This is a genomic window from Paenibacillus sp. FSL R10-2796, assembly GCF_037965315.1.
In the GTDB taxonomy this organism is placed as follows: domain Bacteria; phylum Bacillota; class Bacilli; order Paenibacillales; family Paenibacillaceae; genus Paenibacillus_AQ; species Paenibacillus_AQ odorifer.
The window spans coordinates 6914718-6972388 of record NZ_CP150178.1 but is presented as its reverse complement, the minus strand read 5'-3'; the positions used below and the strand labels follow the sequence as shown (position 1 = coordinate 6972388).

The window sequence follows — 57671 nt, the reverse complement described above, 5'->3', positions numbered from 1 at the left end:
ATCGGTAAATCGGTATCCCGTTACTCCAACTGGGGTGATCTGGATCTCAACTATAAGGTTGTTGCCCGTATTAATGAGAACAACTGCATCAACTGTAATAAATGCCATATTGCCTGCGAAGATGCTTCACATCAGTGTATTGATATGTTAACTAATGCAGATGGGAAAGCTATTCTACAGGTCCGCGAGGAAGATTGTGTAGGTTGTAATCTTTGTTCTATTGTCTGTCCAGCAGACGGCGCGATCGATATGGTTCCAGTGGATACCGGGGCAGCTCCACTGACCTGGAATCAGCGGCAGAAAGTGATCGGCAGTTTGAATGGCACCTATTCGGAAGTGGAGGTGGTTTAAGGATGAAAAAGATTATTAAAAATGGCATCATCGTTACCGCAGCAGATACTTATACAGGCGATGTGGCGATTGAAAACGGGGTTATTACGGAGATTGGCCTTCATTTGGATGTCCCTGGTGCGGAAATTATAGATGCCTCGGGGTGTTATGTTTTTCCTGGAGGCATTGATCCTCATACCCATCTGGATATGCCTTTTGGCGGCACGGTTACAGCTGATGATTTTGAGACGGGAACTATTGCGGCTGCATATGGCGGAACGACCACAGTCATTGATTTTTGCTTAACCACCAAAGGACAACCGCTACAGCAAGCCGTAGATACATGGCATCATAAGTCGCAGGATAAAGCGGTGATTGATTACAGCTTCCACCTTATGGTCTCAGAATTAAACGATAAAGTACTGGGTGAGCTTCCGGAGATAATTGAGAATGAAGGCATTACCTCGCTCAAAGTATTTATGGCTTATAAGAATACTTTTCAGGCGGATGATGGCACACTTTTTAAGACCCTTCAAGCTGCGAAAAAAGAAGGTGCACTCGTTATGGTGCATGCGGAGAATGGAGATGTCATTGAATATCTTGTTGAGCAGGCCTTGGCCGCAGGCAACACTGATCCGATCTTTCATGCGCTGACCCGCCCGCCGGAGCTGGAGGGTGAAGCTACGGGACGCGCAGCTTATCTAACCGAACTGACAGATTCTCAGCTGTATGTTGTACACGTGACCTGTGCGGAAGCCGCTTGGAAGATTACTGAAGCGCGTAAAAAGGGACTGCGCGTTTACGGCGAGACTTGTCCACAGTATTTAGTGCTGGATCAGACGGCGCTGGAAAAGCCTAATTTCGAAGGTGCTAAATACGTGTGGTCTCCGCCCCTGCGTGAGCAGTGGAATCAGGATGTTTTGTGGGATGCGTTATGGAGCGGCAGCTTGCAGACGATTGGCTCTGACCAGTGCTCGTTTGATTTCAAAGGACAAAAGGATCTGGGGCTGGGCGATTTCTCCAAAATCCCGAACGGTGGGCCGACCATTGAGGACCGGTTTACAATTCTATATTCGGAAGGTGTGCAGAAAGGCCGGATCTCATTGAACAAATTCGTAGACATTATTGCTACCTCTAGCGCCAAGCTGTTTGGCTTGTATCCGCAAAAAGGCACGGTCTCAGTAGGTAGTGACGCTGACCTGGTCATTTTTGATCCTTCTGTAGAAAGAACCCTTTCTGCGGACACGCACCATATGAACGTAGATTATAGTGCGTTTGAGGGCTTTGAAGTGAAGGGAGAGCCTGTTTCTGTTCTCAGTCGAGGCGAATTTGTTATTCGTGACAAACAATTTGTCGGCAAAGCAGGTTCGGGAAAATATTTGAAACGCAAACGTTTTGCAGCGGAGGCTCCTCTTCCTTCTAAGGCAGAAATCAGCGGAGGTGTTGTCTAGTGTCTGCTTTTGCGGAATATGCCAAAGAACAGCAGGAGATTGATGGGCTGCTTTTTAAAGGATATACGATTGCCGGCATCCAAGAGGATTTGGACGGTGCCCGAATAAAGTTTGTCAGAGGGGAGCCGGCTAAAAGCTCGGTAGAGCTGTTACTGCTGACAGCGGATGCCCGTAAGTACGTGACAACCCTTGTGGTTGCGGGGCTGAGGGCGGAAGGTGAGCAGGCGGGTTGTTACAGTGGAGAGGTTTGAGGGAAATGGAATTGAAAGCTGAGTAGTGAGCCTGCGCAGGATAGGGGGGCCTACTGCTCGGCTTTTTATTGTGCTCCTGAAAGGGGGCGAGGAAATAAATTCCCTGAAAATAGCCGATTATCATCGCGGCATACACTTTTTTGGGAAAACCTCCCTAAAAAGTGGCTGATTAGGGTCCCCAAATAGACGATTTAGGGAAAACCTCCCTAAAAATTACTGAAATACGCCGATTTTGCTCAAATTCGCTGAATATTAGGGAAGTTTTCCCTGATTTGCAGTTATAGGCACCTGAAAGACCAAAGATCAGGGAGGATTTCCCTAATCTATTTCTGTCGCTGCTGCTCACGCTCTATATACTCATACCGTAATATGGACAGGATATGCAGAGATTCAAAATGTCCCTCAACCTTCATACAATCACGTAGAGTCCCTTCCAGTGTAAAGCCACAGCTTTCATAGACATGGCGAGCCCTGTGGTTGTGATCTCTAACATCTAACCATAGCCGATGCGTCTCGGTGTGCTGGAAGATCCAGTCGCTCACGAGACGAAGCGACAGTTTGCCATACCCAAAGCCCTTGGAATGGATGACGATTCGTTTAATACAAACGGTAAGATGAATATCTTGAAGTCCTGTTACGATGATATAGCCGACTCTTTTCCCGGACCTCTCCCAAATTGTAAGATGTAGGATATCTGGATCATGGATAGCCGTAATGTGCTCCTCTTTACTCCACTGTCCGATATAGGCACGATTAAGCTCACTTTGTTCAATGGCTAGAACGAACGCTAAATCCTGCTCAGTGGTAGTTTGCAGATCCAACGTTTCTGAATGAATGATCATAACCTTATGCCCCCGTCTAATATGTATTTTTGTCTATAGTAACGAAGAATTTTCTCCCTGTCATTTAATTAGTCCCGGTTGCTCACTCTATATTGGCGGCACTGTAGGAATGAACGTAACTTCGTGTATAATTGAGACCAAGTGTTAAGAATTCCAATCGGATGAGGAGATCAGCTGGTTATGTATTTTCTTGATATTATGTCTTGGCTGACAGAGGATAATCTGCGGAATCTGCTTGAACAATATCGTTCGTTTGGGCCCTTTCCGGGCATTGCGTTAACGTTTATGAAATCATTTATACCACCACTGCCAACTATTGCGATCGTAGGGTTAAATGGGGCCGTATATGGTTTATGGTTAGGTTTTTTGTATTCTTGGATCGGTCTGGTTGCAGGCTGTGTGACTACCTTTTGGATTATCCGCAAAGTAGCCTCCCATCGTTATTTACGAAAATGGGCAGCGCGGCCCAAAGTAGCCAAAAGCATGACGTGGGTGCGGCAAAGCGGATTTAGCTATGTTTTTCTGCTTAGTATATTTCCGGTAGGACCTTTTGTTGTGATTAATATGGCAGCGGGGCTTGCCGGGATGAGGTTCCGTTCGTATCTTCTTGCGCTCACGGTAGGCAAAGCGATTATGGTATTCGCAGTTTCATACATTGGCAACGATCTGGAACGTTTCATTCGCCAGCCGTGGGAGATTATCTATGTTCTGTTGTTTATCGGGCTGTCGTTATGGGGAGTCAAAGCCATCGAAGCGCGTTTTGCTAGAACAGCACAGGATGGGAACAAGATAGCTTAGCATAGAGTCAGAATTAACTTGAATCCCTAAATTTAAATAGAATAAAGGAGGAAATGATGATGAAATATCGTAAGCTTGGCAGTACAGGAATGAATGTCTCGGTGATTGGCCTAGGGACTTGGCAGTTTGGCGGAGAGTGGGGCAAGGATTTCACTCAGGTTGAAGTCGATGCCATGCTGGATAAGGCTGGAGAGCTGGGTATTAATCTGATTGATACGGCAGAATGTTACGGAGATCACTTGTCGGAGAAGTTCATCGGGGATTATCTGGCGCGCCGCAAACGCGAGGACTGGGTTGTAGCTACGAAATTTGGCCATCATTTTCAGGGGCATTTGCAGCGGGAACAGCTATGGCGTGCTGAGGATGTGCTTAAGCAGCTGGACGACTCCCTCCGCGCACTCCAGACAGAGTATATCGACCTCTATCAATTCCATTCCGGAACCGATGAGCAATTCGATAATGATAAGCTGTGGAGTATGCTCGACAGACAGAAGCAAGCCGGCAAAATCCGTCATTTGGGCGTGTCGATCAGTGCATCGGGCTCAGGGGTGCACCAGACCTCTGCGGCAGCAGATGTGCAAGCAGAGGCCATACAAGTAGTATATAATCGGCTGGATCGTCAACCTGAAGAAGAGATTCTTCCGCTGTGCATCGAGCATCAATTAGGTGTGTTGGCTCGTGTTCCGTTAGCCAGTGGTTATTTGAGCGGCAAGTATAAGCCAGATGCGGTTTTTGCTCAGGGTGATGTGCGAGCTAACCATAAAGAGGATGTAAGACAAAAGCAGCTGCGCGCAGTAGCAGAAATTGCTGCTAATGAAGTGCCGTCAGGTCTGGATATGGCGCAGTGGGCTTTGGCTTGGTGTCTCCAGCATTCCGCAGTAACCAGTGTAATTCCGGGCTGCAAAAATGTAGAACAGGTCATCTCCAATGCCAGTGCTGCCGATTTGGACATGGTGAAGGGCAACGTGTGATAAGTTAGATTGTTACATGGTGAAGAGTTCTTGGAGCTTCATCTCGGGTGAATGCTGCGCGTAGATATGATTCCAGCTGTTCGTGGAAGTATCGTAAAGGTAGTCCTGCTTCCATTGCTGGACATGGGTCGCAATACTCCTTACAGCGGATACAATTCTCTCTACTTCCTGATTAGTCATAATGGGATGTAGGGAGATGCGAATCCACCCTGGTCTGAAGGATTGGTCGCCGCTCATGATCGCTCCGGCAATCTGAGCGGATTGCGTCCACCCTAATCCAAGCAGGTAATGTCCGTATGGACCTGCACAAGAGCAGCCGCCTCGAGCTTGTATGCCGAAACGGTCATTCAACAGCTGAACAGCGAGGTTGTAATGGATATCACGAAGTGTAAAAGAGACGATTCCATGACGTTCTGTATGATCTCCGGCCAGCAGCGCGCATTCCGGGATGCTGCGGAGCCCTGCCATTAATTCCTGACACAGCTCGTGTTCTCTAATCACCATATATTGACCGTTTCCATTCATCTGCTCCTTCAGCTTCACGCAAAGTGCCGTGCGAAAAGCCTGTAAAAACCCCGGTGTTCCCCCGTCTTCCCGCATCTCAATCGCATTAGTGTAGCGGCGTCCTCCCCAAGGGTTGACCCAGGCTACTGTACCTCCACCCGGTTCGTCAGGAATACGTCCATTGCTCAGTGCTTCATCAAAGATTAGAACGCCATTTGTGCCCGGCCCACCCAGAAATTTATGCGGAGAAAAAAAGATCGCATCAAGCTTCTCCAGTGGGGAAGGTGGGTGCATATTGATAGGCTCGTAGGGAGCACTGGCGGCAAAATCCACAAAGCATACGCCCCCATGACGATGCATAGTAGCCGCTAGCTTTGCGTAAGGCGTCTGAATTCCAGTCACATTAGAACAAGCTGTAAATGAACCAATCTTGAAACGGCGATTGGGGTACAGTCGCAGCTGGTCTTCAAGCTGTTGAGGGTCAATATTTCCGTCCTTTCCGGCGGGAATGGTAACGACGTCACCAAGTCCCTCCTGCCAAGGAAGAATATTGGAATGATGCTCCATATGGCTGGTGAAGATAACGGGGCGGTCTTCCAGTGCACGGTTATTATGTTCCTGTAGCCATTCCGGGAGCCTTAATCCCATGATACGCTGCAGCTTGTTCACGGCTCCTGTTGTTCCATTGCCGCAGAAGAGCAGTACATCCTGAGGGCCAGCATTAACATGGTTCTTAATGATTTGGCGAGCTTCATTATAAGCCTGCGTCATGATTAGTCCGGTGGTGTTGGAATCTGTATGTGGATTGCTGACGTAGGGACCGAAGGCTTCCTGCAACTTGCGTTCGATCGGTTCATATAAGCGCCCGCTTGCGGTCCAATCGGCATACAGAAGCGGCTGTCTGCCATAAGGGGTGTTGATTTGATGCCGAATGCCGATGGTGTGACCACGAAAAGTATCAAAATGGTCTTGTAATGAAGCGGGCGTCTCTGCAGAAGAGGCGTGGATGATGTTTAGCACGGATATTCCCTCCAGCCCGTACGCCGTCAGTGCTAAGTTAATGGGGTGTATTTTCGGCGTGCCAGTAGTTTCTATGGCAACAGTATATGCCTGCATGGGGGATTGGGTTAAAGCCTAGTCAGACTTTAAATAAATAACTGTACATCACTTTCTAAAGCATCTTTTAAATATGCCGCAGCATCGATGATTTCGACCTCTGGCAGCAGTTCCTCGGGCTTAAAGCCCATGATCTCCACAGAGAGCTTGCAGGCATAGAATTTGATGTTTTTTTTACGAGCCCCTTTTAGAAAATGAATCAGCTTCGGTGCGCCTTGTTCCTCCATCATTTCCTCGAGCATCATTCGTCCTAGCCCGCTAAAGTTCAGATGAGAGAGCGGCAGCTGCCCAGGGCCCTTCGGTGTAATAACATCCATCAGCTTCTCGTAGATACTCTTGTCCTCAAGAGTCATCTTCTCCGGATCACGCACCAAAAATAGACCCCAGAATGAAAAAAACATAGTAACCTCGACATCGATATCTCTTGCGGCATTTGCTAGGATCAGTCCAGCCATCGCTTTGTCGTATTCCCCACTGAACATTAGCAGATTGATTTTTTTGCTCACCCTGATAATCCTCCCGTTACTTTTATTAGAATGTCATTAGTATGGTTGTGATGGGGAGAACTATGCGAAGAAGCTTTCTGAAATTATAAAAAAAAGCCCCCTTTCGGGAGCTTGAGATTTACTAATGTGCTTCAGGATCTTTAGATTCTGGACCTGCATTGCGACTGATGTCGTAATAACGGGCGGACAGCCAAATAGCTCCGGTAAATAACACAATGAGTCCAAGGACGATAGAAAAGCGCCAATCGCCTGCTTTGAAATTCAACTGAAGCACCGTTAGTACTAGTGAAACTTGGGTCCAAACCAGTGTTCTTTTGCGAAAAGCCGCAATATCACCAACCATCTTCGGGATATTCCGAATGATCAGGTAGGCAATAACTGCGAGAATAAGGGCGAAAATAGCAGTTACCGCTAATTCAGAAGAGGACAGGACATGCATAGTCTCAGCATCCTTTCGGCTTGCAAAAGTATTAGTTTCAGATCAGAACAATTTCTATTTTTTGAAGATGCCCAGCGGAGCTCCAATCGGTAAGAAGCTGCGGCCGAAATGAGCGTTTAGCACGGATGCTCCACATCCGTAAAGGGACACGATACCAATACCAAGCTCAGCACAAGCAGCTAGCTTATGGAAGAATTCTGGAGCGATCCCAAAGGAATCAAAGGTTAGTCCGATAAAGAGAAAATCTATCAATACAAAAATGATAAGCAGAACTCTATTTGCCTCAACGGCACCAATCGTCATAAAGAGTGTGAAGATCAAGTAACCCAGAAATACAAATCCGAGCTGCTTAGGATCTACAGCCTCCGCAAGCGTTGGACCAAATACGCCAAGCTTGATTAGCCAGCTGCTAGCCATGCCGAACCAAAAGAAAGCGTAGGCGCCAAAGGCAGTCATACCAAAGGTATTGTTGTGCTTAGCATCCTGAATGGCGGCGAATAGCTGCGCGAATGCTCCCAGGAAGATAGCCCAAGGAATAACGTAGCTAAGTCCTGTTGTAAATTCAAGCTTCTGTGAAGAAGCGACCAATGTGACAATAGCCAGTCCGAATAGCCCGATGGCGCTAGGGTCGGCAGTGACGATTTTGACAGATTGGGTGTTAGGGGATTGCGCTGACATGACAGTAAAAGCCTCCATTATTATATATAGTTTTACGCTCTTAAAAACAGCCCGTAAGGGGTGCTGTTCATAGGCTTGCCTATCATATCATATCGGTATGTGCTTGCCTATAAAACAACACTCATTTTTTGTCGTAAAATAGGGGTCCTGCGTGAAATAAGGAATTGTTTACATTTTTATCTTCCATTATCAAGATACTTAACCAAACAAACGGAAGTATTATGTCAAGAATAGACATTATATGCAGTGATAATCTTCACAATCTATTGAAAATTGATGTATAATAGTCAGTGATAATTATTATCAAATCATATGAAAAAGGCGGTAAGCTTGAAGTGAACAAATGGACATTATTTACCAAGGCGACCCGGTTTTGGAGTTTTTCTGTTATGCTCATCCCGATTGTTTTGGGGACCGTTGGGGCATATGTATGGGAAGGGACATTCCATCCGGTTTTATTTATTCTTACCTTAATAGGGGCGATTTCGGCGCATTTGTTCTCCAATATGGTGAATGATCTGTGGGACTTCCGCAACGGAACCGATACAGAAGCAAAGAATTCCGCTGGTGAAATCAGCACAAACTCCGGGCTACTGACAGGTGGGATCCTCTCGGAGTCTTTTTATGCAAGGATGACCTGGAGTATGCTGGCGATTGCCCTTATCTGTGGTGGGATTCTTAGTATATATAGCGGTTGGAATATCCTTTGGTTTGTACTTGTTGGTGCTTTAATCGCTTATTTCTATGTGGCTCCGCCACTGCGTTATGGCTATCGCGGCAAAGGCTATAGTGAGATGGCCATTTTTATTGCTTTTGGGATTATGCCTGTATTAGGCTCCTATTTCGTACAAACCGGTCAGTTTAGCATGAAGCCTGTAATTCTCTCGCTGCCTGTCGGATTTTTAACTACATTATTGTTGTTTAATCACCATTTCCTACATTGGAAAGCGGATGAGCAGGCGGGTAAGCTTACGCTTGTTGTAGTATGGGGAGAACAAAAGGCACTTGTATTCTCACGTGTACTTCTTTTTACTGGCTACGCTTCGGTGATAGTCTGTGTGCTGTTGGGTGTACTTCCTGTTTACGCACTGCTGGCGCTGGTTACAGCTTTCTGGCCGCTGCGCATTTACAGTAGTCTCAAGCAACATAATGCTTCGCCGGCTTATATCCCGCTGATGGGTGCTTCACAAAAAGCCTCCGTACGCTGCGGAGTAGTAATGGCAATAACTTTATTAATTCAAGGCTTGATCTGATACTAATAGATGGACTACAGAAGGAGTGAGCTTTCATGGAAAAGAAGGACAAGGAATTGACGGCAGAAGAACAACAAGTTAAAGGCAATCGCATGGTTCTTGGGGATTTCCACTCTATTTTAGAAGAAGGAAAGGTCTGGAAGACGGGTGGATTTACACTGCCTGACGGATCTTTTTGGGCTTACCGTGAGCCGGAGGCTGTAGTTATCGTTCGTAATGATACCTTGTATGTACGTGCGAAGTTATCTCGTGAGAACCATCAAGTGCAAATTCTGGACAATGCCAAGCACATGTATTATTCAGCCAAGCCAGTGGAGATTCCGGAAGCTGGAGAGATTAGCATTGAGCTGCAAATTCGTTGCCGTACACAAGGAACTGCACCTGGAGATCTGTATGATGGATATGTATCGCTGAACCTGCTGGATTTCACGACAGGCGCTGCGCTCGATTTCTTCGCGGGAAATGACAAATATGCTAGTGTATATGGTATTTTGCCGTTCCCGGGTGTACAAGTGCCAGAAAGCACTGGAACGAAATATTTCTGCATCTTTAAAGAAGATACGGATTTCAAACCACGGGAATTCAATACGTACCGTATTACCTATCACCGCGGCAATGATGAGGCTGTATTCTATTTGAACGGCAAGGAAGTGCGCCGCGAGAAAAATATACCGCTTAAATTCAATAACTTCACTGTAGCGCTCGGAATTATGACAGAGAAGGATCTGAGTCCTGAAGGCAGTGTGTCTGTACATGGACAAACAGTTATTGCAGAATGGTCCCCAGTGACGGTTACAACAACTGAACAGTAATGCCTTGCAGGCTCATTTGACAGATAAGGGTGTATGTTGTGAATATTAAAAGCTTTCTAAGATTTGTGGAGCTGCCGACGAAGGTAGCCAGTATTATTCCATTTCTAATGGGAACGTTGTATGCCCTGTACCGGTTTGAGGATTTTTACGTATTGCGTTTTGGATTGATGTTCGTGTCTTTGCTTAGCTTCGATATGGCGACGACGGCGATTAACAACTATTACGATTTCAAAAAAGCCTCCAAAACCCACGGCTACGGCTACGAAACGCATAATCCAATTGTTCATTTTAAGCTAAAAGAGCGCACCGTCGTGGCGACGATTGTTATTTTGCTGGCGCTGGCAGCAGGGGGCGGGATTGCGCTTGTCACTCAGACGGGTTTGCTGGTCTTTTTGCTGGGTGGACTGTCGTTCTTGATCGGTATACTTTATTCGTTCGGGCCGATTCCCATCTCGCGTATGCCGTTAGGTGAGCTGTTCTCGGGTTTGTTTATGGGCTTTGTTATTATTTTTATCTCTGCCTATATCCATACGGATGAGCATGTGGTTTCACTGCTGCTTCAGAACGGCTGGGTCAGCTTGAATATCAATATCGTGGAAGTGCTGTACCTTTTCTGGTTTTCCGTGCCCGCTATTTTGGGGATCGCAGGGATTATGCTCGCTAATAATATTTGTGATATTGATGAGGATGTGGAGAATCGCAGGTACACGCTTCCGGTGTACATTGGCCGCCGCAATGCGCTTGTGCTTTTTAAATATCTCTACTATGTCTCTTATCTGGATCTTGTAGTGCTGCTGATCTTAGGGATTAACCCTATTCTGGTTCTGTTGATTCTACTTACGCTGATCCCGCTTCGCCGAAATATTGCCTCGTTCACAGAGAAACAGGAGAAGGCGAGTACCTTTATTCTTGCCGTCAAAAACTTCGTATTGATGAACCTTGCGCGTATAGTTGTGCTGGGTGCGGCTGTGCTGTTAAATGCACTAATATAAACATTCATATTTTATAAAAAAGCAGTGTCTATCGGGGTTGGAGCTCCTTTTGGCACTGTTTTTTTGCAATTTGCAGGCTTCTTTCTGTTAGAGAAACGTTTCATTCTATGATAAGGTGGCTTTAAGTATAGTAAGTAATCTATAAGGAAGAAGGTTAGCAACGATGGTGCAAAAACTTCGCTGGGGAATCATGGGCTGTGCGCAGATTGCGACAGGTTCAGTGATGCCGGCTATAATGGATTCGGAGACGGGAATGATTACAGCGGTAGCCAGTCGCGGTTTAGAAAAAAGCAGCGCTGTAGCCGCAGAGTTCGGAATAGATAAAGCTTACGGCAGCTATGAGGAATTACTGGCGGATAAGGATATTGATGCGGTGTATATTCCACTGCCAAATCACCTCCATCGGGAATGGGTAATCCGTGCGGCGGAAGCTGGCAAACATATCTTATGTGAGAAACCGATCGCGCTGAACAGTGAAGAAGCGTCTGAGATGGTAAAAGCTTGTAATGATGCTGGAGTCCATTTGGCAGAAGCTTATATGTATCGGCATCATCCTCGGATTGCGGAATTGCAAGAGATTATCGCTAGCGGTGAAATTGGCGAATTACGCTCCATTCGAGGCACTTTTACTTATAATGACGCTACAGACACCTCTAATATTCGCTTTAAATCCGCTTGGGGCGGCGGCTCGCTTTATGATATCGGCTGTTATCCGCTAAGTGCAGCACGACTGCTGTTCGGAGCTGAGCCAGAAGCCGTAACAGTTCATGCTATGTTTTCTCCGGAGCATGACAATGTAGATATGATGGCTTCAGGGCTGGTAGAGTTTCCGAAGGGGCTAAGCCTGATTTTTGATTGCGGGATGTGGGCATATAACCGCCAGCTGTTAGAGATTCTGGGGACCGATGGAATGATTGAAGTGCCTATGCCTTTTAATGCTAGAGATGAGGACGCTGAATTTTTTGTGCATACGGGAGAAGGGGTAAGACGGGTTGATGCCACCGGGGCGAATCCCTATACACGGGAGGTCGATGATTTTGCCGCCGCAGTATTTACAGGAAAAAAATTATTTGCACCTGAGGATGCAGTGCTGGGCATGCAATTGATCGAGACTTGTCTAGCTTCTGCTAAAAAGCGGGAAAGAATTAGTATGCTATAAGAAGATGAATCCAATAGGAATCTATGCAAAAAAAACCTCCGGGCGCTCTGCTTTACGCAGATTCCGGAGGTTTTTACAGTTTCAGCTTTTACACGGTGCTCAAGAGAATATCATCGTCATCATTGCTATTAAACGCTTCGCGGTCAAATTCACCTTCGGAATTAGCTACTAACAGAGCTGTTACAGCTGTTCCAGTTGCGTTTACAGCGGTACGGCCCATATCGATGAGCGCTTCAACACCTGCAACGATAGCGATTCCTTCAAGCGGCAGGCCGAGAGCAGTTAAGACTACTGTGGTGGAGATTACGGCTGGTCCAGGTACGCCAGCTACACCAATGGAAGAAATAATACTTACTAATACCAGTGTAATATAGTCGGTCCAGTTCAGATCAATACCGAATACTTGGGCGGTAAATACAGCCACAATAGCTGGCCAAATCCCACCGCACGCATTAAAGTTCACAGATGCCCCTAACGGTGCGATAAAGCTCGCGATCCGCGGGGAGACATGAAGCCGCTTCGTAATCACTTCTAGATTGACCGGTAGGGTTGCGTAGCTGCTTCTGGTTGTGAAGGCAACGGTAATGGTTGGATACACTTTGCGGAAGAAACGAATTGGATTCACCTTTGCTACTAATAGAACCAATCCGCCAAAGATAAGTACAAAATGTATAATCATTGCTACGTACGAGGTTATAATTACACTGCCTAGCTCCTGCAACGTCTCCCAGCCATAACGTGCGGTGATTCCGGCAATCAGTGCGAATACGCCATAAGGCGTCAGGCGAATAATGAATTTCACAACCTGATGCAGTATCAGTGTCAGGGATTCAATAAGATCACGTACAGGCTTGACGGCTTCCGGTTTCTTGGAGCCAATCTTGATTATAGCCACTGCTAGGAAGATCGCGAAAATGAGTAGAGGCACAACCTTACCCGTAGCTGCTTCATTAACAGGGTTAGATGGAACAAGATCGAGGATAACCTGGGAGAAGGTCGGGATTTCACGGGCTGCAAAATCTGCGGGTACATCTTGTTGTATACCTTGGCCGGGATTGAACAGCAGCGCAACGGATAGGCCGATAATAGAAGCGATGCCCGTTGTTCCGAGGAACCAGGCGAAGGTTTTGATCCCGATTTTGCGTAGATACTCCAGATTGGTCAAGGAAGAAATGCTGTTTAATACGAGTACGAATACTAAAGGAATGACGAGCATGCGGATCAAGCTGATATAAATGCTGCCGAATGTGCTAATAGCTTTGGTCTCTAAATCGAAGTACTGAAAGAATATACCGGCAATAAGTCCGATGCCAAGTCCGATGAGTACCCGGGTACCAAATCCAATTCGTTTACGTGCCAGTAGAAACAAAATTGCAAACACAAATATGGAGGCGAAAAATCCATACCAGTTCGTTTCGATGGCGGATAATAAGTTGTTATCTATGTTCACTGCCAATACCCCCTTAAACCTAGTTTTTTAATATGATTAATCCTATTGAGATCAATCTATATAGAATTTATAGTAAAGTCAATGTAATTATATGTTAAAAATAATCAATTCCGATAAAAACCATGTGAAAAATAAAAATTGATTGACAAGGCACTATGGCATGAATAATATGGAACTTAATCACAAGCCAATTGGAATCGACTGGACAGCCGGAGATTCAACGAAAGACGCGTAAATTGCGTCCCGTTGAGTCTCTTTTTTTTTACTTTAGAGAAGGGAGAGTTACGGATTTAAGGTACAAGAATGTAGTGAAGGGGTTTCTTATTTTATTTGAAAAGGATGGTACACATATGAAAAAGCTTTCGATCTCTTTGGTTGCCGCCGCTATCGTCTTCTCCGCATTGACGTATGCCGCGGTATCCGCTAACAAAAAAACAGCAGAGGCAGCACCCATTCAAGAGAGTAGTAATACAGCAGTAACCGCAGCAGCTTTACCAGCAGCTACTTCTGCGGCAGCAGTTGTTGTTCAGGCAGAAGCTACTGCAGCTCCTGTAACAGAAGCTGTCCAGCCGGAAGCTTCGGCTCCAGCAGCTGAGACAGTCACGGCAGAAGCTACTGCGGCTCCAGCCGCAGCTGTTGATTCTGCGGCGAAGGTTGTGGCTTCAGCAGCTCCAGAAGCGGTTGCAGCTCAGCCTAAAGCAGCTGCATCCCCGGCTGCGGACACCGCTAAGACGGCAACAGCTGCAACAACGGTATCTGCATCTGTTAAACCGCAAACCAGCGCAGCAACGCCTGCGCCAACTGCTGCGCCTACGACTGCTCCAAAAGCAAACGTAACCGCTAAAGCCGTTCAGCCGACCACCGCTCCTGTTGTATCTGAACAGCCTAAGGAAACCGCAGCTCCCGTAGCAAAAGCAACGGAGACACCTTCCAAAAAGGCTATAACCTTCTCTACCACAGAGGTAGTTAAGGCGACCCCGGCTCCGGTAGTTGAGTCTTCTCAACCGAAAACATCGTCTTCTGCACCTGCATCCACGGTCAGCGCACCAGCAGCTGCTCCAGCGGAAACGGTTCAGGCACCCGCACCGGCACCGGCACCAGCCGCTGAGGAAGAGGTTTGTCCTTGATGAGCAGCAGGCTCATTCAGGATTCCTTTCAGCCCATTCTTCCCATAAACCTATTTAAGGCGAGGTGCACATAATGATACGACCATTAACCTTCAAAAAAATTGTAACGCTGCTGCTGGCAGCCTCCCTGCTAATCCTGCCTACTCAGGCAGGAAGAGCTTATGCTAATCCGGATACCGCAGAGGCGATAACCTCTTCACAAGGCGGCGTTAACCAGTTTGACTATTTCAGTCATGTCTATGACCGTCTAAATGATGCTAACCATGTATTTAAAACAGCGACGTATGAAGATATCGTTCATCTTTTTGAGAGTGAAGGCACATACGCTGTTCTGGTTGGAGGTGCTTGGAGCGAGAATACACAGGCTGATATCGGCTTTATCAACGAGGCAGCTAAGGAATATGGCATCTCTACGATTTATAACTTTGATACTAAGCTGGACGGGGACACCCTTCAGATTGCAGACAGCAATAATAAATTTGCCTATAAATATGTTGATCTGGTCAACAAGTATTTGAAGAATTTAAATCTGTCTTCCAAAGATGATCCAGAACGCAATGTCAGCTATACCAATACAAACGGGGAAGTTGTGACTGCTAACAAGCTCGAGTCTCCATTCTTATTGGTATACAACAAGGATCACAAGGATGCACAGGGAAATAGTGCTCCTGTCGTATCCTATCTGGATAAGAGCTATTCGTGGAATGAGTTCCTGACGAACGGAACACTTGATGCGGCGAAGGTTAATGCGTATAAAACATCAGTAAGTGAGGTGCTGGGTGCCGCTACCCGATATGATACTATCGACGAGTCGGCTTATATCAAGGCGGCATTTAATAAGAACTATGAAGGGGAAAATGAGGGCAAACCTACGATCTTCAACGAAGCGGATGGCACGCTTGTTTATGAACATGTGACCTATCATCAGCTGAAGCAAATTTTAGCGAGTGAGGGAAACTATGCGATTTTGTTAGGCGGCTCGTGGTGCCCTAACACGCAAGCGGTGATTAAATATATCAACGAATATGCCAAAAAACATAATATCCATAAGATCTACTTCTTCGACACTAAGCTGGATGCTGGTGTGACCGTTGCTGAGCCTAATAACAACAGCGGCACTAAGGGCAGTGCGAATCCGCATAATAATAACGAGCTTCAGATTAGAACCACCAATCATCCGTATGCGCAGCTTTATGTTGATCTGGTTCGTACTTATCTGACCAATATCAAGACCGAAAACAATACAGCTGCTAAACCAACTGTAATTAGTTATGTAGACGGACTTGGAAACACTGTGAGCGGAGACAGACTTCAGGTTCCATATCTGTTCACTTATAACAAGGACAACAAGGATGCAGGAGGCAAAAACACACCGATTCTAGGGCATGTTGAACTTATGTACAGCTGGACGAATATCCAACCGGATTACGTGCAGGCTAATTACCCAATCGGAGCCAGATACAATAACACTACAACAGCGCTGGATAAAATATTCTCCAGACTCGAAGCTGTGCCGGCAGGACTTACGGGTGTAGCACCAACTGCGGCCGACAATAAGGATGGGCAAATTGTAGGCACCAGTTCAGCATTGGAATTTAAGCTTGTTGGAGACGAGGCTTACACCCCAGTTTCGGGATCAGCCATCACAGGGCTTGCACCTGGTGTTTATAAGGTAAGATATGCCGCAACATCGGGCTATCAAGGGCCAACCTCCGCAGCTGGACCTACAATCATTCCTTATAATGCTGGCGAAGACGTAAGTGTGGAAGTTCCTGCTTACACCCATCAACAAGCAGCTCCGATAGGACTGGTAGGCGTAGCCCCTACTTCTGAAGCTAATGATGATGGGCAAATTACGGGTTCAGCGGAAGGACAGGAGTATAAAGGCGTTGGAGAAGCTGATTATAAGCCTGTAACAGGTGCGGTTATCACTGGCCTTACTCCGGGCTTCTATAATGTGCGATATGCGGCAAAAGAGGGATACAGCGTTGGTAAAGACGCTACAGTTGAAGTCCCGGCATATGGTGAGCAAGCGGCACCTACAGGATTAGTAGGTGTAGCACCAACCAGTGCAGCTAATGACGACGGTAAAATTATAGGAACTACGAAAGCGCTGGAATATAAGCTGTCTACCGTTACCGATTATGTCTACGCATCAGATGTAGAGATCGTTGGACTTGTGCCGGGTATCTATCAGGTAAGATACGCAGCTAAAGAGGGATTTAACGCGGGTAGAGCAGCAGATGTAATCGTTCCAGCATTCACTGCGGAACAAGCAGCTCCAACTGGGTTGCAGGGAGTTGCTCCTACCTCAGCAGCGAACAACGATGGAAGAATTACGGGAACCACGACAGCCTTAGAATATAAGCTGTCGAGTGTAACTAATTATGTGTATGCACCAGATAAAGAAATCACAGGATTAATACCGGGCACGTATCAAGTGAGATACGCAGCCAAAGAAGGTTATAAGGCAAGTCCAGCGACTGACATTGTGGTTCCGGCCTATGTGCCTATTTCAGATCCTGGAACAGGTGGAACAGGTGGATCGGGTGGCAATTCTACACCGAGCACGACTACACCAACACCATCAGCAAGCCCGCAACTGGTTGCTACGGTAACAGCAGGGAATACCGTGAACCTGTCAGCAACAGCGGCAACTAAAACGGATAAAACCACAGGAGTTACTACTGCAACGATCACAAAAGAAACGGCTGCTGAATTTGTGAGTCTCGCTAAGAAGGCAGAAGCTGATGGGAAGAAGGCTGTTCTTGAAATTAAAGTTGCAGCTACTTCGGATACTCAAACAGCTGATCTTACACTTCCAAGAAGCATAATTAATGAGTTAGCCGCCGGAACGAAGGCGGAGATTACCATTGAATATGAGAATGTGGGTACGATTACGTTTGATGCCAAATCATTGGCGAGCATTAGTGCAGCTTCAGATGCCGGAGACATCATTGTTAGAATCGCGAAGGTGTCATTAACGGCAGAAGGCAAGGCTGTTCTCGGAGACAGACCGGTTTATGACTTGTCGGTTATAGCGGGTGAAAGCACGATTTCCACCTTCGGTGGGGGCAGTGTTCGTGTCAGCGTACCGTACGTGCTGCAAGCGGGAGAACGGTCAGATGCGGTTATTGTGTATCACATTAACAGCACTGGAAGCTTGGACAATGTACGTGGAAATTACAATGCCGCCAAGGGAACTGTAGATTTCGTAACCACACATTTCTCCCAATATATTATTGGATATAATCAGGTGAGCTTTGCAGATGTTCCAGAGGCATCATGGTATAGCCATGCAGTAGGTTTCTTAGCAGCACGCAGTATCACATCTGGTACGGATGCTGAACATTACAGTCCGAATGCTGCAATCACTAGAGGGCAGTTCATCGTCTTGTTGCTCAAGGCTTATGACATCACACCGGATGCCATTGCTGCTGATAATTTTGCAGATGCAGGCAATACGTATTATACGAATTATCTTGCTACAGCTAAACGTCTTGGGGTAGCAACGGGTTCGGGAGATAATCAATTCCAGCCAGATATTCAGATCACTAGGCAGGAGCTATTTACACTCTTGTACCGCTCGCTTGTAGCGCTAGGTGAACTGCCATCTGAGAAGACAGCGGCCACGCTTGCCGGCTTTAGTGATGCTGGACAGATCGCTGGTTATGCACAAGAAGCCCTTCAAGCGCTGGTAGAGAGAGGCGTAGTGACCGGAGCGAACGGTAAACTCAATCCGAAAGAAGTCACTACAAGAGCAGAAGCAGCACAGGTTATTTACAATTTGCTATCCAAATAATCAGCCACTAAGACATAGCGGACGTCACATAAGTAGCGTCAACTATGAATGCGGCGACTTGGTTTGACTAAGGCAGCAGAGCAGCGATTCCTCCTTTATTGGAGTATCGCTGCTCTGCTTTTTTGTTTGTTAGCTGGCTGGTTGCCCTTGCCCTGTCCGCTTGCCCTCATGCCCTCATGCCCGCTTGATTCAGCAGTTCATTCATTATCGGCGCGGCTTTCGGACCCAGATGACGTTATTTTCCACTTTCCAGCCTTTGGGGCATAGTTTCGGACTCCAGCGACGCTATCGCTTTGAAAAAGGTGCGTTTATGGTGTTTTTCATGCTGATAGCGACTATGGGGTCCTTTAGCACTCTAAATGTGGGAAAAAGCCGCGTATAAGGTCAGTTGTGTCCGCTAGCGTGCTCGCTCTCTTACTTATAAATGCTACCCGACCAAACGTACGCTGATCTTAGGCCGGTTTGCTCAAATAAAGGGGGTGCCAACAGCCATTTCGTGGCATCGGTGGCGCTGCCTTTCGCTATAAATCTCTAGTGGGTGGCCTAATGGCCACTCTTTTTTTAACTAGACATAAGATTAGCAGACTAAATCATGGAAGAGGATTCTACTAAATGATACAATTATTGTAATTACATAAAGTAGTAATATTTCACATTATTGATTAGTTACTAGAAAGGGGACTGAGATATGGGTTTAGCTGACGATCCGGTCATAGCGATTTCAGGTTTATGGATGAACTATACAGACCGAATGGTGCTAAAGGGAATTGATCTTAAGGTATATAGAGGACAAATTATTGGTTATATCGGCCCTAACGGGGCAGGCAAGAGTACAACGGTGAAGATTATGCTCGGTCTGGTAGAAGGATATAACGGTAAAGTGGAGATTTTCGGTAAGGATATTGCCGATGGAGATGTTTCTTACAAGAAACGTATAGGTTATGTGCCGGAGGTAGCCGAATTATATGATAGCCTCACTGCAAGAGAGTATCTAACCTTTGTTGGCGAGCTGTATGGGCTAGGTCGTGCGGAGGCGGACTACAAGGCCAAAAAATTAACTACACTGTTAGGTTTGGAGAAGTCTTACGATATGCGGATTTCTTCGTTCTCAAAAGGGATGAAGCAAAAGGTGCTGCTTATCTCCAGCATGCTGCATGACCCTGATATTTTATTCCTGGATGAACCGCTGAGTGGTTTGGATGCTAATAGCGTGATGATAGTGAAGGAGATTTTTGCATCGCTGGCGGCACGGGGGAAGACCATTTTTTACTCCTCACATATCATGGATGTGGTTGAGAAAATCAGCAGCCGGATCATTTTGATTGATGGCGGGGATATTGTGGCGGACGGAAGTTTTGCAGAGCTGAAGGAGAAAGGCCGTGAAGGGACGCTTGAAGATATTTTCAATCAATTAACCGGATTTGATAAATACCGTGATATCGCTGGTGAATTTGTTGCGGTCATGCAGGAGCAAGAGGTATCCTCTTATGACTGATTTCTTCGTGCTGAGGCTGTTGGATAAGCTGCGGGGTGCCTTTATAAGATTTGGAGTCGATTACGACACCATGCGGAGTATTTTACAGATCAAACTGACCATGGACGGAAGAAGAACGCCTACAGCGCTTGCAGGTATGCAGAAAAAGGAGAACGCTAAAGAAGGTTCACCCTTGCGATTACAGTGGATTTATTTACTATTTGGTTTAATATTAATTCCGCTAACGCTATCCAACGATCACTATATGCTGCAAATGAGCTTAACCTTTGGGATCATTATGTTTTTTGTCTCCACAACCCTGATCTCTGACTTTTCTTCAGTAATGCTTGATTTACGTGATAAAAATATTCTTTTTTCCAAACCCGTCAACCGTACTACCTTAAATATGGCCAAAACCATCCACGTTCTCCTCTACTTAGGGACAGTTACATTGTCGATCACTGGTCCATCTTTGGTATTTAGCCTATTTAAGCAGGGGATCGCTTTTTTTCTGATGTATGCGGTGACAATTGTCTTGTTAGACTGTTTTATCCTCGTAATAACTGCACTGCTCTACCTGATGATCATGCGGTTTTTTGATGGGGAGAAGCTCAAGGATATTATAAATTATACGCAAATCCTTTTGACGATCGGAATAATGGTGGGCTATCAATTCATCTCCCGGTTGTTCAACCTCACTGAGCTTGGCGCTGCTTATCATCCTGCTTGGTGGCAGTACTTTATTTTTCCGGTTTGGTTCGCGGCTCCGTTTGAACTGTTGCTTGGTGGAGCTAGAGAACCCTATTACTTCATTCTTTCAATGCTGGCTTTGATAATCCCACTTGTACTGATCGCAGCCTATATTAAGCTGATGCCGCAGTTTGAACGGAATTTGCAAAAGCTGGCGGAGCAAGGCTCCGGTGGAAAAGACAAGGGCCAGATCGCAGAGTGGCTCTCCCGCAGAGTATGCAAGGAACCGGCAGAGGGGATTTTCTTTCGGTTTACTTGGTCCATGATGAAGAATGAGCGCGATTTTAAGCTGAAGGTCTATCCTGCACTTGGCTTTTCTATCGCATTCCCGTTTATTTTTATATTTGGTATATTGCAGAATAGTTATGATGGTTCCCTTAAAGGTTCAAAAGTGTACTTGTTAATCTATTTCTGCACGATGTTAATGCAGACTGTAATACAGATGCTACGCTACTCTACAAGTTATAAAGGAGCTTGGATTTATAGGCTGATTCCTTTACCCGATAGCACGCCTATTTACCGTGGGATGCTTAAGGCGGCACTGCTACGGCTAGTCTTGCCTTTATTTGCTGTAGATGCGGTATTGTTCATTCTGTTGTTCGGTGTGCACATTGTACCTGATTTAGTAGTGGTATTATTCGCCATGCTGATTTTCTCAGTCATCTGCTTTCGTGTTTATCCCCGGAGCTTACCTTTTTCAGAGCGTTATGAGGCAGCCAAACAAAAGGATTACACTGGAGTCGCCTTCATGCTTATGTTTTTGCTGATGGGGATGGCGGGTATTCATTATGTCTTCACTTTATTTACCGGAGGAATTTACATCTATCTGTTAGTTCTGGTAGTTTTGAATCAATGGTTATGGCGAAAGACCTTCCCCAAAACCCCATCAACCACAGGTCACATATCCAACTTTTCGGGGTGAGCGAATGCGTCAAATATGGACATTTTTTGCCGACATAAAAAAAGGGTATAAATTCCAGTATTTTCTTAGACAATCGGCTGAATACAAGGTAGAATACATCTAAAGTTGCTTTTCAGGGATAACCTATAATCTTTACGCACTCTTCCATTTATCTGATATTCGTGTACTGATTTTTTACTTGAGAAATACGCTGCAGCGATTACGGTATTCAAAACCGGTGAAGAGGTTAACTAATGGATAAAATGGGAATCCACTATAACGTTTGGATTGTTTTACTATCATTTGCGCTAGCGGCGACTGCAGCTTATTCCGCGCTGAATCTGATCTCGCAAGTCCCTCGTTCGTTTGGGAAAGTTCGTCGCTTATGGTTAATATCGGGGGCATGTGTACTCGGCAGTGGCATATGGTCGATACATTATGTAGGGATTATGGCGAGCCGTTTTCCTTTTAGCGTGAATTATTATCCAGGCAGGGCTGTATTATCGTTATTGGTTGGTGTGTTGTGCTGCTATTCGGCATTCCGGATTACGTTTGTGCCACGTTTAAGAAAAAGTTGTTTAATAGTTAGTGGTGTTCTTCTAGGCAGCGGAATTTCGGCTATGCATTATATCGGAATGTCCTCCATGAAGATCGCAGCGGAGATTCATTATGAGATATGGACTCAGACATGTGCTGTAATCCTCGTTATGCTCTCGTCTTTTATCGGATTATTTCTATTTCACAAGTTTAAAGACTATGTGGGTTTTAACCGCTGGAAGTTATACTCTGCTCTCTTTATCGGATTTTCGGTGACTGGATTGCATTATACGAGTGTAAGGGCGACTCATTTTGAATATAACGGTCTACTAGGCAATACAACTTTTTTTATGGAGACTGATGTTATTCTTTTAATGGGAGTATCCTTGGTAACGCTATTTATGCTTGCGATTTCTGGTGGTGCTGTATTTCTGGACCGGCATGTGCTGGAACGGATGGCTTATTATGATCCGCTAACCGATCTTCCGAACAGACATGGCCTGGTACGTTATTTTAAAGATGAATTTTTCGGGAGTAGATCTGGCGCCGTATTTTTTGTGGATCTGGATCGGTTTAAGTCGATTAATGATACGCTTGGACATGATATAGGGGACTTGTTACTGCGAGAGGTCGCTATAAGATTAAGACGCTCTGTAGGAAGTAAGGGCAAGGTCTTTCGTTTGGGCGGAGATGAATTCCTGATCGCTCTTCCAGATTGTACTGTGGAGGATGCGCAAGAGGAAGCAGAGCACATTTTATATGAGCTTAAGAAATATTACAGTATTCAAGGTAATGAGCTATATGTTACTGCAAGCGTGGGGATCAGTATGACCCCTATGCATGGAACTGACCGCTCAGCGTTAATGAAGGCGGCCGATACAGCTCTTTATACCTCTAAGGATTCGGGTAAGAATAAATTCAGTGTGTTCGATCAGGAGATGAACCGCCATCAGCTGCGACGGATGTCGCTGGAGAAGGATCTTCGTAAAGCGCTGGCACGCTCCGAGTTTATGGTTGTGTACCAGCCAAAATGGGATTCGTATATGAACGTTACCGTGGGTCTTGAAGCACTGCTGCGTTGGCGGCACCCTGAACATGGGATAATCTCCCCGGCTGAATTCATTCCCATTGCAGAGGAAACGGGACTGATTGTCCCGATTACCTATTGGATGCTGCATGATGTATGCAGCCAGAACATGCTTTGGCATAAGGAAGAGATAGCAAATGTCGCAGTCTCTATTAATATGTCAGCACGGATGTTTGAGGGCGGGGGCTTATACGATGTTGTAGAAGAAGCACTCACACGTTCAGGTCTAGAGCCGCATTTCCTTGAACTGGAGATTACAGAGTCCATTGCGATGAATAACATGGAAGAGACGGTTGCGCAGCTCTCCAGACTTCGGGCACTTGGGGTAAGGGTATCACTGGATGACTTTGGGACAGGCTTTTCATCCCTTGGTAATTTAGACGAGATTCCAGTTAACACACTCAAGATTGATCAAGTGTTTATTCGTAAGAGCAAGATGCATTCCAAGAAAGCCATTATCAGTAATATCATTGCGATTGCCACCAATCTTAATATGGAGGTCGTGGCGGAAGGTGTGGAGACACCAGAGCAGATTGAGCTGCTGCAATCCTTAGGCTGCAGAGTGATGCAGGGTTATTATTATGGGCGGCCAATGCCGGTGCATGAGCTGGGCCAGTGGTTTATAGCGAATACAGCAGTATCGTAGCAGATGATCTCAATACATAGAATAAGGGGCTAGCGTCTAAGCAGAATATCTCTGCTTGGATGCTAGCCCCTTTGCTATTAAGAAACCTTAAATCGTTCAATCAGAATTTGCAGCTTCTCAGCTAGGGAGGACAGGAAAGCTGCTGCAGACTCAACTTCCTCCATTGCGGCAAGCTGTTCTTCTGAGGAAGCGGATAATGTCTCTGCACTGCTGGCTGTCTGATTAGCGACATTTACGATATTCTGAAGGGTTGTAACGAGACGGTCGGAGATCAGCGAAAGCTGGCGAACCGTTCCTGAGATCTGCTGGCTTTGTGAGGCCATTCCCGAGACAGACATTTCAATCTCCGAGAAGGACTGGCCTGCCGTGGCAATCATTTCTCTGCCGTGCTCCATCTCTTCTGTAGAGCGTTTCATAGTTTCTCCTGCCTGATCCATCTGGTTTACGATGATGTTGACCAGTTGGCCAATTTGCGCAGCGGAATGGGCTGAGCGCTCAGCAAGCTTACGTACGGAATGGGCAACGACCGCAAACCCTCTTCCCTCTTCTCCAGCTCTTGCGGCTTCAATCGCTGCATTCAGGGACAGGAGATTGGTTTCTTCTGCGATGCTGGCAATAGTACCCACGATATTTTCAATTTCTTTGGAATAACCACCCAAGGTTTCAATAATGAGTGCTAGGTCGGTAATACTGTCACTTACGACTCTCATCTGCTGTGTGGTGGAATCCATTGCCTCACGGCCTGTACGTGCTTTATTAGCGTTGCTGACCGCATTATTCATTGCGTTATCTGCATTGCCTGCAATCTCTGTGATGAAACGAGACAGGTCTTGTACAGACTTATATTCACCCTCCATATTCTGCAGCTGTGAATTCGCGGTATCGGCAAGTTCAATCGTAACATTGACGCTATATTCACCGGCCCGGTTGGTTTCCTGCGCACTGGCGGAGAGCTCTTCGGAAGAGGAGGCTACCTGCATGGAGGTCTCATTGACCTCGGTAATAAGTAAGCGCAGGCTTTGGGTCATGTCATTGAAATTACGGGCTAATGTACCAATCTCATCCTTGCTGTTGAATAAAATAGGATTATGAGTAAGGTCGCCCTGTGCAACAAGGTTGACCCCTTTGGACAGCTTCGTTAACGGACTAATCATTCGGCGGATTAACAGATAAGCTGCCACAATAGCTATAACCAGAATGGAAGCACCGATAATAAAAGGCTGAACAATGATATCTTGAGTTCGGTCTTGAATTATGGAGCCATCGAAATTAATAGCCATCAGCGCAACTATAGGTTTAGATGGATCGTGATCCTGATAGATGGGGCCGTAACCTGTCTTAAGTGAGGTACCTTCGTATGTATAAACCTTGGAGTAGGAGGAATGCTTATGCTCAGTAATCATTTGCTTATCTTCATCTGAAAAATAAAAAGTATCGCCTGCTTTATAACCTCTAGCCTGGAAGCTTGAATCTGCGGCAAGTACTTTTCCGTCTAAGGATAAGATGAATGCCTCTTTAAAAATAGCCTTATGTGCTACAATCCAACCGATTCGATCCTCTACAGCCTCCAGTTTACTTTGATCGCCTGCCAACAATGCGGAAATGTCTGCGGGGTCAATCAGGCCGGTTGTAATATTAGCGCATCCTACCAATTCGATACCTGCGGCTTCGTCTACTTGCTTATAAGCTGTACGGTATCCGAAAAACCCGATGGATGATCCTACAAGAAGTAAGACGACGAACATCATCCAAGTTAATTTAGTTGCTAATTTCATTCTTCGCACCAACCTTGACAAATTATGTTCTCAGTGATAATAGCTCTCACCTCTACGATTATATCGTATTGATATGCTTATAACCTTACATGGAATATAGTATTTCTGTGTCGGAAATTGGAGAATGGTGGAAGTTTGCGCTTTCCATCATGCTTTCAATGGTTTAGTAGACAAAACCATTGAATCATAACCAGTTCTAATGGTACGCTTGAGTTATTAAAAACGGATTGGGGTTGAACAAATATGCCACATCAAATAGATCCGTTAATAGATCGTCTAGGACTATCCATGTGGAGAGTACAGCGTAAGATTATGTCTCAAATGTCTTTGCACAAAGAACTCGGACTTACGGTGCCACAGATGGGTCTGTTAAATATGATAGCGAAAGAAAAGAAGTCGCGGGTGGTACAGCTGGCAGAATGTATGGAGGTCAAATCCAGTGCGGTGACGGTGATGCTGGACCGTTTGGAGGTGCTGGGTTATATCAAACGTGAGCCGGATGGGAAGGATCGGAGAGCGGTTGTAGTGACGATCACCGAAAAAGGTCAGCAGGTGCTCGAAGAAGGACATTTCCGGTCCAAAGAACTGCTGGCGGAGCATTTATCCATACTGAAGCCCGAAGAACTACGCAACTTTGCAGAGTATTACCGTATGATCGAGGACCAGGAGCGTTAGTCAGCTAAGCTTCGGAATGGATATCTTTATAAAAACAGCAGAGCAGCGGTTCTCCTTATTGGAGAATCGCTGCTCTGCTGTTTTTGTTCGTTGGCTGCCTACGCCCTGTAATTTATTGTTTAGGTTGTTTGTCAGGCAACTGAGTGATATAGCTGTGGGAAAGCTGTAAAAGCCTCAAGGCACGGTTATATTCGTCTTCAGTGGCACTCGGCGTTGTTCCATTGTTATAAATAGAGTACTGAGTGTTGTCTTCAAAGCTGTTACCAGGAATAAGCAATCCTGAGCTGGCAATGAATGAACCAGAAGGTAAATAATATCGTTCTGGCAGCAAATTATAAGTCTGACTGAGTAGATCTTGACCAAAATATACGTTATTCTCTAATGAAATCCCAAGCAGACTGGCTGCGGTTGGCATGATATCTACTTCCCCGCCTACTTCGTCAATGGTCTGCGATGCTACGCCAGCACCTGCATGAATAAGCAGAGGGATGTTCATCATATCCGCATAACTGTATTCATGACCATAGATTTCAGTCATCAATTCTTTATCATCATGATCGAGGGAATAAATCGGCAATCCCATATGATCTCCATAAATCATGATTACACTATTGTCCCAGACACCATTTGCTTTTAGCTCTTCTACAAAATGTCCAAAAGCATCATCCGCATAGTTCTGGGAACGGATATAGTCACCAACAAAAGTACCTTCATAACGCTCCGGCAGCTTCATGCGGTATTTTTCTTCCGGAATAGTAAAAGGGTGATGCGCTGACATTGAAATGACTTGAGCGTAAAAAGGCTGCTCCTGTTGGTCCATTTCTTTTAGTTTATCGGCTGTCTTACTGTAGAGCGTATCATCAGAAGCTCCAAAGAAGAAGACATCATCTTCACCAAAAAATTTGCGGTCATAATAATGATCGAAGCCGAGGGAGTCATACAGCTCGCCGCGGTTCCAGAATTCTACGACATTGGTGTGGAAGGTTGCTGTCTGATATCCATTTTCTTTAAGCACGCGTGGCAGACTTGGAAGTACCTTATCCACATAAGACATCGTTGCCGCTCCACGTGGAGGGATGTAGAAGGAAGTGTTAACTACGAACTCTGCATCCGACGTATTCCCTTGGCCAACCATTTGATAGAAATTAGGGAAGTAAAGACTGTCCTTCATTACCTTGTTCAGGTTCGGTGTAATTTCTTGACCGTCTAATTTAAGTCCCAGCAAGAAATTCTGGAAAGATTCCATTTGAAGAATAATAAGGTTCTTGCCTTTAGCGATGCCTTGAAGTGGAGAACTAGCCGCAGTATTAATCCCCTTCAATTTGTTGATGGCATCCTGTGTAATGTCACTTGAATCGACTAGCTCAGGCTCTTCTTTAGCGAAGATCGTATAAGCTTCATAATTAAGAATTCCCATTTCTTGAGCTTTCTTAATTTCGTTCATACTGGCCTTATTAGGCAAGATGTTGAACAAACATAAAGCAAGTGAGACTGCAAACAGAACACTATACTTAAGTTTTCCGCCACGGCGGTGGTTGATATTCTCTTTCTTATAGACCCGGCCTTTTTTATTAAAGAAGAAGTAGACGCCAAGAATAATGATGTCTGTAAAAATCAGCAGGTAGTATGGATCCATTAGTGAGAATACGCTGTTGCTGACGGCGGTGACTTGATTCACCTGCTCCGCTGCATGGTAAGTCACAATAACACCGTAATATTTAAAATACATAATGGCTGCGAAGAAAATGGCTGTCACTAATAAATTTACGGTCATGTAATATCCGAGCTTGCGCTTGGAACCAAAACGTTCAATGATACAGAAGAGCGCCCAAGCAAAGGGGATTTCAGTTAATAATGATTTCCAGGGCAATATATCGTCAAAGATTACGCCCCATGCCAAGAAAGCTTTTAGAATAAAAATTATTGTGAAAAACACAAAAGGTTTAACGATCCACTGTTTAAAGTTAAAGGATGACACAGCTTCGCCTTCTTTCTACATGATAAAACGCCATTTCCCGGCTAGGAAGAAACAGCGCCCAGACAAAATAATTCCATAGTAATAAAATTTATTATGCAGGGCTAGCTATAGAATGTCAAAAATCGAGAACCTAAGTATAAGCTTAGTGGAGCGCGTAAAGTTGAACACAAAGGGTTGAAGCTGACGCTCCTGCTCTCATGCAGGGTTATACAACGAATTCAGGACTAAAATGGCAATTGGGAACAAAAAGGATATATGGATAATAAAAGGAGGTGATGCTGGATGAGCTCTACAGTAGCTTTATCAGTTAGAACTCTCGTTGAATATGTTTTTCGCAGCGGAAGCATTGAACCTGGCTTTCATGGAACGGGCGCTATGGTCGAAGGCACAAGAATTCATCAGAAGATCCAAAAGCAATATAAGGAAGGTGACCGCAAGGAGGTTTATTTGAAAACGGAGATTCCTTATGGAAACCTGCTTTATGTTGTAGATGGGCGTTGTGATGGATTGCTTGTCTCGGAGGATGGGAGCTTTACGGTCGAAGAAATCAAATCAACCTCCGGACTGCTGGATTTACTGGATGAAGGACATGAGGTTCATTGGGCACAGGCGCTGATGTACGCATATATGGTGGCTCTGGAGCAAGAGCTTTCTTCTATTCAGGTTAAGCTTACCTATGTCCACCGGGCTACTGATGAGCAAAAAAGCTTGTACCGAACGTTGTCTTTTGAAGAACTGATTTCATTTGTGAATGACACAGTGGCTAGATATGCTCCATACGCTGAGATGATGGTTCGTCATGATGCTAAGAAGGAGCAGAGTCTTCGGGAGTTGAGCTTTCCGTTCTCCTCTTATCGAAAGGGACAACGTCATTTTGCAGGAGCTGTATACAAGTCCGTCGTGGAAAAGGTCAGTCTGTTCGCTCAAGCCCCCACAGGTATCGGGAAAACAATGTCGACGTTGTTCCCTGTCCTTAAAGCGATGGGCGAAGGACAAGCTAAAGGATTGTTCTATTTAACGGCAAAGACGGTTACCCGTTTTGCCGCGCAGGAAGCCATCTCGCTGTTGCTAACGCAGGGTCTTCAGCTGCATGTCATCACACTTACCGCTAAAGAGAAGGCTTGTTTTCGCGAAGAGGGGATATGTGGTAAGGATTCCTGTCCTTATACGGATGGTTATTATGACCGGATCAACGAGGCATTAATGGATCTGTTAGAGCATGAGACGCTGATGAGCAGAGACACCCTTGCACTGTATGCTCACAAACACAAAGTGTGCCCATTTGAGTTCTCGTTGGATGCAGCCTATGCCTGTGATGCTGTGATCTGCGATTACAATTATATATATGATCCTCGCATCAGTCTGAAACGGCTAACAGAGGAAAGAAAGAGAGAAACGGTGCTTCTAGTAGATGAAGCACATAATCTGGTAGACCGGGGACGGGAGATGTTCTCCGCCTCTTTGCTGAAAGCCCCTTTCCTGGAAATCCAGCGCCAATATAAAGAAATGAACCGGAATTTGAGTACAGCCGCTAAATCGGTGAATGCTTTTTTCATCTCCCTTCGCAAAATTTGCAATGAAGAGGGGCAAGGGCAGTGGGACTCGTTCCCGGAGGAGCTGCCGGCTTTGCTTGAGATATTTTCTTTGGAGGCGGAACAGGAGCTTATTCACCCGAGCTCCAGTATTGTCTCACTGAATGGGGAAGGAGAAGGGGAAAATGTCCTCTTGGATACCTATTTTGCAGTTCAGGGCATGCTCCGCACCTTTAAGACCTATGATGAACGCTACATTACCTATGCGGAGGTTCGTAGAGGGGATGTCTATCTCAAGCTATTCAATTTGGATCCCTCGCATCTGCTACGGCAGATGTCCAAGAGCTTTCGCAGTCAGATCCTGTTCTCAGCTACACTTTCTCCATTATCTTACTACCGGGATATGATTGGTGCAGCGGAGGAAGATTACAGTTTAACCGTGTCTTCCCCTTTTCAGAAAGAGCAGTGGGAAGTAACCGTCTTACCTGTCTCCACACGTTATCATGACCGGGAAGCCTCCCTAGTTCCGTTGACTAAAGCACTGAGCCAAATGGTCTCTAAAAAGGGCAACTATCTGGTGTTTTTTCCTTCGTACCTCTATTTGCAAAACGTATATCAGGCCTTTACGGAGTATTACCCTGAAATCCGGACATTGATGCAGGATACTGGCATGAGCGAGCAAGCTAGAGAAAGTTTTTTAGCCGCATTTAGTCCAGATAATGACGAGACGTTATTGGGATTTGCTGTACTTGGAGGGATTTTTTCAGAAGGTGTGGATCTGCCAGGGGATCGCCTCAATGGGGTTATGGTTGTTGGCGTTGGCCTGCCACAGCTTGGTCTTGAACGCAATCTGCTGCGTCAATATTTTAATGCCAGAGGAAAAAATGGCTTTGATTATGCCTATGTCTATCCGGGAATGTGTAAGGTACTCCAAGCCGGAGGCAGGTTGATTCGCAGCGAGACGGATACGGGCATTATCGTGTTGGCGGATGACCGTTTTTTGCAGAGTCCATATATGCATTTGCTTCCCGAAGAATGGAGAGATTATCTTATACGCTCATAAGAGGTTATAATCTACGAAAGGGTATTCATAATCAATCGGCAGGAGGAAATAATATGACAATAAAAGTGGGTATTGTGGGTACAGGTTGGTTCTCTAAGGTACATGCTGATTTGCTGGCAGGGATGGCTGATGTCCAGTTGCAGGCAGTTTGTGGAAGCAGTAAAGCCAAAGGCGAAGATATGGCACGTCCATATGGAGCTGCTGGATATGGTGATATTACAGAGATGTTGGATGCGGAGAAGCTTGATGCTGTTTATATCTGTGTGCCTCCACAATCTCATGGTGCGATTGAACGTTCATTAATCAAGAGGGATATTCCCTTTTTTATAGAAAAGCCGCTTAGTATGACTACTGAAATTCCTGCCAGCTTGCTGCAAGATATTAAAGAACATAATTTATTGACCTCGGTAGGCTACCATTTCCGCTATCAAGAGAATGTTAATAGGCTCAAGGAAACACTACGTGGTGACAAGATCGGTATGGTCATGGGCCAGTGGATGGGCGGCATGCCGGGCGTAGCTTGGTGGCGTGATCAGGAGCAATCCGGAGGACAGTTCACCGAGCAGACCACTCATATCGTCGATTTGGTGCGTTATCTGGCAGGAGAGGTAAAAGAAGTATACGGCATGTTCGGAAATCGAATTATGCATGAGCAGCATGAAGGTGTGAGTGTAGCCGATGTAGGTACCGTATCTCTGAAGCTTGAGAATGGAATCATAGCTAATATTTCAAATACATGTGTGCTGCCTGATCCGGTAGGAAGTGTAGGTCTTAGTTTCTATAATGATCGGGGATTGCTGGACTGGAACCCGGATCGTCTCTTGGAAGTGCGAAGTGGCAATAGCACCGAATTTGAAAACACAGGAAATCCATATTTAGTGGAAAGTGAAGCTTTTCTGTATGCTGTACGGACAGGAGATCGTTCGCGTATTCTCAGTGACTATGAGGATGGATTCAAGACGCTTAAAGTAACTTGTGCGGCTTACGAGTCCGCACAAAGTGGACTTCCGGTTAAATTCTAAGTTCGGATTCTTAAAAAAAGGACATGCCGCCTTAGATGTGCTAAAGAGACATGTCCTTGGCTCAAGCTGGGTTAGCCTAGTGGAGGAATATTGCGAGTAAAGCTGGCGCCACACCTATGGATAACAGCGCGGACAGAATCATCGCAATACTGGAGATGGTTCCGGTCAGTGAACTAAGCTCGAAGGCCTTGGATGTTCCTGTACCATGCGCAGCGGTTCCCAGCGATACACCACGCGCGATTTCATTGTCAATGCGGAAGATGCGGAGTACTGTAGGGCCCATCATTGTACCGAGTATCCCGGTAATGATGACGAAGACTGCAGTAATACTCGGTACACCGCCGATACTTTGCGAGATGCTCATAGCGATCGGTGTAGTCACCGAACGTGGAACCAGACTGGCTGCCAGATCGCCGCTGACATGCAGCCATTTGGCGAGCAGAATGGAAGAGATCACCGCTGTTATCGTCCCTGACAGCACGCCTGCCGCAATTTCGGCGGCGTGCTTTTTGAGCACCTTGAAGTTTTTATGCAGAGGGATTGCAAAGGCCATAGTTGCCGGTTGCAGCAAATCCGTCAGCCATTTGCCTCCCGCATTGTAAGAATCATAAGTAATGCCTGTGATGAGTAAGAAGATAATCATAAGCACGGGTGTAATGATCAATGGAGAGGTGTACACTTTGCCACTAGAAGCATAAATGCGTTTCGCCAGTAGATATACAGCAACCGTAAGACCGAAGAATAATAGAGCGTTTAACATGATCCTTTCCGCTCCTTTGCTTTGTAAATTCTACTGGTAAGTAATCCGGAACTGGCCATTACAACAATCGTACCCAAAATGACCACCGCGAGGATTCGTAAACCATCAGTTTCCAGAATATTGGCGTATTTCATTACGCCGATAGCAGATGGAATAAAGAACAGCAAGAGCTCAGCCAGTAGCCAAGAAGCACCAACTTCAACCCAATTCAGATGAATGACACCAAACTCAAGCAGAAGAAACAATATAATCATTCCGAGTATGCTTCCGGGAATAGGGATATGCAAAAATGGGGTTACAGCATTGATTAGTAATGAGAATAGGGTGAGTCCCGCTACCTGCAGCAAGCCTATAACAATCTTTTTCATAAGGCTTCGCTCCTTTCATGATAATGAAAGTTTACATCAATTGTTTTCATAGGTAAAATGAATAGATTGAATAAATGACATTCCTTTTGTCTATGGATCGGAGGTTGGAAAATGGATATCCGACAATTAGAATATTTCGTCCAAGCAGCACGAATGAAAAGCTTTACTCGGGCTGCCGAATCCTTATATATTTCACAACCTACGATCAGTAAAATGATCCGGAATATGGAGATCGAGCTGGAGGCTGATTTGTTTTACCGTGAAGGGAAAAGTGTCCGGCTTACAGATGCGGGGGAAATTCTGTTCACCAAAGCGCAAAATATCGTGGAGTCGTTCGCCAGCTTGTCTTCTGAGCTGGATAGCTTACGAAATTTGGAGCAGGGCCACATCCGCATCGGTCTGCCTCCAATGGTAGGAGCGAGCTTTTTTCCTTCGGTGATTGGTCAATTTCATAAACGTTATCCGCAGGTTACTATTCGTCTGCATGAGGATGGCGCGAAAAAAGTGGAGGAAGATGTAGAAACGGGCTTGTTGGATATCGGAATGGTTGTGCTGCCTGTAAATACAGCCAAACTTCATTGCTTCACCTTTGTTGAAGAGAAGCTGAATCTTATTTTACCTGTTGGACATAGATTGGCCGAGGCAGACCTTGTTCCGTTAAGTGAACTAGCCGAAGAGGAGTTTGTGCTGTTCCGGGAGGATTTTACGCTGCATGATCGGATTATTACGGAATGTGTGAAGGCGGGATTTCAGCCTAAGGTTATCTATGAGAGCTCCCAATGGGACTTAATTAGCCGTATGGTGGCTGCCGGAATGGGAATCGCATTGCTGCCAGAAACCATTTGCCGGGATATGGATCGTTCACGATTGGTCGTTGTGCCTTTGACGGATCCGGTAATTCCGTGGCAGCTTGCTATGGCGTGGCGTAGAGACCGTTATTTATCTTTTGCGGCACGCGAATGGATTGCTTTTGCAAAGGGACTTTTGCGAGAACAGTATCCAAATGAGCTCCCTGACGAACTTGCGGAGGACTCTGAATAAGTAGTAATTCCGTTTTTGTTAGAAGCTCTACAATTTTTCTTTTTTTTGAAAATATGTTTTTTGGTATCATGACTTATGATAGGAGAAGATGTTGATAGAGAGAAGGAGAGAGATGTGACACAAAATCCAAATTCCTCCAAGAATAATCATAGAAAAGATTATAAAGAAGATGAGCTACTTGTAACTATAGAGAGTCTTAGATGTGAATTGCTGGAGGTTGCAGAGCAACGCAGTCTTAGTGACCGTGCTGTTCTAGAGCTCAGTGAGCGATTAGACAGCTATATTTTGCTGGCACAAAATAAGATGATGGAAAATTTGCGCAACCGGAAAGCCGGCATTACATCCTATAGTAGAAGTTCCAAAACCGCCATCACTGTTAGCTAAACTACCAACAACATAGAATTATAATACTATGAAGATGTTACTGATCTAGAGGAGCGTATTAGGCTCCTCTATTTGTCGTACAATCTATTTGTTGTACAATCCATAACTTTCACCTATAATGTCAATTAATAGAATCTTTTCAAGTCAAACTTTGGGGGTGCCGAGTGGAGGGAAAGTTAACAACTATACGCTCAGAAATTGAGAAAAATTTGTCCCGCTCCGGCCATAATCTCGCCTCATTTTCAAAAATTTGTGGCCTGAATCGAGGCAGCCTCAGTGCAATTCTGCATGGAAATCCGCCGAAGCCTATGTCCTTGGGACAAGTAGATGCAATTATAAAAGCCTTTGGTTTTCCAGAAGGCTGGTTATATCCTCTATATGTTGATGAATGCTTCAATGATGAGAAGGTCTCACGCCGTAGAGTGGAGCCTTTTTTGATTCGTTGTGCTGAATTGGGCAAACAGCCTTGTATTGAGGACACTTTAAGCAGATTACTGGAATATCCGAAGTCTCTGGATATCGTTTATTCGGTAGCTGATAAATTGTTTAAAAAAGGTAAAATAGATGAATCGATATTTTTTTATAAAGTTGTAGCTGAGAATGAGTCCGACAGTTACTCGGAGCGGCTCGCAATAAGTCATTATCGTATTTTTAGAGCCATTTTATCCATCGTCGATTCAGACGAGAAGTTACATGCAGTTATTACTTTTGAACCTTTCAGGAATCGTCTACCAGAAAATATGCAATTGGATGGTCTCTTAACTTTGACACAGTTATGTTTCGATCTTCGTCGATGGAATAAAATGGAGTCTTTCGCTGATGAGCTAAGAACGCTGGCTAATGCTGTTTACCGCGAGCAACTGCGAAGTAATGTGGATAAACGTAAGGAAGTTCTTCATACGGAACGTCCATTAGTGGTTTATTACGGTCATGGGTATTTGCTTAAAGCGATTTCGCTGACCAAGCAAGGTAAATATGAAGAAGCCAAAAAGTATACTGCAGGCTACGCAGATCTTGGCTGGTTTGAAATGATGAACGAAGAAGGTCGTCAGGCGGTAGAACAATTTCGGTTATTCGCAATGGGCAATGGTTTCACAATTGAGTTGTTGATGGGTAATGTGGATGTTCTATCTTCCTACGCGGCCTTTTTAGCAGATCACCCAGGTGAAATCTTAGCTGGACTTATAACTATAATGGATGCTGCTAATCGTTACGGGTTCTCTGCTGACAGTGTACTTACACGATTCTCACGAGAAATGTTGAGGTTTGAAGGATTCCAGGAGCCTAATAATGTAGATCGCGTATTTCGTTTGTACTATCAAGTAGCAATCTATGAAATAAATAAGCAATGTTATAGCACAGGTGTAGATTATCTTCTGAAATCTTTGGAGTTATCTATAAAGCAAAACAACGGAAAAGATTTCATTAATTGTATAACCTTATTTGAGACGAGCAGGGATTACGCTACTGCTTCTCAACAGGATAAATATAGAGAACTAGTAAAGGGGGTGAGAAAAAATGAAAAAATCACTGTTGATGATGGTAAGCGTGTTAGCATTGTTTAGCTTCATTATCATTGGACCTGTGGGCTCTGGAAGTAATGGAGGCATTACAACCTATGAGCACGGAGCTTGGTTCTAAGGGTGAAAACATCTATTCAATCCTTAAAATACAGAGCAATACATAAACCGATAACTACTCCCTTGCACTCGTGCTGGGGAGTTTTCTTTTTCGTAATAATTGATAGCGTATTCATAATTTGACAAAGTAATCTGGCGAAAATATAATTAGGTAGCCTAAATAATATAGTGTTTAATAATTAGTTGACCTAACTAAAACAGAGGTGAAGGAAATTGGGATAAACGGAGGAAATACAGAAAATACTGAAAATTCAGTCGCACACGGGCTTTTTGCGGCGATGAAACGCCTGCACAAAGCTCAATGGCAAAAGGGCGTTGAGGGCCACAAGCCAAGTGAGATGACTTTAATGATATGCATTGAAAAATGGAATCATTCTGATGAAGAGGGTCTCAAGGTGTCTGAAATCAGCCGACTACTTGGATTCACTCCTCCTACCATCACGCAGCTGATTAACAGTCTTGAAGCGAAACAGATGGTGGAAAGACGCGCGGATCCTTCGGACCGAAGAGTTGTACGCGTGAAATTGACGGAAAGTGGAAAAGAACTCACACGAAAAGCGGAACATTATCGTGATGTGATGCTTGATAAGCTTGTGCAACACTTAGGCGAAAAAGACACTAAACAGCTCACAGAGCTATTGCTTAAGGTACATGAATACGTTGAGGATAATCCACCACCTGATTGGGATAGGCTACAAATGAACGGAGATGAGAAGCTTGATTAAATTATTTAAACAACTGAAGCCTTTTAGGGTAGCTATTGGTGCTGTATTAATCCTTGTATTTTTGCAGTCCATGGGCGATTTATACCTTCCTACTCTGATGTCCGACATCGTCGACAAAGGGATTGTTCAAGGAGATCGCGCTTATATTTGGAAAATAGGTAGTTTCATGCTCCTGGTTGCAGGTGGCGGTGCTTTATGTTCGGTAATTGCCAGTTACTTATCGGCAAAAGTAGCAGCTGGGTTTGGTAAACTCACCCGTGCACGAGTATTTAACCATGTAGAAAATTTTACGCTACATGAATTCGATAAGCTGGGTACAGCTTCCTTGATTACACGTACAACAAATGATATTACACAAGTTCAAACGGTACTTACTATGATGTTGCGCATGATGATCGGAGCACCGATGATGATGATTGGTGGTATCATCATGGCAGTATCTGAAGATGCTAAATTATCATTGATTTTTGTAGTCGTTATTCCTGTACTTGTAGGGGCGATCTTCTTTATTGGGATGAAGGGTCTGCCACTGTTTAAAGCCATTCAGATTAAGCTTGATAAATTAAACCTGGTGCTGCGTGAGCATCTGACAGGTATTCGTGTTATTCGTTCTTTTAACCGGATTGATCATGAGAATAGACGTTTCACCGAAGCTAACCGTGATCTTACGGATACAGCTATCAAGGTCAACAAAATCATGGCCGGCCTGATGCCGCTGATGATGATTGTAATGAACTTTTCTATGATTGCTATTCTTTATTTTGGTGGAATACGAATTGGTGATGGCGACTTGCAAGTTGGGTCCCTGATGGCATTTATCCAATATGCAATGCAAATTATGTTCTCTCTGATTATGGTATCGATGATGTTCGTGTTAATTCCGCGTGCTTCAGCTTCAGCCGTGCGTATCAATGAGGTGCTGGATATGCAGCCTGAATTTACAGATCCTACTGAGAGTGAACTGCATACAACAGCTCAAGCTACTAAAAAAGACGGACGCGATTCTTTACGTGGTTTTGTTGAGTTTGAGAATGTATCTTTTTCCTATCCAGGGGCAGAACAGCCTGCACTTTCGAAAATTAGCTTTAGTGCTCGTCCGGGTGAAGTTACCGCAATTATCGGGGGTACCGGATCGGGTAAATCTACGCTGCTTAGCCTGATTCCAAGGTTCTATGATGTTAATGAAGGTGCTGTACGCGTAGACGGAGTGGATGTGCGTGAGATGACACAGGAAGAGCTGCGGAGCAAAATCGGTTACATCCCACAAAAAGCAGTATTGTTCTCGGGTACGATTAATGAGAACATCCGCTACGGTAAAGAGGATGCTACGGATGAAGAAATCATTCATGCATCCAAGGTGGCTCAAGCCTACGATTTCGTATCCGCGATGAAGGATGGGTTTGACTCGGAAATTGCTCAGGGCGGGAATAACGTCTCAGGTGGTCAGAAACAGCGGTTGTCCATTGCTCGGGCACTTGTGAGAAAACCTGAAGTTTATCTGTTCGACGATAGCTTCTCAGCTCTTGATTTCAAGACAGATGCCAAACTTCGCGCGGCTCTCAAAGCTGAAACTACGGAATCCACCGTATTGATCGTAGCTCAGCGGGTTAGCACCGTTATGGATGCGGACCGGATTATTGTAATTGATGAGGGTGAAATTGCTGGAATGGGCACTCACCGTGAACTGCTCGAGAGCAGTGATGTGTACCGCGAGATCGTATCCTCGCAGCTGTCAGAGGAGGAAATAGCATGAGTGAACAAAACAGAGAACATAAACCTGCAGCTCCCCGCGGCCATAAAGGACCGGGTGGACCGGGTGGCGGTCCTGGAATGAGGATGCCGGCAGAAAAAGCTAAAGATTTTAAAGGTACACTTCGTCGCCTGATCAAATACTTGCGCCCGCGTATGGTTCAATTGATTATTGTACTAATTATGGCGATTGCCAGTACGGTGTTCAGTATCTTCAGTCCGAAGGTTATGGGTAAAGCTACAACCAAACTGTTCGAAGGTGCTTACGGCAAACTGATGGGTGTAGAGGGTGCCTCCATTGATTTTGGTTATATTAATGATATTCTGATCCTGCTCGCGGGATTGTATCTGCTTAGTGCTTTGTTTAGTTACATTCAGCAATATGTAATGGCTGGAGTAGCGCAGAAGGTAGTTTATGACATGCGTGAGCAGATCAACAGCAAGCTGGAGCGTTTACCTTTAAAATATTTTGACTCCCGTACACACGGGGAAATTCTCAGCCGTGCCACGAATGACGTGGATAACATCAGTACCACGTTGCAGCAAAGTTTAACGCAGCTAATTACCTCAATCGTCACTATTATTGGTGTTATTGTGATGATGCTCACCATCAGCCCATGGCTGACGTTAATCACGATTACTACGTTGCCACTCAGCTTTATTGTGATTATGGCGATCTCTAAACGTTCGCAGACTTATTTTGTGAGACAGCAGAAATCGCTTGGCCAGTTGAATGGTCATGTAGAGGAAATGTATACGGGGCACCGGATTATTAAAGCTTTCGGCCGCGAACCGCAGTCGCTTAAAGATTTTGATGAAATAAATGATAAGCTTTATGATTCTGGCTGGCGGTCTCAATTTATGTCAGGTATGATTATGCCGCTTATGATGTTTATCGGTAACTTGGGTTATGTGCTTATCTGTGTTGTGGGTGGTATTTTTGTTACTAAAAAAATGATTGATGTCGGGGATATCCAAGCCTTCATTCAATATTCACGTCAGTTCACCCAGCCGATTGCACAAACGGCTAATATTGCTAACATTATTCAATCCACCATTGCTTCCGCAGAACGTGTATTTGAACTTCTGGATGAAGAAGAGGAAGTTAAGGAAGTTAATACTACACTTGTGAAGCTTGATGAAGGTGCTCCGGAAGGTTCCGTTGAGTTCCGTCATGTGAAATTCGGTTATAAAGAGGATGCTATTCTGATTGAGGACATGAATATTGAGGTTAGTCCAGGTCAGACTATAGCGATTGTCGGTCCAACTGGTGCTGGTAAAACCACTTTGATTAACCTACTGATGCGCTTCTACGAGCTTAACGACGGGGAAATTATCATTGATGGCGTCAATATTACCGACATGAAACGGAGTGACCTACGTAGCAAGTTTGGTATGGTGCTTCAGGATACCTGGCTCTTTAACGGTACGATTCGTGACAACATTGCTTACGGTCGTGAAGGTGCATCTGAAGCTGATGTGGTGCGGGCTGCCAAAGCTGCGCATGCCGATCACTTTATCCGCACACTTCCGCTTGGCTACAATACGGTGTTAAATGAAGAAGCTTCTAATATTTCACAAGGACAGAAGCAGTTGATTACTATTGCTCGCGCTATTCTTGCCGATCCATCGATCCTTATTCTTGATGAAGCCACGAGCAGTGTCGATACACGGACTGAATTGCTGATTCAAAAAGCGATGAATGCGCTGATGGAAAACAGAACCAGCTTCGTTATTGCCCATCGTCTCTCGACGATTCGTGATGCGGATCTCATCCTTGTCATGAATCAAGGTAGTGTAATCGAGAAAGGCAACCACGAAGAACTGCTGGCCCAAGGCGGATTCTATGCGGATCTCTATAACAGTCAGTTCTCTGAAGGAGATTTGGACGTAGGCTAAATTGAAGTGAAGAAAAAAGTATAGATAACCCATAAACCCCTCTTTTCACATGTTGCTGATTTTTTATGTGAAGAGAGGGGTATTTTATATGTGATGATGTGTTTTAATTTTTCTGAAAAATAAAAAAAGTTTGATTAAAAATTAAAGCATATATATGATAGAATAAAAAATGACCCGCGGCTCATTTTTAAGGCTGCAAGGTAAAGGAGAGGATGAAGGGAATGTCAGGCTACGGAAAATGGGTGGCAGGAAAAAAGACGAAGTGGATTACTCTTCTCGTATGGATAGTGCTTGTAGGTGCACTTACCCTGTTATGGCCTGCAGTGAATTCTCAGGTTGCTAATAATGCGCCTAACCTCCCAGATGATTCACAATCGGTACAGGCAGCAGCTATTGCAGAGCAAGAATTCCCTAGTGGAAGTGGAGTGCCGGCGCTGCTCGTATGGCATAGAGAAGGTGGGCTTTCACAAGATGATTTAGTACATATCACTGCTGTGTACAAGAAGTTGGAGCAGCAACCATTGCCCCATCAGAATTTTGTTCCCCCATTAGGACAACTGCCGCCACAGGCATTACAAGCCTCGTTATCTGAGGATCTTAGCACGCTGGTAACCCCGGTGCTTTTTGATAAAACGGCAGATAGTGATCAGCTCGGTGAAGCTGTGACAGAAATGAAGAAGATCATAAACACAGAGACGGGTGGAGACCCCTCCGCGGCTAAGGTAGATGGAAAAGACCTGAGTTTACGTGTTACGGGTCCAGTGGGCATCTCTATAGATGCTTCAGGCCTGTTTCAGAACGCAGACGTTTCCTTGTTAATTGCTACGGTTATGCTTGTGCTGGTGTTCTTATTGGTGATTTATCGTTCACCGATCTTGGCTTTTATTCCACTTATTGCGGTTGGATTCGCTTATGGTGTAACTAGTCCGATTCTTGGAAAAATGGCACAAGAAGGCTGGATCACAGTAGATTCACAGGCTGTCTCGATTATGACTGTTTTGCTATTCGGAGCTGGTACGGACTATTGCCTGTTCCTGATCTCACGGTTCCGGCAGTTGTTGAAGGTAGAAGAGAGTAAGAGTCGTGCGCTTCTTCGCTCCATTACCGAATCTTCAGGCGCCATTGCTATGAGTGGCTTCACCGTCGTGCTCGCGCTGTTTGCGTTATTGCTGGCTAAGTATGGAGCTTATCATCGTTTTGCCATTCCATTTAGCGTGTCTATCTTCATCATGGGAATTGCCAGTCTAACCCTCGTACCAGCACTGCTGGCAATCTTCGGGCGGACCTCGTTCTTCCCATTCATTCCGCGCACACCGCAAATGGAGGTAGAACGGGCTAAGGCTAAAGGCAAACCTATTCCGGAACCCAAAGTTTCCCGTAAAAAAGGAATTGGTGGTTTGGTAGTAACCCGGCCTTGGGCTATCGTAGGTGTGACCGTTATCGGCCTGGGGATTCTGGCTTCATTCTCCAGTGGCATCAAATTTACCTATGATATCCTATCCTCTTTTCCTAAAAATATGGAGTCCCGCGAAGGGTTCGACCTTATTGGCAAACAGTTCTCTCCCGGAGAATTAGCTCCAGCGAAGCTGATTATTGATACCCAAGGAAAAGCGAGCGGAGAGGATCTAAAGGTCATTCTTGGCGGACTCACCTATGTGGACACGGTTTCCGATCCGCAGCAGGGGGCAGTAAACAAAGATATTGTTGGTTTTGATATTGAATTTAAAAGCAATCCTTACTCACTAGAAGCGATGGGGCATATTCCCACCCTTCTTGATACCGCAGAGCAGGCATTAATCGATGTAGACGTTGCGAACCCTGCGGATTACGTGTGGGTAAGCGGACAGACGGCGACACAGCACGACACTAAAGAGATTGGAGATCGGGACACCGATCTGATTATCCCCGTGGTCATCGGAATGATCACCGTACTGTTGTTGATATATCTGCGTTCAATAGTGGCCACCATCTATCTGGTCGGCACCGTTATTCTCTCCTTTTTCTCAGCGCTTGGCTTAGGCTGGATTATCATTCACTATGTGATGGGAGCAGATGCCATTCAGGGAGCGATCCCACTGTATTCCTTTGTTTTCTTGGTGGCACTTGGAGAAGACTACAACATCTTCATGATCTCGAATATCTGGAAAAAGCGTAAAACCATGCCGCTTAAGCAGGCTATCGCGGAAGGTGTGAATGAGACCAGCTCGGTAATTACCTCTGCCGGCCTCATTCTGGCAGGTACATTTGCTGTATTGGCAAGCTTGCCGATTCAGGTGCTTGTGCAGTTCGGTATCATCACCGCTCTTGGTGTTCTGCTGGATACCTTCGTGGTTCGGCCGTTCCTTGTACCAGCTATTACAACGCTCTTTGGCCGTTGGTCGTTCTGGCCGGGTAAACATCAAGAGGTGGAGACCCCTCAGCCAGATGTAAGTAAATAATGAGTTTATAAACAAACAGGGATGTCTCAGAGCCATATTGGCTCCGGACATCCCTGTTTGTTTTAGGCTTGGGCACAGGACATCGCTGGATAATAGCGCTGCTTGTACCAACTAACTTAATTGTATCTATTAGGCTAATCAATCAGTCAGCTGGACGATAATTACTCTAAGTTTTTACTGTAGCAATTAGCATTTAGAAGCGATAACTGTGTTAATTAGCGGCTGATTCTCTTAGCCAAGAGGTAAAAGACAATTAGCGTGCTGCATTGGCTAGCCCAGTGGTAAAAGACAATTAGGTGGCTCCATCAATAATAGTCAATTAGCTCGTAGCACCGGTTATCTAGCAGTAATAATCAATTAGTTAACTGTACTTATCGGGCTACCATTCCGTACACACTTCTGGTTCAATCTAGCTACTGCTCTGTTTGGGTGGTCCAAATCCTTAGTTACTGGGCGTGCGGCTGATCATTAGTTCATATTTATCGATGGAAGCACCCAGGATTGCGTCATTACCACCAGCACCACGGTGCGACTGACGGAAGGACTCGCTGGAGGTCCAGCCTTTGAATGCATCCTCATTCTCCCATACGGTGCAGATTTTTAATTCCTCGACACCTTCCTTGGCATTTCCACGCCAAACCTCCATACGTACAAACCCTGGCATATCCTGCACACCATTATTTCCTCCGAAACGTTGAGCAATAGCTTCGCCGTGGCCTTCTTTTACTTTAATAGTATTAGTTACTACCAGCATGATAGATAAACCTCCGATCAGAAAGTTAGTATATTTTTCAGGACATTGTGAATCGAAATAGTATAACATGGGAACCTCGAAAATTAGCCAATATCTCAAGGTAACATCGTGATTTTCAACTAACAAAATAAAAGACCATCCCACAAGACACAAGAGTGCGGGTGTTTAGTTGCACTTTGTACACTTAAATTATCCGTCACACCAGAACCGATCGAATAAGTGTATTCACTGCAACTAATTTGTGCGAATCTGGTGAATCGACGAGAATAGCCTTCTTTTAACTGTATAGAGTGCAACTAAAGTATGATTTCTCCTCTAATTGCGCTGAATAGATGTACAAAGTGCAACTATTATCTATTTAAACGTTAAGTATTGTGCAAACTCAGGTACCTGCCAAAAATCAAAGTGTCTACTGCAAGAAAAGTGGCTATAGCAAGTTAAAGTAACTACTGCACGTTAAAGTAACTACCGCAAGTAAAGTGCCACCTCAACCATAACGTTACTCTAAGCCAAAGTGCCAACCCAACTCCATATTGTTTACTCAAAACCACCATTACAGCTAGCACCTAATTCCAGTCCCAGTTCCCTAATAAAGCCCCCAAATGAAGTTACATTGCAGAATGTGCAACAGAATAGCCTGAATGTTATCTGAATAAGGCAGTCTGTTGCATTCTGTACAATAGAATCAAGCCCAAATCGCCTAAAAAGGAGGGGAGCCACTAAACTGATTGCACAACGTGCAATCACCCAAGGCCTCACCCTCGTCTAGAGCGATTCTATTGCACAAAATGCAATCCCCCAGATCACCCGGCTCCCCCCGCGTCCAGCGCGATTTTATTGCGGATTGGTGGTCCATAGTCCTGCTGTTTTTAGGAAGACGCGATCCGGCAGCTTCAAAGCTGTCAGTGCCAATTCAGCAACATCTTCAGGTTGCATCATGCGGTCTTCGTCACCGATTTTAAGTCCAGCATTGGAAGCTAGGCCAGTGTTGACGGTGCTTGGAGTCAAGGCTACGACGCGAATATTGTGTTTGCGCACTTCTTGTGCGAGGGCTTCGGTCATGCCCATGAGAGCGAACTTGGACGCGCAATAAGCAGAGCCTGTCGCGAAGCCGCGTTCTCCGGCTGTGGATGAAATATTGATGATATTTCCGCCATTTTTCTCAATCATCGCAGGCAGTGCAGCACGAGTTACGTAATAAGTACCGTAAAGATTAACTTGGATGTGGCGCTCCCAGTCTGCAGGATCCATTTCTACTAAAGTGCCGAATTTTGCGATCCCGGCATTGTTGATTAATGCATCAAATGCTCCAAGCTCATTTTGCAGGGAAGCAACAGCACGTTCAGCTTCTTCGCGTACGGCGATATCGGCCACGGCAATGCTGACTTTAACGTCATATACTTCCGTTAAGGCTGATTTTAACGCTTCGAGATCACCTGAAGTTCTGGAGATCAGGCCTAAATTAGCACCTTCCTTAGCCAGTGCCATAGCCAAGGCTTTTCCGATCCCTTTGCCTGCACCAGTAATTACAACACTCTTTCCTCTCAAATCCATCTCTATCGTCACTCTCCTTCAAACTTTTTTGAAGCAGCTGCTTCATTCAAGTCTTATTATACCTGAATGCTGTAGGGCAATTACAATCGCCCCTTAGAAAATGGCCTGCAAATTTTCATGAAGCCGAACTGCCTTTTCATGAAAGGTATTATTCATGGAGTTTCGTCAGCGGTACCGAAGCTGGGCCCTCTAAAACCTCGCCATCGTAGGAGAAGCGGGAACCATGGCAAGGGCAATCCCAAGAACGATCCCCGTTGTTCCATTCGCATTCACAGCCCATATGGGTACAGGTTCTATCCACCAGATGAAGTTTACCTTCTGGATCCTTATAAGCTCCCACACGTTTGCCATCATGGAACACAACGGCTCCTTCGTCAGCTTCCAAATCAGTTGTCTTTTTATGGACGATTTCCACTTTGCCCGCCACGAGCTCTTTTGCCACATTGGCATTTTGCACGATGAAGTTTTTTAGACTGGTGCCAGCTTTGAAGCGGGACGGATCGTACAATTCGGTATACGGATTATCTTTGCGCTGAATCTGATCCGAGATGATCTGTGCGGCCAGCGTACCGCTTGTCATGCCCCATTTTCCAAAACCTGTGGCGATATAAATCTCTTCGTTGTCCGAAATCTTGCCGATGTAGGGCACTCTGTCTAGGGTGATTAAATCCTGTGCTGCCCAGCGGTAAGGGATTGTTTTGATGCCGAGCAGATTTCCTGCGAATAGCTCCAAATTCTCATAATGTCCTATCGTACAGATGCCCTGGCCTGTCTTATGGTTGTCTCCCCCGACAATGACCAGATTCCTGCCTTCCCACTCTACTGCACGAAGAGAACGGGTGGGTTCGCTTGCACTTAGATACATTCCACCCTCAAAATCCGTTTCAGGCTGGATCGCCAGACAGTAGGAACGTTCAGCATGCAGCCGCGAGAAATATAGTGCTCCTCCATCGTAGAATGGGAAATGAGAAGCTGAAACGGCGTAGCGGCAGGTGATCCGATGCTCGTCCTTTTCAGTAAAAAGCGTAAGCTTATCGTTCTTCTCCACCTTATCCGCCATCATCGTATGCTCATAGATTACGCCACCTTTATCCTGAATGACCTTCAGTAGCCCCTTCAGATATTGCAGCGGGTGAAAGCGGGCTTGTCCTGGTAATTTAATGGCACCACTGGCCATCAGAGGTATAGAGACGTTATCTAGCCATTCTCCGGGCAGACCCAATTGTTCATAGGCTTTATACTCTTCCTCCAGTTGTTTAAGCGTTTTATGATCTTCAGCATCCGCGTACAGAAAAGCCGCCTCATGTTTCATGCCGCAGGATACTTCAAGTTCCTCAGCCGTATTCTGGATCCAATTCATAGCCTCGCTGTTCGAGCGATAATAGAGCCGGGCTTGCTCCTGTCCAAAATGCTTTATCAAATGATGATAGATTAACCCGTGCTGTGCTGAGATTTTTGCACTGGTAAAACCCGTAGTGCCACTCAGAATTTCTCCGGCTTCTAAGAGCGTGACTTTGTAGCCTGCGTTGCTGAGGAGATAGGCTGTTGTAATGCCTGTAATTCCACCGCCTACCACTGCCACATCTGTAGAAATATCTTCAGCCAGCTTTGGAAAAGCCGGTAAATCCGTGGTATCTCTCCATAATGATTCCGGAAATTGTGGAAGACTTTGCGTTATTTTACGGTTTGGGTCCATCTATTATCCCTCCATCTTTACAATCTTCATCTCATTTATTACCACAGTCCTGTGAAAAGAAACTTCCCATTCCATCGTGCTGTGCATGAATTCAGAGAAACAGTGCCAAAATAAGGTGGAAACTGGGACGTAAAGGATAAATAGGAGGGATGATGTTCCATGTCAGTTCAACAGGATAAGGACAATATTTCTCTGGAATGGATCAAAGATCAGCTGAACGGGTTCGCGGATTTAATCGATAAAACAAGCGTTGCCCCTTTTGGGCAAATCAACCTGCTCTATATCAAAAGTGTTACAGATGCGCAGACACTCAGCCGCCACGTGATTGCGCCGTTTTATGAAATGGAGAGTATTAGCGCTTATCAGGATTACATTATGACTTATCCGGGCACTGAAGAGGCGACTACGAGAGAGAAGGCGATCGACCTTTTGCTCAGTGGTTATGTGCTTCTGGGTATAAAAGATGTGATATATTTCTTCGATGCTATCAGTACGGAGAGCAGCGGTGTTAGTGAAACGTCTGCCGAAAGTATTTCACAGGGGCCGTCAGATGCACTGACAGAGGATATAGCGATTAATTTGAACATGATTCGGCGGCGTTATCAATCCACTAATCTCAAAATGGAGACCATGGTCATCGGCGATGTCTCTAAAACAAAGATAGCTATTTTATACGATGACAGTCGTGTTGACCATAACGTTTTAAAAGAATTAAGGGAGAAGATGGGAACGCTAAAGGTTGATATTTTGCAGGCTACAGGAGAGCTTGAGAAGTTTATAAGCAGTGACAAATTAAGAATACTCCCTAAGTCCATCATCACCGAAAGACCGGATAGAGTGGTGTTTAATTTGTCTGAAGGAAAAGTAGCGATAGTGCTGGATACAACCGGTTATGCGATAGTGCTGCCTTCTATTTTTAATGATTTCTTTACATCCATGGATGATAAAATACAATTTCCTATCGTGGGGCGATTCCTAAAGCTGCTTCGGATTATCGGTGTGTGCATGACGTTGTGGCTGCCTGCGCTCTATGTAACACTCACCTCGTATAACCCAGAGATTATTCGTGTGCAGATTGCCTTGCTTATTGCGGGCAGTCGTGCGACTGTGCCTTATCCATCTTTTGTGGAAGTGCTTTTAATGCTCATGATGATGGAGTTTCTGACTGAGGCGAGCTTACGGCTCCCCAAGGCAATTGGTCCAACGGCCACGACGGTAGGGGGGCTTATCTTGGGGCAGGCAGCGACGGCAGCAGGACTTGTAGGAAATATCATGATCATATTGGTTTCTGCTGTTGCGATATCTAATTTTCTAATTCCGCTGAATATGATGAGCTTGTCCATACGAGTGCTGAAGTATATTTTTCTAATTGCCGCAGCTTTTTTAGGATTGGTTGGGGTAGTAGTCTGTGTCGTGGGATTCGCAATGTATTTATGCAAACAGCGTACCTTCGGACAACCTTATTTCAGATTGTTTTTTCTCGATAATCTCGGCAAGAAGAAGGGTGGAGAGCATTGATGGCCAAAAGCCGTTATTTCTACTGTCTTTTTCTGATGAACAGCCTGATCAACATCATTAATTTTGTTCCAAGGGAACTAATAGACAGACGTTTTGGTGGCGCTTTGATGTCCATACTAATCGGAACGATTTTGGGCACTTTGTTTGTCTATATATTTACTGTACTGATTGCTAAATTCCCCGGCAAGGGGTTCCCGGAAATATTTGACTCTTTGCTTCCTAAGAAGTTATCCAGAATCTTACTGGTCCTTTTTGCTGGCTTATGGTGTGTGGCCGGGGGAGTTACATTGCTTTCTTTTGTAGATATTACGCTGCGGTTTATCAGTCCGGATTCGAGTCCTTATACGGTTGTGATCAGTTTTTTAGTCTTGGTCTGCATCTGCTGTCGCTTCGATTCTCTATCACTCTTGTACGGGCTTGAAATCATTCTCAGCGTATCCTTACCTTTAATTATTTATGGCCTCGTAAAAGCATTGACCAATCCGGACTTTAATTGGGATTCTGTTCTGCAGGTCACTACATACTTCTGGCATAAGCCGGACCTAATGAGCCTTGCGGCGGCTACCTTTTCGTTTAGCGGTTACTTAAACCTGGCCATATTTAATCGGGTATTTCATGGGCTGAAGCTGAAGCATGTCTGGATTTTAGGGGTGGAGGGTCTTTTCGTATTACTCTTGACTTTTTTAGTTCCCATCGGCTATTTCGGAACCGTTGCTATTGATAGACATGTGTATACATGGTTCTCGACGGCCGACAGTATTCGGATGGAATCCTTTATTATTGAACGGATGCTGTTTATTTTTTATTTTGCCTATTTAAGTTTATCTCTGGTGAGTGTAATCGTTCATTGGCATGGAGGTTTAGAGCTTTTTAAAGGTGCTCTTTCATCTGCAAAAAAACAGTCCCCAAAAGCAGAGCGCTGGAAAGAGTGGGGGATCCTAGGCTTGTTTAGCGCGATGGTTCTGTCCTTAATGGGGCAGGATCAGTATCAACTTAATATGTTTGGTGCCTGGTTTCTGCAAATTCGCTGGTTTGGTGAGATGTTCATCATCGCTCTGTTGTTTTATTGTTATCGCAAAGCTAGGAGGGGGAAGCTATGAGAAGAGTACTTGCTGGAATTGGAATTACCTTGCTCCTTCTTCTTCCCGGTTGTGACTTCAAGGAGATTGATTTGCGGATTTTCGTGTTAGCGATCGGCGTTGACCAAGGTACAGAAGCAGGGAATTTTAAAATTAGCTTGAAACTTGCCATCCCTCAGGGGGATGTTACTAAGATTGATGAGAAGATGCAAATCTTGACTGAGGAGTCTCCAAGCATTTCGGAAGCCCTTCGTAGAATGAAATCCAGAGTGGAAAAGGAACTTGATTACTCCCATTGTAAATCAATTGTTTTGGGGGAAGGGGTTGCCCGTGAAGATATTCTCCATGTTATGGATTGGGCTGTGCGACGTAGAGATATCCAGCTTATTGTCAATTTTGCAATAGGGCGTCCGGAAGCACTTCAAGTGCTGAAGGTAAGACCCGAATCGGAGCGGATCCCATCGAATTCTCTTATTCTGGCTATGAGTGGACAAGGCACAGAGTCTCCATTTATTTCTAGTGTGTATTCCTTTCAGCTGATGAGAAATATCTTTGAGGAGGGGATTGATCCAATCCTGCCGATTATTGAGGCCAAAGGGGATAAGGAGTTTTTAATTGATAAAATTGCTCTGCTGAATAATGAGAAAATCAAAATGGTTCTTACGCCAAATGAGACCCGGCTATATAATCTGCTGTCACGCCCGAATCTGCGGACTAACTTACCCGCCCATTCCGAGGGAATTATGTTTCAATATTACACAGAGAGGTCATCCTCGCACTATAAAATCGTAACACCAGAGCAAGGGAAAGCTACTATTCGTTATCATATTAAGATAAAAGGTATTCTCGAAGAGAGTAGTAGCCCAGATCTGGTGACACATCACATGTTGAAGAAGATCCAGGAAGCCGGGGAAAAGGAATTGGAAGCGGATATCTTAGCATTGCTGACCAAAATACAAGCCAGTGGCTTAGATCCCTTGGGTTGGGGGCTGCATTATGGAGCAAGGCATTTTAATAACGATACGGAAATGAAAGTGTGGAAGGAGCTCTATTCTAAACTTGATTTCCAAGTGAAGGCTGATGTAAACATTAAATATTCAGGAATGATTAGGTAGCTTGTAAAGTAACATGTGGATAAAAATGGGATTGACGTTCCCATTCACAAGATTTATACTTGATCTAAAAATAAGTTAGAGGATGATAGGAATGAAAAGTCTAAATTTGACCTCCCAACGTCAAGCCGTTTACGATATCGTCCTTAATTCACATGACCATCCTACTGCTGCGGAAGTAATGAATCGGCTAGTAGAGCAGGGACATAGCTTAGCATACGGTACGGTATATAACTCTCTGCGTTATCTTTCAGATAAACAAATGATTCGTGAGCTTAAGCTTGGTGAAGCTGCCAGCAGATATGACGCACGTATGGATGATCACCAGCATATCATTTGTGAAGTTTGTGGAGCAGTGGATGAGGTTATGAATCAAGTTCCGCGTGAATGGATGAATACAGTGGCCAAGGATACCGGTTATACCATTGGTCATGCTCATGTAGTATTCGGGGGCGTCTGCCCAAACTGTAAGAACAAAAAGAATAATTAGGATAGAGGTGCCGGAGCCTGTGCTGCGGTAATAATATGTATATCCGGAGAGACCGCTTTCATTGAGGCGGCCTTTTTTGTTGCATTTATATGACAATTCTCAAAAAAAATGAGAAAAACAAAGAAAGATAGGAGGAAAATCGGTTCCTAAAACAGATTTTAAATTATATATTAAGTCTGGTAAATGTATCCTTGCCTAAGACTCAGATGAGAGAGAGATGATGACGTCTATGAAAAAAAATGCGGGTATGACTATCCGTACCAAGTTAATTCTTACATACCTAATAATACTGCTGCTGCCCAGTATTATAATAGGCTGGCGAACCTATCAAGCTGCCAGCCAGGAAGTGGAAGATCAACTGGTGAACAATGCTACCGAAAGTGTGTTGGCCGTAAATGAAATCATTAACTCTAATATTCAATCCAAAATAGATGCGATTTCTTATTTTGCCGCGGAGTTTTCATCTGAGGGGATCAACAGTGAGGGATCTGGGGGGACTTCCTCTGCTGTAAAAGCCAGACTGAAGGAATATGTGGCGCTGCATCCGGATGTACTGAACATTTATGTGGGTACAAGCAATGGCAAGGCTATTCATGCTTTAGATGCTAAGCTGCCAGAGGGTTATGATCCAAGGCAGGAAAGCGCCTATATTAATTCTCTGAAGCAAGGAAAAGGGGCAGTGATTTCTCCGGCTTTTCAAACCGTAAATAAGGAAACCGCGATTGCGATATCAACGGTTCTTAAGGGCGGTGATGGGGTGATCACAATGAATCTTAACCTGTCTACTTTAGGGGAGCTAACCTCAATTAAGGTAGGCAAGGAAGGTTATATCCTTATCGTTGATAACAGCAAGAAGTTTCTAGTTCATCCTACAGAAGCTATCGGGCAGGAATCGTCTGATGATTTTGTAAAGAAAATGTTCGAGAAAGAACAAGGGGTCTTCGATTATGTCTTCAAGGATACGTCCAAAAAGATGACCTTTATGGTCAATGAACTGACGGGTTGGAGAATCGGAGGTACGATCAGCATTGATGAGGTTAACTCAGCAACTAGTGGAATTCGCGATACAGCTCTGCTTGTTATTGTAGTTTCCGTTCTGCTTGCGCTGGTTGTGATCTATTTTAATATTCAATCGATTTTGAGACCACTTTTCCGGCTGCGGAAAGCAACTGCGGTGATAGCCAAAGGTGATCTGTCGGAAGACATGGGTGTTTTCCGTAAAGATGAAATAGGGCTGCTGGCAGAGAATTTTCAATTAATGGTGATCAGCTTGCGCGAGATGATCATTGGCGTGCAGGAGATGACAAGCAATGTATCCTCCTCAGCGGAAGAACTGACGGCTAGTGCGGATCAGACTGCCCAAACGATTGAGCAGGTGACCATAGCGATTCAGGACGTAGCGGCAGGGACGGAGCGACAGGTGGTTAGTGTACGAAAAGGAATGGAGAGCACTGCCGCTACAGCTAGTGAGGTCGAGCAGATTTCCACATATATGGAGCAAGTATCCACAATGATGGACAAGACTTCACTCTCAGCATCAGAAGGTAATGATTCGGTTATCAGCGTGGTGGACAAAATCAATGGTATCCATGAAACGGTCGGAGAGCTGGGCAGTGTAATTGACAAGCTGAATGAAAGAACCAGTCAAATTGAGGGCATTGTTGGTGTCATCACCGGGATTGCCCGCCAGACCAACCTGCTGGCCCTCAATGCTTCCATTGAGGCAGCCAGAGCCGGGGAACAAGGGCGTGGATTTGCGGTGGTTGCTGCCGAGGTGCGTAAGCTGGCAGAGGAATCAGAGAGATCCGCACATTTGATTGCCGAACAGATTACCGCTATTAATAGTGAAATGCTGCTGGTAACTCATACGATGGAAGACACCAGACAGCGCGTATCCGAAGGCATTGAGGCTGTGGATACTTCTGGACGTTCTTTCTCTCGTATCCGAAGAGCAGTAAAGAGTGCCGCAGAGAAGATTGAAGCCATGGGTGGGGTTGTGCAGACTTTATTGGTGGAATCTAATGATATGGAGAAGGCTATTGGGGAAATTCGCGGCATATCGGAAGAGGCGGCTGTGAATACGGAAACTATCGCAACTGCCGCACAAGAGCAGCTTGCTTCTGTAGAGGAGATGGCATCCTCGTCTACCGACCTTAGCCGTCTTGCAGAAGAACTGCAGAAGCTGGCGAGCCGCTTTAAGATAAACGCTTCTGGTAATAAGAATGATTTCTGATAGGAGAACCGTGCTTTTTATCTTCCCTTTTGAACTCCTTTGCAAGTATACTGATAAACAATAATGTTGGGTTAGGCAATGGAGAGAGGAGAGATAATAGGAAATGGCAGAGCAATTAAAAGGGATCACTGTCGCCTTGGCGGGTCCGCGCAAATCGGAAGAAATGGCCAAGCTGGTTCAGAATATGGGGGGGACGGCAGTATGCCGGCCTGCTCAAGGGACTGTATTTCTTGATGACGAGGCCTTGCAGGAAGGTTTGAATGCATGGATCAATCAGCCTCCCTACTTGGCGATCCTGACTACAGGGATGGGACTTGATGCTCTCTTCGATATGGCTGAGCGAAAGGGGATCGAAGAACGTTTCTTAGAAGTACTTTCTGGTTCTATTATTGCCGCACGGGGTTATAAGACAGTGAATGCTTTGAAAAAAAGAGGACTTACGCCGGAGGTTCGTGACGACGACGGAAGTACAATCGGATTGATTCGTGGGCTTCAATCCCTGAATTTGCAGGGGAAAGAAGTCGTTCTTCAGCTGCACGGCGATCCAGCTCCTCATATGCTTGCATGGCTGCAGGAGGCTGGGGCTACTACCCGCCAAGTGCTGCCGTATCGCCATACCCCACCTGAGCCGGGCGAACTGGAAAGATTGCTTCTAGAAATCATATCAGGCAAAATTGATGCCGTGGCTTTTACGAGTGCACCACAGTTTCGTTTTCTCTGTCAATTTGCCCGGGAACAGGGAAAGCTGGAAGAAATGCTGAAGTCTTTCGAGGATAAAGTGCTTGCTGTTTCTGTAGGACGGATTACCTCTGAGGCGCTTAAAGAAGAGGGCGTACAGCGTATCATTATGCCTGAGCATGAACGGATGGGAAGCATGATTGTAGAGCTAGGCAAATATGTGGCGGCGAATCGCTAAGTCACAAGTTGCGTCAGCTTTACACGAATGACGTTATCGCCCAGAAGCATTCCCGCCTGTTATCATGGCCGGGGATGCTTTTTTACCCGGAAAAATAAGCCCAAAGAGCAATATACCTGCCATCTGCATGGACATTCGCGGCAGTTTTCCTTAGAATATAGGCAACATGTGACGAATAATAACAACGAATAAGGAGGAGGATCCCATGGACAAGAGAAAATGTCTATTACTTGGTGATTACACCCATCCCCGGTTTCATCCACTTCAAGGAGTGGACCAACAAATTAGTGAGATCTTAAATGATTTATTAACCGTGCAATGTTCAGAAAATAAAAAATTAATGCGCATTGAGCATTTAGCAAGTTATGACCTATGTATTGCTTACAATGAATTGTGGAACGAAACAGTCTCCCCTCAACAAACGGCTGGTTTGCTCAGCTATGTAAGTGGAGGAGGCGGACTCATTGTTCTTCATACGGGAGCTTCGCTGACGAAACGTAACGAGCTTGCACAGCTAATCGGGGGTCGATTTAACGGACACACAGCTTACGAACCCCTGAACTTCAAAGTGCTAGAGCATGACATTACCGAAGGTGTGGAAGATTTCCAATTGGATGAGGAGCCCTATCATTTTGAATTTGACCCGTTCACAGAACGGACTATTCTACTTCAATATGAATCTGAGGGGCAATGGATTCCAGGTGCATGGTGCCATAGCTATGGTTTAGGACGAGTAGTATTCCTTATGCCTGGTCATCATGAACCTTCCTTCCGTCATCCGGCACTACGTAAACTAATTCTACAGGCGGCTACTTGGGCTGCCCGTATTCCGGTCACTAACTAAGCAATGTTGTGTTTTTTTTGAAATACGTACACAGTGGGGTATACTTTAATCATAAACTCCGTTATGTAATGAAACGGAATCTTTGGGAGGAAAGTGCCATGAGTGATTTGTTTAAAAAAGCGATCTCTTTAGGAGTGGGCCTCACCATTGTCAGTAAGGAAAAAGTAGAGAAGGTTGTTGAAGAACTAGTGAAACGCGGGGAGCTTGCTCCTTCGGAATCTAGGGCTCTCGTCGATCGGTTGATTGAACGTGGTGAGGAAGAACGAGGCATGTTCAAATCTGCTGTACAAGAGCAAGTACAACGCGTGCTGAAGGAAATGAATGTGCCTGTACAAAACGATATTGCCGAGCTGGAAGGGCGAATTGCAGTATTGGAGCGCCGGTTGGCCGAGCTAGAGGGAATTTCCCATCTAGAGGGAACATCGGCGGAAACGCGTTCGGACTAAATGGCAGTACGCATTAGACATGCCGGACGTTACCGGGCAATCGCCATGGCGCTTATGCGCCATGGTTTTGGCTATATGGTGGAAGAGCTGGGGCTCTATCACTTACTATCCCTTCCACGTCGTCTTGTAACGCAGGAAGCACACACAAGCCTTACGCTCGGGGAGCGGATTCGGCTGGTGCTGGAGGATTTGGGTCCAACCTTTATTAAGCTGGGACAACTCGCCAGTACCCGTTCAGATCTGCTGCCTGATTCTATTATTCAGGAATTGGTAAAACTACAGGATAATGTGCCTCCTTTTCCTGTCGACCGCGTGCGCGCGATCATTGAGCAGGAACTGGACCAGCATATGGATGAAATCTTTAATTCTTTTGAGGATACGCCACTTGCTGCGGCATCCATCGGTCAGGTGCATAGGGCTGTGCTTCACAGTGGACAAGTCGTAGCTGTTAAAGTTCAACGTCCTGGTATTCTGCGAACGATGAGCAGGGATTTGGAAATTCTCAAAGATTTAAGCATGCTTGCTGAAAAGCGGCTCGCTTGGGCGAGGCAATATCAGCTGTGCCGTATGGTAGAGGAGTTCTCGAAATCGCTGCTTGGCGAGCTGGATTACAGCCAAGAGGGGCGTAATGCAGAGAAAATCGATCAACAGATGGATTATGAGGGAGTGTACATCCCGGATATCTATTGGGACTATACGTCAACACGAGTGCTGACGATGGAATATGTGGTAGGGACAACACTGAGTCGTCGCGATGAGTTGCTGAGTAAAGGCGTTAAGCTTAAAGCCATTGCTCAGCAACTTGTGGAGATGATGCTTAGACAAATCTTCATTCATGGTTTTTTCCATGCTGATCCTCATCCGGGCAATGTGATACGGATGGGTGATGGAAAGCTGGCTTTGATTGATTTTGGCATGATGGGTCGGCTGAATGAGGAGATGAAGGAGCAGCTGTCTGCACTTATTATCGCTCTGATGCGCAAAAATACGGATGCAATGGTCCGGGCAATTTTGCGTCTTGGAGTCATTCCTGAGGATGCTGATCGAAGTGCGCTGCATGATGATATGGATCGGCTGCGGGATGAATATTATGATGTTCCATTTAGCAAAATGAGTATAGGCAAAGCCCTGAATGATCTGTTCGGCATAGCGCGAAAACACCGTCTAGTGCTGCCGCCGGATTTGACGATGTTAGGGAAGACAATGCTCACGCTGGAGGGAGTCATCAGCAACTTAGATCCAACCATCAGTATTTTGGAGATGGCGGAACCCTTTGGGCGGGAACTTGTGAAGCAGCGCTTTAGCGGCAGTCGATTGCAGCGTAAGTTCCTGGGAGGCGTAGCCGACTTAACAGAGAGTCTGCTGGAGCTTCCTGGGCAGGCAAAGCAGTTATCCGCGCTGATCAGTAAGGGGAAGATAAAGGTGGAGATTGTGGCACCTGAGATGCAGAATCTGGAGCGTAAGCTGGACCGGGTAGGTAACCGTTTAGCTTTCAGTATTGTGATGCTCGCGTTTAGCATCATCATGACAGGGCTCATTATTGGTACTGCGATGCGTGGACAGCCCTCAGTGTTATGGAATTTCCCTACAGTGGAGGTTGGCAGCGTAGTGGCACTTCTGATGTTCTTGTGGCTGATCTATGCGATTTTTAAATCGGGAAGGTTCTAGCTTAAGGGATTTGAATAATTATTCTTCAGCAGTTTCACACAAATGCCTTTCTATCAAGTACAATATAAAAGATAACTTTCTAAGCTTAACTTTACTTCTATTGTATAAAGTGGAATGGAACGCAAATGGAGTGCCGTCTTAACGTCCGGTGGATCGCTGCTGCCCAGAAACCGAACTTTGACCGCACTCTTTTAACGGGTCAAGGGATACATGGGACGGAAGGATGCCGGTGACGGTGTTCTTCCGCTTTTGTTTGAATATAGCTGAATCTGAAGCATATGCCCCAGAACAGGACAGCCTATGCAGGCTGCCTCATACAGGGCTTTTGAAGACGGAAGTTAAGAAAGAGATGTAATCAAATTAAACCGAGAAAATAGTGAGGTGGAGAATTTGCCGGGATTTAAAGATTTAGGAGTTTCAGAATTACTGTGTACAT

Annotated in this window: 47 protein-coding genes (2 of these 47 cut by a window edge); 34 read left to right on the top strand and 13 right to left on the bottom strand. The window is 45.3% G+C overall.

The genetic code is table 11. The features are described from left to right. The 3 genes in view from preA to NST58_RS31095 are tightly spaced (at most 2 nt apart) and all read left to right on the top strand, a layout consistent with a single transcriptional unit that may run on beyond the window. Positions 1 to 351 carry the end of an NAD-dependent dihydropyrimidine dehydrogenase subunit PreA gene (gene preA / locus NST58_RS31105; RefSeq protein ID WP_076099706.1) on the top strand. It extends 939 nt beyond the left edge of the window, so the window shows 351 of its 1290 coding nt (coding positions 940-1290); its start codon lies beyond the left edge, outside the window; its stop codon occupies positions 349 to 351. A 2-nt stretch (positions 352 to 353) separates the two neighbouring features. Beyond that, on the top strand, positions 354 to 1781 hold the full coding sequence (gene hydA / locus NST58_RS31100; RefSeq protein ID WP_339245361.1) for a dihydropyrimidinase: 1428 nt from the start codon (positions 354 to 356) through the stop codon (positions 1779 to 1781). Then, complete coding sequence (locus NST58_RS31095; protein WP_051491218.1) at positions 1781 to 2032, top strand: hypothetical protein; 252 nt, start codon at positions 1781 to 1783, stop codon at positions 2030 to 2032. The genes hydA and NST58_RS31095 overlap by 1 nt, the downstream gene beginning before the upstream one ends. A gap of 323 nt (positions 2033 to 2355) precedes the next feature. On the opposite strand, the gene NST58_RS31090 is transcribed toward NST58_RS31095, so the two are convergent. Beyond that, a complete protein-coding gene (locus NST58_RS31090) occupies positions 2356 to 2874 on the bottom strand; it encodes a GNAT family protein (RefSeq protein ID WP_339245359.1) in 519 nt (172 codons plus the stop codon). A gap of 180 nt (positions 2875 to 3054) precedes the next feature. Between NST58_RS31090 and NST58_RS31085 the strand changes: the two genes are divergently transcribed. Next, positions 3055 to 3672: a TVP38/TMEM64 family protein gene (locus tag NST58_RS31085; RefSeq protein WP_339245357.1), complete on the top strand. Its 618-nt coding sequence runs from the start codon at positions 3055 to 3057 to the stop codon at positions 3670 to 3672. Between the two features lie 59 nt (positions 3673 to 3731). After that, a complete protein-coding gene (locus NST58_RS31080; protein ID WP_076179216.1) occupies positions 3732 to 4643 on the top strand; it encodes an aldo/keto reductase in 912 nt (303 codons plus the stop codon). Between the two features lie 12 nt (positions 4644 to 4655). On the opposite strand, the gene NST58_RS31075 is transcribed toward NST58_RS31080, so the two are convergent. From NST58_RS31075 to NST58_RS31060, 4 genes are all read right to left on the bottom strand, one after another. Continuing rightward, a complete protein-coding gene (locus NST58_RS31075) occupies positions 4656 to 6167 on the bottom strand; it encodes an aminotransferase class V-fold PLP-dependent enzyme (protein WP_076124020.1) in 1512 nt (503 codons plus the stop codon). A gap of 125 nt (positions 6168 to 6292) precedes the next feature. Then, positions 6293 to 6769: a DsrE/DsrF/DrsH-like family protein gene (locus tag NST58_RS31070; RefSeq protein WP_036682046.1), complete on the bottom strand. Its 477-nt coding sequence runs from the start codon at positions 6767 to 6769 to the stop codon at positions 6293 to 6295. 121 nt (positions 6770 to 6890) lie between these two features. Beyond that, the gene (locus NST58_RS31065) at positions 6891 to 7208 is read right to left on the bottom strand and encodes a hypothetical protein (RefSeq protein ID WP_076278292.1); all 318 of its coding nucleotides are present in this window, start codon (positions 7206 to 7208) and stop codon (positions 6891 to 6893) included. 54 nt (positions 7209 to 7262) lie between these two features. Beyond that, entirely contained in the window at positions 7263 to 7886 is a 624-nt protein-coding gene (locus NST58_RS31060; protein ID WP_036682044.1) for a GPR1/FUN34/YaaH family transporter, read from the bottom strand. A gap of 335 nt (positions 7887 to 8221) precedes the next feature. Between NST58_RS31060 and NST58_RS31055 the strand changes: the two genes are divergently transcribed. From NST58_RS31055 to NST58_RS31040, 4 genes are all read left to right on the top strand, one after another. Continuing rightward, positions 8222 to 9139: a prenyltransferase gene (locus NST58_RS31055; RefSeq protein ID WP_036682043.1), complete on the top strand. Its 918-nt coding sequence runs from the start codon at positions 8222 to 8224 to the stop codon at positions 9137 to 9139. 35 nt (positions 9140 to 9174) lie between these two features. Continuing rightward, a complete protein-coding gene (locus NST58_RS31050) occupies positions 9175 to 9951 on the top strand; it encodes a DUF6081 family protein (RefSeq protein WP_076303570.1) in 777 nt (258 codons plus the stop codon). 38 nt (positions 9952 to 9989) lie between these two features. Beyond that, the gene (gene menA, locus NST58_RS31045; protein WP_076309984.1) at positions 9990 to 10943 is read left to right on the top strand and encodes a 1,4-dihydroxy-2-naphthoate polyprenyltransferase; all 954 of its coding nucleotides are present in this window, start codon (positions 9990 to 9992) and stop codon (positions 10941 to 10943) included. Positions 10944 to 11106: 163 nt separating this feature from the next. Beyond that, positions 11107 to 12102, top strand: a complete 996-nt coding sequence (locus NST58_RS31040; protein WP_076181991.1) for a Gfo/Idh/MocA family oxidoreductase — start codon at positions 11107 to 11109, stop codon at positions 12100 to 12102. 88 nt (positions 12103 to 12190) lie between these two features. Here NST58_RS31040 and NST58_RS31035 read toward each other — a convergent pair whose 3' ends face one another. Beyond that, positions 12191 to 13546 (bottom strand): dicarboxylate/amino acid:cation symporter, encoded by a 1356-nt coding sequence (locus NST58_RS31035; protein ID WP_339248813.1) that lies wholly within the window; start codon positions 13544 to 13546, stop codon positions 12191 to 12193. A gap of 356 nt (positions 13547 to 13902) precedes the next feature. Here NST58_RS31035 and NST58_RS31030 point away from each other — a divergent pair, with 356 nt between their 5' ends. The 5 genes from NST58_RS31030 to NST58_RS31010 all read left to right on the top strand — a co-directional run bounded on the left by NST58_RS31030 (position 13903) and on the right by NST58_RS31010 (position 23876). Beyond that, complete coding sequence (locus NST58_RS31030) at positions 13903 to 14679, top strand: hypothetical protein (protein WP_339245353.1); 777 nt, start codon at positions 13903 to 13905, stop codon at positions 14677 to 14679. Between the two features lie 73 nt (positions 14680 to 14752). Continuing rightward, the gene (locus NST58_RS31025) at positions 14753 to 18481 is read left to right on the top strand and encodes an S-layer homology domain-containing protein (protein ID WP_339245350.1); all 3729 of its coding nucleotides are present in this window, start codon (positions 14753 to 14755) and stop codon (positions 18479 to 18481) included. Between the two features lie 688 nt (positions 18482 to 19169). Continuing rightward, a complete protein-coding gene (locus NST58_RS31020; RefSeq protein ID WP_036682032.1) occupies positions 19170 to 19976 on the top strand; it encodes an ABC transporter ATP-binding protein in 807 nt (268 codons plus the stop codon). Then, positions 19969 to 21627, top strand: coding sequence for a hypothetical protein (locus tag NST58_RS31015; protein ID WP_339245347.1), 1659 nt, complete (start codon positions 19969 to 19971; stop codon positions 21625 to 21627). Before NST58_RS31020 ends, NST58_RS31015 begins: the two co-directional genes overlap by 8 nt. Before the next feature lie 233 nt (positions 21628 to 21860). Further along, entirely contained in the window at positions 21861 to 23876 is a 2016-nt protein-coding gene (locus NST58_RS31010; RefSeq protein WP_038573706.1) for an EAL domain-containing protein, read from the top strand. 77 nt (positions 23877 to 23953) lie between these two features. Here the strand turns inward: NST58_RS31010 and NST58_RS31005 are convergent, their stop codons facing one another. Further along, the gene (locus NST58_RS31005) at positions 23954 to 25651 is read right to left on the bottom strand and encodes a methyl-accepting chemotaxis protein (RefSeq protein ID WP_339245345.1); all 1698 of its coding nucleotides are present in this window, start codon (positions 25649 to 25651) and stop codon (positions 23954 to 23956) included. 243 nt (positions 25652 to 25894) lie between these two features. On the opposite strand from NST58_RS31005, the gene NST58_RS31000 reads away from it, so the two are divergent. Further along, positions 25895 to 26326 carry a MarR family transcriptional regulator gene (locus NST58_RS31000; protein WP_081383619.1) on the top strand — a complete coding sequence of 144 codons (432 nt, stop codon included), beginning with the start codon at positions 25895 to 25897 and terminating at the stop codon, positions 26324 to 26326. 112 nt (positions 26327 to 26438) lie between these two features. On the opposite strand, the gene NST58_RS30995 is transcribed toward NST58_RS31000, so the two are convergent. Further along, the gene (locus NST58_RS30995) at positions 26439 to 28304 is read right to left on the bottom strand and encodes an LTA synthase family protein (RefSeq protein WP_076124004.1); all 1866 of its coding nucleotides are present in this window, start codon (positions 28302 to 28304) and stop codon (positions 26439 to 26441) included. Positions 28305 to 28586: 282 nt separating this feature from the next. On the opposite strand from NST58_RS30995, the gene NST58_RS30990 reads away from it, so the two are divergent. Then, positions 28587 to 30899, top strand: coding sequence for a helicase C-terminal domain-containing protein (locus NST58_RS30990; protein WP_076182003.1), 2313 nt, complete (start codon positions 28587 to 28589; stop codon positions 30897 to 30899). A gap of 53 nt (positions 30900 to 30952) precedes the next feature. After that, positions 30953 to 31921 (top strand): Gfo/Idh/MocA family oxidoreductase, encoded by a 969-nt coding sequence (locus NST58_RS30985; protein ID WP_076219739.1) that lies wholly within the window; start codon positions 30953 to 30955, stop codon positions 31919 to 31921. A gap of 76 nt (positions 31922 to 31997) precedes the next feature. Here the strand turns inward: NST58_RS30985 and NST58_RS30980 are convergent, their stop codons facing one another. Together NST58_RS30980 and NST58_RS30975 are read right to left on the bottom strand one after the other, a co-directional pair. Further along, positions 31998 to 32681 carry a CidB/LrgB family autolysis modulator gene (locus NST58_RS30980; RefSeq protein ID WP_076123999.1) on the bottom strand — a complete coding sequence of 228 codons (684 nt, stop codon included), beginning with the start codon at positions 32679 to 32681 and terminating at the stop codon, positions 31998 to 32000. After that, positions 32675 to 33049 (bottom strand): CidA/LrgA family holin-like protein, encoded by a 375-nt coding sequence (locus NST58_RS30975; RefSeq protein WP_076123997.1) that lies wholly within the window; start codon positions 33047 to 33049, stop codon positions 32675 to 32677. The genes NST58_RS30980 and NST58_RS30975 overlap by 7 nt, the downstream gene beginning before the upstream one ends. A 111-nt stretch (positions 33050 to 33160) precedes the next feature. On the opposite strand from NST58_RS30975, the gene NST58_RS30970 reads away from it, so the two are divergent. The 7 genes from NST58_RS30970 to NST58_RS30940 all read left to right on the top strand — a co-directional run bounded on the left by NST58_RS30970 (position 33161) and on the right by NST58_RS30940 (position 42925). After that, the gene (locus tag NST58_RS30970; protein WP_076278300.1) at positions 33161 to 34090 is read left to right on the top strand and encodes a LysR family transcriptional regulator; all 930 of its coding nucleotides are present in this window, start codon (positions 33161 to 33163) and stop codon (positions 34088 to 34090) included. Positions 34091 to 34204: 114 nt separating this feature from the next. After that, positions 34205 to 34474 (top strand): aspartyl-phosphate phosphatase Spo0E family protein, encoded by a 270-nt coding sequence (locus tag NST58_RS30965; RefSeq protein WP_076099698.1) that lies wholly within the window; start codon positions 34205 to 34207, stop codon positions 34472 to 34474. Positions 34475 to 34638: 164 nt separating this feature from the next. Further along, positions 34639 to 36039 (top strand): DNA-binding protein, encoded by a 1401-nt coding sequence (locus NST58_RS30960; protein WP_076123994.1) that lies wholly within the window; start codon positions 34639 to 34641, stop codon positions 36037 to 36039. Positions 36040 to 36317: 278 nt separating this feature from the next. Next, entirely contained in the window at positions 36318 to 36839 is a 522-nt protein-coding gene (locus NST58_RS30955) for a MarR family transcriptional regulator (protein WP_081383179.1), read from the top strand. After that, positions 36832 to 38592, top strand: a complete 1761-nt coding sequence (locus NST58_RS30950) for an ABC transporter ATP-binding protein (RefSeq protein WP_076132622.1) — start codon at positions 36832 to 36834, stop codon at positions 38590 to 38592. Before NST58_RS30955 ends, NST58_RS30950 begins: the two co-directional genes overlap by 8 nt. Continuing rightward, positions 38589 to 40487 (top strand): ABC transporter ATP-binding protein, encoded by a 1899-nt coding sequence (locus NST58_RS30945; protein WP_339245341.1) that lies wholly within the window; start codon positions 38589 to 38591, stop codon positions 40485 to 40487. Before NST58_RS30950 ends, NST58_RS30945 begins: the two co-directional genes overlap by 4 nt. Before the next feature lie 212 nt (positions 40488 to 40699). After that, positions 40700 to 42925: an MMPL family transporter gene (locus NST58_RS30940; protein WP_339245338.1), complete on the top strand. Its 2226-nt coding sequence runs from the start codon at positions 40700 to 40702 to the stop codon at positions 42923 to 42925. 442 nt (positions 42926 to 43367) lie between these two features. On the opposite strand, the gene NST58_RS30935 is transcribed toward NST58_RS30940, so the two are convergent. The 3 genes from NST58_RS30935 to NST58_RS30925 all read right to left on the bottom strand — a co-directional run bounded on the left by NST58_RS30935 (position 43368) and on the right by NST58_RS30925 (position 46929). Next, a complete protein-coding gene (locus NST58_RS30935) occupies positions 43368 to 43679 on the bottom strand; it encodes an antibiotic biosynthesis monooxygenase (protein ID WP_076179209.1) in 312 nt (103 codons plus the stop codon). Between the two features lie 834 nt (positions 43680 to 44513). Then, positions 44514 to 45233, bottom strand: coding sequence for a 3-ketoacyl-ACP reductase (locus NST58_RS30930; RefSeq protein WP_036681981.1), 720 nt, complete (start codon positions 45231 to 45233; stop codon positions 44514 to 44516). Between the two features lie 148 nt (positions 45234 to 45381). Next, positions 45382 to 46929, bottom strand: coding sequence for an FAD-dependent oxidoreductase (locus NST58_RS30925; protein ID WP_076182015.1), 1548 nt, complete (start codon positions 46927 to 46929; stop codon positions 45382 to 45384). A gap of 159 nt (positions 46930 to 47088) precedes the next feature. On the opposite strand from NST58_RS30925, the gene NST58_RS30920 reads away from it, so the two are divergent. The 10 genes from NST58_RS30920 to NST58_RS30875 all read left to right on the top strand — a co-directional run. Beyond that, complete coding sequence (locus tag NST58_RS30920) at positions 47089 to 48447, top strand: spore germination protein (RefSeq protein ID WP_339245333.1); 1359 nt, start codon at positions 47089 to 47091, stop codon at positions 48445 to 48447. Continuing rightward, positions 48447 to 49547, top strand: coding sequence for a GerAB/ArcD/ProY family transporter (locus NST58_RS30915; protein ID WP_076123983.1), 1101 nt, complete (start codon positions 48447 to 48449; stop codon positions 49545 to 49547). Before NST58_RS30920 ends, NST58_RS30915 begins: the two co-directional genes overlap by 1 nt. Beyond that, complete coding sequence (locus tag NST58_RS30910) at positions 49544 to 50641, top strand: Ger(x)C family spore germination protein (protein WP_076123981.1); 1098 nt, start codon at positions 49544 to 49546, stop codon at positions 50639 to 50641. The genes NST58_RS30915 and NST58_RS30910 overlap by 4 nt, the downstream gene beginning before the upstream one ends. A gap of 91 nt (positions 50642 to 50732) precedes the next feature. Beyond that, positions 50733 to 51128 carry a transcriptional repressor gene (locus NST58_RS30905; RefSeq protein ID WP_076123979.1) on the top strand — a complete coding sequence of 132 codons (396 nt, stop codon included), beginning with the start codon at positions 50733 to 50735 and terminating at the stop codon, positions 51126 to 51128. Between the two features lie 229 nt (positions 51129 to 51357). Then, positions 51358 to 53361, top strand: coding sequence for a methyl-accepting chemotaxis protein (locus NST58_RS30900; RefSeq protein WP_339245330.1), 2004 nt, complete (start codon positions 51358 to 51360; stop codon positions 53359 to 53361). Between the two features lie 103 nt (positions 53362 to 53464). Next, positions 53465 to 54277 carry a uroporphyrinogen-III synthase gene (locus tag NST58_RS30895; RefSeq protein WP_339245328.1) on the top strand — a complete coding sequence of 271 codons (813 nt, stop codon included), beginning with the start codon at positions 53465 to 53467 and terminating at the stop codon, positions 54275 to 54277. A gap of 205 nt (positions 54278 to 54482) precedes the next feature. Continuing rightward, entirely contained in the window at positions 54483 to 55121 is a 639-nt protein-coding gene (locus NST58_RS30890) for a ThuA domain-containing protein (protein WP_339245325.1), read from the top strand. Between the two features lie 98 nt (positions 55122 to 55219). Then, positions 55220 to 55567, top strand: a complete 348-nt coding sequence (locus tag NST58_RS30885) for a phasin family protein (RefSeq protein WP_036681962.1) — start codon at positions 55220 to 55222, stop codon at positions 55565 to 55567. Next, on the top strand, positions 55568 to 57235 hold the full coding sequence (locus NST58_RS30880) for an AarF/UbiB family protein (protein WP_076182022.1): 1668 nt from the start codon (positions 55568 to 55570) through the stop codon (positions 57233 to 57235). It abuts the gene before it with no gap. Between the two features lie 390 nt (positions 57236 to 57625). Beyond that, positions 57626 to 57671, top strand: partial view of a DEAD/DEAH box helicase gene (locus tag NST58_RS30875; RefSeq protein WP_339245320.1) — the beginning only. 1754 nt of this gene lie beyond the right edge of the window; the window shows 46 of its 1800 coding nt (coding positions 1-46); it begins with the start codon at positions 57626 to 57628; the stop codon falls past the right edge of the window.

What these genes read in the sequence shown, in the direction of transcription:
- NST58_RS30975 (WP_076123997.1), bottom strand. Translation starts at nt 33,049, where the DNA reads ATGAAAAAGATTGTTATAGGCTTGCTGCAGGTAGCGGGACTCACCCTA.
- NST58_RS30880 (WP_076182022.1), top strand. Translation starts at nt 55,568, where the DNA reads ATGGCAGTACGCATTAGACATGCCGGACGTTACCGGGCAATCGCCATG.
- NST58_RS30935 (WP_076179209.1), bottom strand. Translation starts at nt 43,679, where the DNA reads ATGCTGGTAGTAACTAATACTATTAAAGTAAAAGAAGGCCACGGCGAA.
- NST58_RS31000 (WP_081383619.1), top strand. Translation starts at nt 25,895, where the DNA reads ATGCCACATCAAATAGATCCGTTAATAGATCGTCTAGGACTATCCATG.
- NST58_RS31020 (WP_036682032.1), top strand. Translation starts at nt 19,170, where the DNA reads ATGGGTTTAGCTGACGATCCGGTCATAGCGATTTCAGGTTTATGGATG.
- NST58_RS30900 (WP_339245330.1), top strand. Translation starts at nt 51,358, where the DNA reads ATGAAAAAAAATGCGGGTATGACTATCCGTACCAAGTTAATTCTTACA.
- NST58_RS30910 (WP_076123981.1), top strand. Translation starts at nt 49,544, where the DNA reads ATGAGAAGAGTACTTGCTGGAATTGGAATTACCTTGCTCCTTCTTCTT.
- NST58_RS30990 (WP_076182003.1), top strand. Translation starts at nt 28,587, where the DNA reads ATGAGCTCTACAGTAGCTTTATCAGTTAGAACTCTCGTTGAATATGTT.
- NST58_RS30925 (WP_076182015.1), bottom strand. Translation starts at nt 46,929, where the DNA reads ATGGACCCAAACCGTAAAATAACGCAAAGTCTTCCACAATTTCCGGAA.
- NST58_RS31010 (WP_038573706.1), top strand. Translation starts at nt 21,861, where the DNA reads ATGGATAAAATGGGAATCCACTATAACGTTTGGATTGTTTTACTATCA.
- NST58_RS31065 (WP_076278292.1), bottom strand. Translation starts at nt 7,208, where the DNA reads ATGCATGTCCTGTCCTCTTCTGAATTAGCGGTAACTGCTATTTTCGCC.
- NST58_RS31030 (WP_339245353.1), top strand. Translation starts at nt 13,903, where the DNA reads ATGAAAAAGCTTTCGATCTCTTTGGTTGCCGCCGCTATCGTCTTCTCC.
- NST58_RS30970 (WP_076278300.1), top strand. Translation starts at nt 33,161, where the DNA reads ATGGATATCCGACAATTAGAATATTTCGTCCAAGCAGCACGAATGAAA.
- NST58_RS30920 (WP_339245333.1), top strand. Translation starts at nt 47,089, where the DNA reads ATGTCAGTTCAACAGGATAAGGACAATATTTCTCTGGAATGGATCAAA.
- hydA (WP_339245361.1), top strand. Translation starts at nt 354, where the DNA reads ATGAAAAAGATTATTAAAAATGGCATCATCGTTACCGCAGCAGATACT.
- NST58_RS30940 (WP_339245338.1), top strand. Translation starts at nt 40,700, where the DNA reads ATGAAGGGAATGTCAGGCTACGGAAAATGGGTGGCAGGAAAAAAGACG.
- NST58_RS31025 (WP_339245350.1), top strand. Translation starts at nt 14,753, where the DNA reads ATGATACGACCATTAACCTTCAAAAAAATTGTAACGCTGCTGCTGGCA.
- NST58_RS31085 (WP_339245357.1), top strand. Translation starts at nt 3,055, where the DNA reads ATGTATTTTCTTGATATTATGTCTTGGCTGACAGAGGATAATCTGCGG.
- NST58_RS31040 (WP_076181991.1), top strand. Translation starts at nt 11,107, where the DNA reads ATGGTGCAAAAACTTCGCTGGGGAATCATGGGCTGTGCGCAGATTGCG.
- NST58_RS30890 (WP_339245325.1), top strand. Translation starts at nt 54,483, where the DNA reads ATGGACAAGAGAAAATGTCTATTACTTGGTGATTACACCCATCCCCGG.
- NST58_RS30905 (WP_076123979.1), top strand. Translation starts at nt 50,733, where the DNA reads ATGAAAAGTCTAAATTTGACCTCCCAACGTCAAGCCGTTTACGATATC.
- NST58_RS31060 (WP_036682044.1), bottom strand. Translation starts at nt 7,886, where the DNA reads ATGTCAGCGCAATCCCCTAACACCCAATCTGTCAAAATCGTCACTGCC.
- NST58_RS31080 (WP_076179216.1), top strand. Translation starts at nt 3,732, where the DNA reads ATGAAATATCGTAAGCTTGGCAGTACAGGAATGAATGTCTCGGTGATT.
- NST58_RS30885 (WP_036681962.1), top strand. Translation starts at nt 55,220, where the DNA reads ATGAGTGATTTGTTTAAAAAAGCGATCTCTTTAGGAGTGGGCCTCACC.
- NST58_RS30895 (WP_339245328.1), top strand. Translation starts at nt 53,465, where the DNA reads ATGGCAGAGCAATTAAAAGGGATCACTGTCGCCTTGGCGGGTCCGCGC.
- NST58_RS30915 (WP_076123983.1), top strand. Translation starts at nt 48,447, where the DNA reads ATGGCCAAAAGCCGTTATTTCTACTGTCTTTTTCTGATGAACAGCCTG.
- NST58_RS30980 (WP_076123999.1), bottom strand. Translation starts at nt 32,681, where the DNA reads ATGTTAAACGCTCTATTATTCTTCGGTCTTACGGTTGCTGTATATCTA.
- NST58_RS31005 (WP_339245345.1), bottom strand. Translation starts at nt 25,651, where the DNA reads ATGAAATTAGCAACTAAATTAACTTGGATGATGTTCGTCGTCTTACTT.
- NST58_RS31090 (WP_339245359.1), bottom strand. Translation starts at nt 2,874, where the DNA reads ATGATCATTCATTCAGAAACGTTGGATCTGCAAACTACCACTGAGCAG.
- NST58_RS31015 (WP_339245347.1), top strand. Translation starts at nt 19,969, where the DNA reads ATGACTGATTTCTTCGTGCTGAGGCTGTTGGATAAGCTGCGGGGTGCC.
- NST58_RS30930 (WP_036681981.1), bottom strand. Translation starts at nt 45,233, where the DNA reads ATGGATTTGAGAGGAAAGAGTGTTGTAATTACTGGTGCAGGCAAAGGG.
- NST58_RS30985 (WP_076219739.1), top strand. Translation starts at nt 30,953, where the DNA reads ATGACAATAAAAGTGGGTATTGTGGGTACAGGTTGGTTCTCTAAGGTA.
- NST58_RS31050 (WP_076303570.1), top strand. Translation starts at nt 9,175, where the DNA reads ATGGAAAAGAAGGACAAGGAATTGACGGCAGAAGAACAACAAGTTAAA.
- NST58_RS30945 (WP_339245341.1), top strand. Translation starts at nt 38,589, where the DNA reads ATGAGTGAACAAAACAGAGAACATAAACCTGCAGCTCCCCGCGGCCAT.